Origin of the sequence: Hyphomonas sp. CY54-11-8, assembly GCF_000682735.1 — a bacterium.
GTDB lineage: Bacteria > Pseudomonadota > Alphaproteobacteria > Caulobacterales > Hyphomonadaceae > Hyphomonas.
This window is the reverse complement of sequence record NZ_AWFD01000023.1, coordinates 1-56,798: the sequence shown is the minus strand read 5'-3', so window position 1 is coordinate 56,798 and position 56,798 is coordinate 1. Positions and strand designations below refer to the sequence as shown.

Genomic DNA, 56,798 nt, shown 5'->3' with positions numbered 1-56,798 from the left:
CTGCCGCTGCAGGGTCATTTCCAGCACGTCGAGGCGGACATTCTCGAACATGTCGCGCACGGTCACGGCGGGCTCCAGCAGCCGGGTGCCGAGCGCCTTTGCATAGGGGCCGTTATTGTCATCGGCACGCCCGTCGCTGGCCGTTTCGCCCTCCCATGTGGCGAAGGAGATGAACATGTTGCGTTCTTCCGCGCTGCCGGCAGTGCGACGCAGGCCCCGGAAGGATTCCCCGCCGCCAAGCGCGCGTTCGGCTTCCGGCAGCTTCAGTACATTGCGGCAGGCATCGATGGAGAGGACAGTCGGGCCAGGGCAGTCCGTCAGTTTGCCCATCACCCAGTCCAGCGAGACGGAATCATCCCACAGCGCTTCGTCCAGCACCGCGGCATCCTCGACCGGGATCAGGAAATTGCCCTCGCCCTCACGGGCGGCGCCATGGCCGGAATAGTAGACAAAGCCGGTCGCCTCCGGCCCGCTGGCCTGCATCGCATCCACAAAGTCACGGAAGGCCGACATCATTTCCGACCGGCCGGCATCCTTCACCACATCGCCCGTCACCAGCGAGAAACCGCACTCGATGATGCCTTCGGCCACAAGGTGAGCGTCCCGGACCGGATTGGCCAGCGTCCCGATGCCCTCGGAATAGGCCGCGTTGCCGATGACCAGCGCGTGGCGCGGTTTGCGGGTGCCTTGCGCCCGGCCGGGCCAGGGCATCGCGGCGGCGCCTCCAAGCAAGAGCATGTGCCGGCGTGAAATCATGTTCCCACTCCACTCATCTCACGAGGGTTAATCGTCTCGTAGAGGCGCGCGCCAGTCAATGTCGCCGCTGCGGGCTTGCCTATCGCAGACGGGGCTGACAGGAAGGGCGCCGGATTTCTATCAGGAGAACAGGTTTGGCGATTACGGGTGACACGCTGGCGCGCATCGCACTGGATGCGGGCAAACTGATCATGGAGATCTATGAAGGGGATTTCGATTTCAACCGGAAGGGCGACGACTCTCCGGTCACTCTGGCCGACGAAAAAGCCGAGGCGCTGATCCTGAAGGCGCTGGCCGAGGCCGATCCGGACCTGAAAGTCATTGCCGAAGAGGCCATGGCCGCCGGACAGATGCCGGAACATGGGGCCCGGTTCGCCCTGGTCGACCCGCTGGATGGGACCAAGGAATTCATCAACAAGAATGGCGAGTTCACGGTGAACATCGCCATTATCGAGCACGGCCGACCGGTCATGGGCGTTGTTTACGCGCCGGCCCTGTCGCGTCTCTTCGTGGCGGACGCCTACAATTCCGCCTGGCAGGCCGAGGCGGCGCCGGGCGCAGACGTGCCGGCCGAGCGCACCCCGCTGCGCATTAGAAAGGTGCCGGAGGCGGGCGTTACCGCGGTGGCTTCGAAATCCCACCGCACGCCGGAAACCGATGCCTATCTGGAAAAATACACCGTCGCTGACATCAAGGGAGCAGGCTCGTCCCTGAAATTCTGCCTGATCGCCGCGGGCGAGGCGGATCTCTATCCCCGCATGGGTCGGACGATGGAATGGGACACTGCGGCCGGGCAGGCAGTCGTGGAGGCGGCGGGCGGCCGCGTGCTGACGGAGGAAGGCGCGCCGCTCCTCTATGGCAAGCGCGAACGCGGCTATGATAATCCGTATTTTATTGTGTATGGCGGCGTGTCCCCGGTCTGACATAGTCCTGCCACGATCCGGTATCGTTTTCTCCAGCTTTTCCTGCGACCTGTTCTGTCAGGGAGTATCACCATGGCACGTCAGTTCTTCGGCACGGATGGAATCCGCGGCCGCGTAAACCAGAAGCCCATGACCGTTGAGACGGCGCTGCGCCTGTCCATCGCTGCGGCGCGCACCTTTGCGCCTGACGGCGGACGGGATGTGATCATTGGCCGGGACACGCGCCGTTCCGGCGAGATGCTCGAAGCGGCCATCGTGGCTGGGCTCAGCAGCATGGGCCTGACGTCGGTCTGCGTCGGCGTCGTTCCGACCCCGGCGGTGGCCCTGCTGACGCGGGAAACCGGCGCGGCCTTCGGCGTGATGGTGACCGCCTCGCACAACAAGTTCCAGGACAATGGCCTGAAGCTGTTCTCGCCGGAGGGCGTGAAGTTCACTGACGAGGTTGAGGAAAAGCTCGAGACCGAGATGTTCGACGCCTTCGAAGGCAGCTATGCGGCTCCGACGGAAGTGGCAAAGCCCCGCCAGATGGAAGAGGGCGTGCGCCGCTATGTCGATCGATGCCTGGAAGCGGTTGAGGCGGAAGCAGACTTTTCAAAGCTGAACGTCGTGCTGGATTGTGCGAATGGTGCGGCCTACCGGGCAGGGCCCGACGCGCTGCGGAAGCTCGGCTGTAACGTCACCGTCATGGGTGTGTCGCCCGATGGGGTGAACATCAATGCCGGGGTCGGTTCGACGGACACAAAGGCCCTGACGAAAGCCGTGCTGGACAGCAAGGCCGATATCGGGATCGCCTTCGACGGCGATGCCGACCGGTTGATCGTAATCGACGAGCTGGGCGAGGAACTCGATGGCGACCAGGTGATGGCGCTGATCGCGACCGAATTGTTCCACACCGGGCGCCTCAAGGGCGGCGGCATGGTGGCGACCGTCATGTCGAATATGGGGCTGGCGGAGTATCTGAAAGGCCTTGGCCTGACACTCGCACGCACCAAGGTGGGCGACCGATATGTCGGCGAGCACATGCGCGCGCACGGCTTCAATCTCGGCGGCGAACAGTCCGGTCACATTATTCTGTCGGATGTTTCGACCACGGGGGACGGTCTGCTGGCAGCGCTGCAGGTGCTGAAAGTTCTGGCACGGACCGGGAAGAAGGCATCCGTAGTCGGACGGGTATTCGAGCCTGCTCCGCAGGAACTGGTCAATATCCGCTATGCGGGGACCAACCCGCTGGAAACCGAGCGGGTGAAGTCTGCCATCGCCCGGGCGGAAGCGGAGATGGGGGAGAAGGGGCGGCTGGTTGTCCGCAAATCAGGCACTGAACCGCTGATTCGGGTCATGGCCGAAGCGCTGGAAGAAGCCATGATGAAACGGGCGCTGGACGATGTGGTGGAGGCCGTCGAGGCCGAAGCCTGATTAACGCACTGATTGACGCCCCTCCATTGACGCGGGGGATTGCCCCTCGGTCACACCCTCCCGCCTTTCGTTGGGGAACGAATTGCCTCTCCGACCTGATCGCCTATCATCTGGCGAAACGATAACAGGTTCTGGGAGAAACACCGCATGGCCGATGCGACCGAGCTGCCGCCTTTCCGCCCGCTGCCGCAGAAGACACCCGATGTCGAGATGCGCACCGCGCCGGGTGGGGTCCGTTACATTTCCGCCCGCCAGGCACCGGGTCTGCGCCCGCGGACCATTCCGCATTGTCTGGACGAGCGCGCCGCTGAACATCCTGACCGCCCGTTCCTGAAAGAGCGTGACCCTGAAACCGATGAATGGGTGACCGTCACCTATGGCGAGGCGGCCCGCATCACGGACGGCCTCGCGCAGGCTTTCCTCAACATGGGGGCAGGGCCTGATGCGCCGGTGATGATCCTGTCCGGGAACTCGATCCGGTCGGCCATGGTGATCCTTGCTGCACAGAAAATTGGCGCACCGGCCGCGCCGATCTCGGTGCCATACTCCACCATGTCCACTGATTTCGAAAAGCTGAAGCACTGCTTCAATGCCGTGAACCCCAGAGTGATCTTCGTCGAGACGCTGGAGCCGTTCAAGAACGCGATTGCGGCGCTGGCGTGCGATGACTGCAAGGTCTTCTCCGCTGATGCGGGCGGGGACAATACGGTCCTGTCCTATGACGAACTGGCGACGACCCAGCCGACAGCGGCCGTGCGCGAAGCCCGCGACCAGCTGACCGATGCCAGCATTGGAAAGTATCTCTTCACTTCCGGTTCGACCGGCATGCCGAAGCCGGTGCCGACGACACAGGGCGCGATGTGCTCCATGATCGCGGGGCAAGAGGGCTTGCGCGATATGTCCCGTGATCCCGACCATGATCCGGACGCGGTCGAAAACCTTCTCGACTGGCTGCCCTGGAACCACATCTCCGGCTCCAATGTGAACTTCAATGGCGCGCTGTGGAACGGCTCGACTTTCTGGATCGATGGCGGCAAGCCGACGCCGGCCCTGTTCCATGAGACGATCCGCAATGTGCGCGAATGCTCGCCGTCCGTGTTCGGCACGGCGCCAATTGCGCTCGCCATGCTGGCCGAGGCGATGGAAGCCGATGATGACCTGCTGATGGCGTTCTTCAAGAACATGCGCTCCATCGGCTATGGCGGGGCGACCCTGTCGGACGATCTCTACGACCGCCTGCAGGCGCTGGCGATCAAGGCGACCGGCAAACGCATTCCGATCATTACCATGTATGGCGCGACCGAAACGCAGGGCATCACCGTGGTGCACTGGGAGGCTGAGCGCGTGGGTCTGATCGGCCTGCCGCTGCCAGGATCGGAACTGAAGCTGGTGCCGAACGGCGACAAGCTGGAAGTGCGGGTCAAAGGCCCGTCGGTCATGCCCGGCTATCACAATGATCCGAAGAAGAATGCCGAAGTGTTCGACGAGGAAGGTTATTACTGCCTCGGCGATGCGGTGAAGTTCGTCGACGAGGAAGACCCGAACAAGGGCCTGATCTTTGACGGCCGGGTCGGGGAGGACTTCAAGCTTTCCTCGGGCACCTGGGTCAGCGTCGGGACGCTGCGTCCGGACTATGTGGCGGCCTGTTCACCGCTGATCTTCGATGCCGTGATCTGCGGGCAGGACAAGGATGTGATCGGTGCGCTCGTCTGGCCGTCCCCGGCTGGGATGGAGCAGCTGGTCAAGGAGAACAATGGCGACCTGATGGCGGCCTTCGGTGTACTGACCGAGCGGCTGGCGAAGAAAACCGCTGCCTTCAATGCGGGTGAGCCGGGCTCATCCCGCCGGATCCGCCGGGTCATGATCATGACCGAACCGCCGAGCGTCGATGCAGGTGAAATCACGGACAAGGGCTATGTGAACCAGCGCCTCGTGCAGGCCCGCCGGGCAGATCTGGTCGCGGCATTGTTCGCCAATCCGCCAGGGCAGGGCGTCATCTCGCTCTGAGGAGGGTAGAAAGTCTGCACGCTTAAGTCGTTGGAAGGCTTTTCTCGGTAGCACTCTTCTCGGATTTTCGTGGGGAGAGATCATGACCTTCGACGCGCGCAAGGCAAACACTGCGTCTGCGTCCGGCCAGCAGAATGCGCTGTTCGCATTAGTAACTCTCGTTGTCGTGTGCGGCGCGTTCTTCGCCGTGCTCAGCCTGCCGCACAAGGCTGCGGGCAAGGACACGCCGCTTGGTGACCGGGTATCGTCGGTCACGATCAACATGCCAAACCTGCCAGGTGAAGCAGCCGAGGCGTATTTTATCGCCCTCGGCAAGGTGGACCCAGAGGCCCAGATGGCGCTTTCCGGCAAAATCTCCAGCGCGGGCAAGCTGGATGACGAAGCGGTCACCACGCTTGTCATGGCCCATGCCGAGACCGTGTTGCGTGACCATGCCGGTGACCTGGCGAACGCTGATACGAAACACCTCGACGACATTCTGGACATGACGCGTGACCGCCTGCGCACCGCGTCGCGCAAACGCAGCAAATGGTGCGATGCAAGCCGGTATTCCGATCTTGCCGACATGGAGTTCAGGCAGCCGGCCGACTTCGAGCAGTCGATGGCGGCGTTCAAGGCCCCGCTCAGGGACTATTCCTATGACGTGATGACTGGCCTGATGGTTGCCATCGAGGATGCGCGCGAACATCCGGTGACACGCGGAGAGATGACTCGCGCCGACGAGGCCGCCCTGCAAGGCATGGTCATGTCCATCATGGCCGATCCGGATGTGCTGCCCATCATAGTGTCGCTACAATCCGGCGAGGATGCAAAGAAGGCCCTGAAGGGCGTGAATGTCTGCAATCTCGGCGCAACGGCGGTGACGGCAGCGAAAACCCTGCCGCAGGAAACCAAAGGCCGCCTTCTTGCAGAAGGGGCCCGGCAATTGGAAGAAAACGGCGCGTCGGCCTTCCGGACCGGCGTCGGCTTCTGAGGCGTCAGTCCTTGCGGGCGACGCCCGCTTCGCCGAGGCGCCATTCCAGCAGGTCGATCCGGTCCTGGCCGAAAAAGGCCTCGCCTTCGAACACCATGAGCGGCACGCCCCAATGATGCGGGTCCTGTTCGGCCTGGTTTTCGGCGATGACGGCCTCCAGCCGGTCTTTCTCGGCTTCCTGGCGGGCATCCATCTCATCGAGATCGAAGCCGGCGCGGGCGGCCGCCTCCTTCATGGCCGCGCCCTCGGTCCAGGCGCCGCCGGACCAGATCAGGGTGGAGACCTCGTCCATGAAGGCCCAGCCTTCTTCGTCGCCTTTCTCGCAGGCGAGGATGCCGAGCCGGGTGAGCCGGCCGATATAGGGCTGCTCGGGCGAGATCTCGCGTGTCATCATGTTCATGACCACGGGATCCGGGTTCAACGGTCCGATGGGCAGGCCCAGATACTGCGCGTTCCTGACGAAATCGCGCAGCAGGTAAGGCACCCATTGGGGACGAACTTCCTCGAAGAAATGGGGCGTGCGAATCGCAATCGGATAGACCGGACGCGGGCGAACACGCACATCCCACTTTGAGGGGAGGGCGCGGAGGCGCTTCGTTGCCAGATAGGAATATGGCGAGCGGAACGACCAGAAGACATCGACAGTTCTCATGCCAATAGTTTGCCGCCTTCGTGCCGCCTTCACAAGAACCAATTTCGATACCATCTTGCCCGCCATGACACTCGACCAGACCCTCCGCCAGTTTCTCGACCGGTTCACCATGCCCGACCTCAAGGGTCTGGACTGGCAAGTCACGGCCGACCGGCTGCGCCGCCAGTTCTACGTGGCCAGCCAAGCGATCGAGAAAGACGCCCCGGAAATGGCGGACATATCCCACATGATGGTGCCGTCCGGGGAAGGGAAGGTGAAAGCCCGTGTCTACACTCCGCTCGGCGCGGGCATCGCGCCGAGGCCGGGCATTCTCTTCTTCCATGGCGGCGGCTTCGTGATCGGAGACCTGGAAAGCCATGACATGCTCTGCAAGCGGTTGGCGGAAGGGGCCCGGTGCCGGGTCGTCTCCATCGACTACCGCCTGGCGCCGGAGCACAAATTTCCCGCTGCGCATGAGGATGCGCTGAACGTCTGGCACTGGGTGCAGGACCATGCCGACATGCTGGGGCTCGACCCGGAACGTCTGGCCGTATCCGGCGACAGTGCGGGCGGCAATCTCTCTGCTTTTCTGGCCCAGGAGATGAACCGGACGGGCGGGCCTGCGCCGGCTTTCCAGCTGCTGCTCTATCCGCTGGTCCAATTTGCAGATATCCGTACAAAGAAGATGCCGTTCAATGAAAGCGGCTTTTTCATCTCAGCAAATCTGTTCGAATTTTTCCGCGATGCCTATCTCGCCACGCCGGAAGACCGGATGGATATCCGCGTCTCGCCATTGTTTGCCCCGGAAGACTGCTTCCGCGGCCTGCCGCCAGCGCATTTCGTTCTGTGCGGCTGGGACCCGCTGCACGATGAAGGTCTCGCCTATGCCGACAAGATGGCCAGTTTCGGCGTGCCGGTGACGGTGCGGGAATATCCTGGCATGGTGCACGGCTTCATGAACCTGACAGCCCTGTCGGATACGATCCGGATCGCCATCCGCGATGCGGGGCAGGTGACCGGACGGGCGCTCGGCGCCATCTGACACTTTTCCGCGCAAACAAAGAAAAAGGGCAGTCCCGAAGGACCGCCCAGTTGTGTCGGCTTTCAGGAGAGAATTACTCTCCGGGTCCGAACTTTTTCTTCAAGCTGATCTTGAACGTCCGCCCGAACGGGTTGTGGGTGTACGGGTCGTAGCTGACGTCGAAATAGGCCAGCGGCGGGTCTTCGTCCGTCACGTTCACAACGCTGAGGCCAAAATCGAAGCCATAAGGCGCTTCCCAGTTATAGAACAGGTCCAGCGTCGTCATGCTGTCGATCTTCGACGGGCCACCCGTAAAGGCACCCTGCAGATTTGGTGTCCCGCGCTCATCGTCATAAGAGTCGATGTGACGGATCACGCCGCGGAAGTTGTGGTCACCCATTGCCAGATTAGCGAACAGGTTGCCTTTCCATTGCGGCAGGGAGCGGGAGAAGTTCGACCGGTTAAACTGGCCAACACGGTCCCCGCCCGGGATGCTCACACCCTCGATATCGAAGTCGGCCACATCATACTCAATGATATAAGTGGCTTCGCCGCCGATGGTGAAGTCCATTCCGTCGGAAAGGTTCCACTCATTCTGGGCCCGCAGATCGACACCGGATGTCTTGATGTCCGGTCCGTTGGTCACATTTGTGCGGACACGGGCGATGTTGTCCCCGGGTGCCGTGCTGTAACCTAACGGATCATCTCCTTCAAACGTGATGCGGGACAGGATCGGGTTTTCGGTATCGTTCGCTGTAACAGCCGCAATGGCTGCGTTCACGATCGAAGCCTGGTCTTCAACGATGATCGGATCGGAGAAGTCGAAATTGTAGTAATCGACCGATGCATTGAAGCCGCCCTGTTCATAGAGGGCGCCGAGGTTGAAGGAGAAGGCCGATTCCGGCTTCAGGGCAGCGTTGCCGAACTGGTCAATCGCCTTGAAGGCTGAAGCTGGCGCAACAAACTGAAGTGTCGTGCCGACACCGGTCAGCTGGTTGAGCGTCGGACCTTTGAAGGAGGTCTGAGCCGAACCGCGCAGGGCGAGGTTGTCGGTGGCTTGCCATTTGGCAGCAACTTTTGGGTCGAAAGTTGAGCCGACATCGCCGCCATAATCCTCATAGCGCATGGCGACCTGAACGTTCACGTCGTCATATAGCGGAATCTGGAGTTCGCCGAAGACGGCATAGATGGTCTGGTCTTCATCCGCAGGCGTAGTACCCGCAAGGAAAGAGAACGGACCAGTGCCACCAGGCCCGGGGCTGACGGTCAGGTCAGTGAACGAGTTCGGATCAACCTTGAAGCCTTCGCGGCGGACCTGGACGCCAAGGGCGTAACCTACTGCACCGCCTTGTGCCTGGACGTTGCTTTCGCCGCTGAGCGCCGCATCGAAGACCATGAGGTCGGACGTCACGACAGTTCCAACGCCTTCAGTCAGCCAGTTGGCCAGCGTTGCGCTGTTTTCCAGGCTCGGGACATAGGTCGGGTTGGCGGCGCCGGTTACGCCGTTCGCCGGAATGCCGTTTGAGAACGGATTGTACCATTCACACCCACCTGCACCCGCCGACAGGCTGCCGGTGTAGCCAGCTGCCCACGGTTGTGTTCCGGTCGCTGGATCGTAGCCGGTGGCAGGATCTGTACAGACACCATAGCCATTCAGCGCGGCGGTGAAGCCGAGAATGTAAGTGTCGTTGGTGATCCGCTCGCCCTCAGTCTTGTGCCAGGTCAGCGCGGTATCCCAGTTTACACCATTCTTGAACTGGCCGGACAGGTCACCGGAGAGACGGTAGGTCTCATACGTGCGGAAGCCTTCCTGGGAACTGTAGCCGGTGCCAGGGAAGCCGCCCCAGCCGAAAGATCGTCCGATGAACAGCGCTGCAAGCGTGCCCGACGGGAAGTCGGTCGGATTGTCAGCGATATACTGCTGGAAGCCCGGGCTGGTAACAGGCACAACCTGCGTAGCAAGTTCCTGCGGCGGATAGGATGGGGAGGTTTTCCAAGTCGGAACATCCGAATAGCCGTACATGCCCTCTAGGTGCATATCCACGCCATTGCCGAAGGTCCGGTTATATTCGGAATAGACCTGGTAGCGCTCTTCCTCCTCGACAAGATTGTCGTACTGTGTGAACTGGAAGTAGCAGCGATTCAGAACATAGGGGTTCACGAAACCGCCGACATCGTCGCAGCCAGCCTCTGTATTCAGTGCTCCGATGACGCCAGTGGCGCCGAGCGCAACATAGCGGCCCGGATTGGACAGAGACGACCAGCCACCGACCGGGTTATCCTCCCAGGTCCGGATCGCCCAGTCTTTTTCGTTTAGGGCCACTTCGGAGCGCTTCTGGTAACCAATCGAAGTCACCCAGTTCCAGTCACCGCCTTGGAGACCATAGGCAGCAGACAGTTCATAGTCGCCGTCGGACCCATCAAACTGTGAATAGGAGCCGCCGACTTCCAAGCCTTCCAGATCATCACGCGTGATGAAGTTAACCACACCTGCAATGGCGTCGGAACCGTAGACAGCCGCAGCGCCGTCTTTCAGCACTTCGATCCGGCCGATTGCGGCGGATGGGATCATGTTCGTATCGACGAAGAGTTGTGCCTGCTCACCGACGGAGTAGGGGTGGAAAACCTGACGCCGGCCGTTGAGTAGCACGAGCGTACGGCCCGGTCCAAGGCCGCGAAGGTTGATGTTCGAAGTGCCTTCCAAGCCGTTCGACGAGAACTGGTTGGTCTGGCCATCCACACCCGACGAAACGCCGAGGTTCCGGATCAGCTCAGTAATCGATGGGTTGCCTTCCAGCTTCAGGTCGCCCGCGGTCAGAACGTCGACGGGCAGGGCCGCGTCTTCCGGGGTGCCCTGAATAAGGGAACCCGTCACCGTCACTTTGGACTGGCGAAGTTCCGAGCCGTCTTCTTCCTGAGCGATGGCTGGCAGGGCTAGAAGCAATGATGCCGCTGACGCACCCGCCAGCAGCCGAATTGATTGTCTCATTTGTTTCCTCCGTTTGTGCGAGGCACCGGATCTGAGCGTCCGGATTTGCTCTCACGCAGGGGCAGGATAGGCAGACCTAAGACCTCTCGAACAGGAAAAAATATTGTGCGGCGCAGCAGAAGAGCGGGCGGCCGCGAAATAATTGCCCTAAAACAACGTTGTCACTCGCGTATTTGGTGTCCGTATTGCGCAACTAACGGGCACTCCGGTGCCCAAAATTTGGGAATTGTGGCTCTATTGTAACACTCGGCCAAAATATTCGGGTGCGACTGTGAGACTACTGTGAATGCTTCAGGTGTCGCTGTTACGTTGGAAATAGCCCGCACGAGAACGGGTCCGAATATTTCTCCCAGATCAACTTGAACTCAAAACGAGGAAACTATGGCGCTCAAGCACAGCTTGCTTGCGACCGCTTCTGCGGTCTTTTTTCTGACGTCTGCAGCACACGCTCAGGAAACCACAACCGAACGCGAATCCGCGATCGACAAGGTGCTCGGCACCGTCACTGTCACGGCAACCAAGAAAGCCAATGTCGAGAACGTCCAGGACGTTCCGGTGGCCGTGACGGCCTTCAATTCCGATACGCTGGACGCGCTGAACGTGCGCGACCTCGGCTCGCTCAGCTACTCGACCCCGAACGTGAACCTGACGGATGTCGGCACGTCGCGCGGCGTTGCCAACTTCTCCATCCGCGGCCTCGGCATCAACTCGTCGATTCCGTCCATTGACCCGACGGTCGGCGTCTTCGTCGATGGTGTGTATCTCGGCACCAACAGCGGCGTCGTGCTGGACCTGTTCGATCTCGACAGCGTTGAGATCCTGCGTGGCCCGCAAGGCATCCTGTTCGGCCGCAACACGACGGGCGGTGCTGTCCTGATCAACACCGGCAACCCGACTGACGAGTTCCGCTGGAAAGCCCGCGCGAGCGTTGAGACGCCGATCGATGACGGCCGTGGCGGCCCAAACTCCACCCTTCAGGCGACCGTGTCCGGCCCGCTGATCGAAGGCAAGCTCAACGGTAAGCTCGGTGTCTACTACAACTCCGACGCCGGCTACTTCGAGAACCTTTATAACGGCGACAATCAGGGCGAAGCCCAGACGTCCATCGTTCGCGGTGCCCTGGAGTGGATGCCGACCGACGACATCACTGTCCTCGGCAAGGTCGAGCGCTTCGACACCCGCGGTGACGGCCCTGTGGCCCAGAACCGCGGCCTGTTCGACCGCGACTCGTTCGACTTCTCGATCAACAATCCGGGCCTGCAGGACAGCGAAGCCACATTCGCCACGCTGCGGACCGACATCGATGTCGACTTCGGCAATGGCCGCATCACCAACATCATCGGCTATCGTGATGTGAACGGCGAAACATCGGGCGACATCGATTCGACCCCGCTGACACTGTTCCATTCCGGTTCGGAATCCTCGCAGGAGCAGTTCTCCGAAGAGCTTCGCTATGCCGGTACTTTCGGCAAGGCTGAAGTGACGGTCGGCGGCTTCTACTTCACCCAGGAAGTCCGCTACACCGAGATCCGCTCCCTGCCGACGCTGAGCGCTGCGACTTTCTATGGTGGCGGTGGCCAGGACCACAATGTCTACGGTCTCTTCGGCCAGGTGGACTATGCTGTCACCGATCGTCTGACGGCCATCTTCGGCCTGCGTTATGGCTATGAAGAAAAAGATGCGGACATCACCTACATCCGTCCGCGTCCTGCGTGTTCGGTTGTGGATGCAACCTGTCCGACGACGGGCACCAACCCGTTCGTCCCGGGTGAGCCGAACGGCTTCTCCAACAAGGATGACTGGAGCAACTGGTCGCCGAAAATCGGCTTCAAGTATGAGCTGGACGATACGTCGCAAGTCTACGCCCACTACACGAACGGTGTGCGTTCGGGCGGCTACAACTTCCGTATCACCGATCCGGCCCTCTTCCTGTCGATCTTCCCGAACCCGAACCTCGACGCTGCGACCGACGAAGAGAACGTCGACAGCTATGAAATCGGCTTCAAGCACCAGACCGAAGACGGCCGCGGCCAGTTCAATGCGGCTGTGTTCTTCAACGACATCTCGGACATGCAGCGCGAGCTGAACCTACCGTCGCCGTCTTCCGGTGTGTCTCAGGTCATCCTGAACACGGCAGATGCCGAGATCCTCGGCTTTGAAGCGGAAGGCCGCTATGCCGTGCTCGACAACCTGCTGCTGACCGCCAATGTCGGCGTGATCGATGCGGACTATACCGACGTCTGGTACGACATCTCCAGCGACGGCCTGATCAACGGTCGCGACCTGGCCCTCGATCTGCCGCGTGTGCCGGAAACCACCTATGGCTTCGGGTTCATCTATGACCACGACCTGGGCGATAAAGGTACGCTCGTTGCGCGCGCCAACTTCCAGCATCGCGACAAGAACGCCTTCACGGACAACAACTGGGGCTGGATGAACGCGGCTGACATGGTCGATGCGAACCTGACCTGGAACACGCCGTATGAAGGCCTGTCCGTGGCTCTGTTCGGCAAGAACCTGCTGGACGAAGTCACCGCTGGCAACGACACGCAGCTGCCGTTCGGCGGAAACGTCTCGGCTCTGGTGCCGGGCAGCTCGAACCTGTCGACGGGTGTGAACACGCCGTACGCCTACTATCCGGGCGCCGGCACGCTGTCGCCGCTGATTCCGGGCCGCCGCATCGGCTTCGAAATCACCATGAAGCACTAGGCTTCCTGGAAACGCTTTTTCGAGAGGGGCGGGCGGCAACGTCCGCCCCTTTTGCATTCGGTCGTCAAACACCATTGCGTGTGTGCCCTTGCAGGCAGGGCAGGCGGATGCTGAGTGAGGGCATGACTGACACGCCCCCGATTCTCGCCCTGTCCGATTTCCTGTCTGACCCTGTCGATCCGGCTGATTTTCCGAAGCATGAGATCCGCTTCTGGAATGACCGCTGGGCAGGGGAGGTGGGCCTCGGCGATCTGGATGCCGCCGCACAGGCGGCGCATTTCGGGCGGTTCGACCCCTTGCCCGGAAACCTCCCCCAGCCATTGGCGCTTCGGTATCACGGCCACCAGTTCGGCGTTTACAATCCCCAGCTTGGCGATGGGCGTGGCTTCCTTTTCGCGCAGGTTCGCGACAAGGCGGGCAGGCTGTTGGACCTTGGCACCAAAGGCTCCGGCCAGACACCGTGGAGCCGGCAGGGTGACGGCCGGCTGACCCTGAAGGGCGGCGTACGGGAAGTGCTCGCCTCGTCCTATCTGGAGGCACTCGGCGTCAACACGTCCAAATCTTTCGCGCTGATCGAGACGGGCGAACAGCTGACCCGTAATGATGAGCCATCCCCGACGCGATCCGCTGTGCTCACACGCCTGTCGCACAGCCATGTCCGGTTCGGCAGTTTCCAGCGCCTCGCCTATCTGGAGCAAGGCGCCGAGATAGCCCGGCTGGTTGACTATTGCGTGGACCAGTTTCATCCGCAGGCGGCGGACCCCGACCTCGCGCGCCGTTCCTGCAACTTGCTTGAGAGCATTGCCGTCGCGACGGGCAAGATGATCGGCCAGTGGATGGCGGCCGGTTTCGTGCATGGGGTGATGAACACGGACAATTTCAATATTACAGGCGAGACCTTCGATTTCGGGCCGTGGCGCTTTCTGCCTGTGTCGGACCCGAACTTCACTGCGGCCTATTTCGATGAGCAGGGCCTCTATCGGTTTGGGCGCCAGCCGGTGCAGGGCGGCTGGGCGCTGCAGCAGCTCGCTTCGGCTTTGCTGGCAACAGGCGCCGATGCCGACGATCTCGCAAAGGCGCTCGCGCCTTATCAGCCGGCCTATCGGGATAGTTTCGTGGCACACACGCACGCCTTGCTTGGGATCGCCCCGGCAGGGGAGGCGGAGGAGGATGTCGGCTTCCTTCAGGCCTTCTATGCGTGGATGACGGATAGCGAGGCGGTCTGGCCGCAGGTTTTTCATGACTGGTTCGGCGGGTCGGCAAGCGAGGGCCGCGCTGCTGCGTCACCGCAGGTGGCGCTTTATAAGGCAGACGCGTTTGCGCCGGTGAAAGCGCAGGTTCTTGCGCGCGATCCGGTCCTGCCTGAGCGGCTCGCGCATGACATCTTCCAGCGTCCGGCGCCGCCGTCATTGCTGATCGATGAGGTTGAAGCGCTGTGGGCGCTGATTGCGGAGGCGGATGACTGGTCCGCCTATGAGCAGAAACTGGCCGACATCGAGGCCCTGCGCATCGCGCGGTGGGGCTGACCTATTCTGCCGGCAGTTCCGTGTGACCGGCTTGCCTCGGTCCGGAATAATTCTTCGCGAAGGGATAGGCAGACTTCCACACTTCCTTGCCGTCTTCATGCTCCACAAAATGACAACCGATCAGAGTTCGGATGAAATCGGTCAGCACGAACCGGTCTGACTTCAGGTACCAGTCGCCAAGGACCGGGCGCACGGCATCGGTCGCCTCCTGCAGGCGATAGTGCGGAATGGTCGGGAAGATGTGGTGGATGACGTGCAGATTGCCGATATTGTGGGTCAGCCAGTTGAAGGGGCCGTAATTGCGGTCGACCGTCGCCAGCGCGCCTTTCAGGCCTGACCAGTCACCGGAGTCGTAGACCGGCACTTCCGGCGCGACATGCTGCATGTAGGTCACGAAAGTGAGCCAGGCGGCGTAGATGAAATAAGGCGCGATGATGTACTTCAGCGCGAAGACCCAGCCGAACTGGATGCCGAGGAAAACATAGAGCGCAAGGAAAGCCAGGTTCACAGCGAGGCTCGCATACCAGGACCATTTCACGTGAGACGCGTAGAGGTCGCTGACGGGCAGGTAATGGCTGCCATGGACCGGGTCATAGGTGGTGATGTTGCGAAAGCCGAGCTTGTACATCGGCCAGCCGATCAGGACGAAGATCCCCGAGCGGAAAAGGACCTTGCGGCTGAACCAGTCCTGCTCGGCGCGGCAGGCGCGGAAGACTTCCTCTTCCTGCAGGTGCCCGGTCTTCATGTGGTGCATGGCATGGCTGCGCTGCCAGCCGCGATAGGGGACGAGGATCGGCCCGTGTGTGGCGAGGCCGACGATTGTGTTCACCAGCCGCGAACGGGAAAAGGCGCCGTGTCCCGCTTCGTGCCCGATCACGAAGATCGACCAGAACAGCGTGCCCAGCATGAAGATCAGCGGCACTTCGAAATACCATGCGGTTGTGTGGGCCAGCGCCCAGTAGCATAGCGTAATCAGGGCAACATCGAAGAAGAGGTAGGCAAAGGACCGGGCCGTGTCCGGCCGGAAACAGCGATCCGGAATCGCGTTTTTCAGGTTCTGTCGGGTGAAGGTCGGGTCCAAGGCGAAGCCTCCGTCAATCTCTGCAAGAAGACCTCGATTTGCTTGACAGGTAATGAAGAGACCTTCCATCCCGATCACGCAGAAAAGACAGCCTGAGACTGAAGCAAAGGTGAGACATGAGCGTTGAGAAGGCATCCGGCCCGTTGGCTGGCGTCAAAGTCGTTGACATGAGTTCGGTCGTCCTCGGGCCGTTTGCGACCCTGATCTTCGGGGACCTTGGCGCAGATGTCGTGAAAATCGAAAGCGGGCAGGCCGGCAAGGGCGGCGACATGATGCGCTATGCCGGCAAGTCTCCGACCGGAGACCTCGGCCCGCTGTTCATGGCGCTGAACCGCAACAAGGCTTCGGTTCAGTTGGACGCCAAGACCGACGAGGGCAAGGCGGCGCTGACGGCCTTGTTGAAGGATGCCGATGTCTTCTTCCACAATGTGCGTATGGCCGGCATGGGGCGGCTGGGTTTTGGCTATGAGGATGTGAAGGCGATCAAGCCGGACATCGTCTATGTCCACTGCGCCGGCTTTGGCGAAGGCGGGCCGTACGAGAAGCGCCAGGCCTATGACGACCTGATCCAGGGTGCGTCAGGGTTTGCTGCGCTGAACGCCATGCGCTCCGGCGGGGCGCCGGAATATGCACCGTCCCTGGTGGCCGACAAGACCGTTGGCCTGTTCGCGGCCTATGCGACGCTGGCCGCGCTCTATCATCGGGAGAAGACGGGGCAGGGGCAGTTCGTGCAGGTGCCGATGCTGGAGGCCTTCACCTTCTTCAACATGGTCGAGAATCTCTACGGCGAGACGTTCGTGCCGCCATCCTATGGCATGGCCTATACACGCTCCATCAATCCCAACCGTAAGCCTTACCCGACCAGGGACGGCTATATCGGACTTGTGCCGTACTCCGACACGCAATGGGCGCAGTTCTTCGAGATTGGCGGCATGTCTGGCGTGTTCGAGGATCCGCGCTTTGCGACCTATCAGGCCCGGACGGAGAACGTCACAGAGCTTTACGCCCTGATCGAACAGGTCGCGGCGACCAAGACGACGGGGGAGTGGCTGGACCTGCTGGATGCGGCAAACATCCCGGCCATGCGCTACAACACGGTCGAAGACGTTCTGGACGATCCGCACATGAAAGCGGTCGACTTCTTCGCAAAGCGCACCCATCCGGATGCCGGCATCTATCGCAGCATGCGCCATCCGGTGCGGTTCTCGGAAACGCCGGCCTCGGTACGCACGGAGCCGCGGCGCCTTGGTGAGGATACGGAGACCGTGCTGCAGAGCCTTGGGCTTTAGGCAGTGGGTTCTAGGCGGTCTTGTCCCCGCCGCCGTGACGGGCAAGCCAGACGCCGGACAGGATCAGCGCGAAGGCGACCATGGCATGCCAGGTCTGGGTTTCACCGAACAGGAAGAAGCCGAGCACGGCGGCCATGACCGGGATGGAATAGCCGGTCAGCGACAGAAAGGTCGCTGAGGTCCGCGCGATCAGCAGCATGTAGAGTGCCTGCGCGATGGCGGAGGGCACGATGCCTAGGCCGACCACGCCGGCCCAGTGGGTCCATTCGGCATTGACCGTGGCCGGGTCCACCGTGAGAGCGAATGGCCAGGTCACAATGGCCGCGACGGTCACAAAGCCCGTGGCGAAGCTGATCGACGGCATGGGCGGTGCGCCGCGGGCCAGCAGGCTGGACAGGGCATAGAAGACGGTTGCCCCGATCAGCATGAGCTGGGCAATCGTGCTCGCCGAATCGAGGCTCTGCAGCGCATCCGGCCCAAACAGGACGGCGACACCGGCAAACCCCGTGATCACGCCCAGCGCCGAGCCGAGGGTCAGGCGTTCGTCCCGGAACAGGACGTGCGCACCGATGGCCACGAAGAGAGGAACAGCAGCGGTATAAAGGGCCGCCAGGCTCGAATTGACGGTCTTCTGGGCCGTCGTGATCAGGAAAAAGGGAAAGGTCGAGCTGGTCAGGCCCATCAGCACGATGGTGCGCCAGCGTGGAATGTCCCTCAGCGGCGGCAGGCGCCGGCCCATGGCCAGCATGATGACCCAGAGCACGGCCGCGCCAATGGTCAGGCGTCCGGCCAGCACCCAGGCGGCCGGCAATCCGGCATCAGGGTTTCCCTTGTCGACGGCGATGCGCGTTAACTGGTAGGCGCCCGCCCACATCAGGCTGAGGAGCACGAACAAGGCCCAGTCGCTGGCCGTCCTCCTGCCGCTCTGAGCTGCCTGCTGCGTCATGTGCCGACGGTCCTCCATCCGGGGAGGGACCCCGGGCTGGCCCGGATAGGCGGGCAGGGCGGGGAAGTCCACGCAAATATTGCACGAAACTTGCACACATGTGGGCACAATTGCCCTTACTCACCGTGAGGTCCGATCACAGAAGCGTTGGCGGCGCCCTGCCGCATCGTCTTCGGGTGGACGACTGGCCCGCGGCGTCGTAAAGGGCGCCCAAAGTTTCCGGTTTTCATCCCTCAAGAGGAGAATCTCTATGACCGTTCGCGTTGCAATCAATGGTTTTGGCCGTATTGGCCGCCTGGTCCTGCGCTCCATCATCGAAAACGACCGCAAGGACATCGAAGTTGCCGCGATCAACGACCTTGGCCCGGTCGCGACTAATGCGCACCTGCTGCGCTTCGACTCCGTTCATGGCCGTTTCCCGGCTGACGTCCAGGTCGATGGCGACAAGATCGTCATCAATGGCAAGCCAATCCTCTGCACCGCAATTCGCGACCCGAAAGACCTGCCGCACCGCGAACTCGACATCGATATCGCGATGGAATGTACCGGCATCTTCGCCGACAAGGAAAAGGCTTCGGCCCACCTTGAAGCAGGCGCCAAGCGCGTGCTCGTCTCGGCTCCGGCCACGAACGCTGACAAGACCATCGTGTTCGGCGTAAACCACGACCTGCTGACCAAGGACGACCTCGTCGTTTCCAACGCATCGTGCACCACGAACTGCCTCTCCCCGGTCGCCAAGGTCCTGCATGACCTGGTCGGCATCGAGAAGGGCATGATGACGACGATCCACTCTTACACGAACGACCAGCCGTCGCTGGACCAGATGCACAAGGACCTCTATCGCGGCCGCGCAGCTGCCGTGTCGATGATCCCGACCTCTACCGGCGCCGCCAAGGCTGTCGGCCTGGTCCTGCCGGAACTGAACGGCAAGTTGGACGGCATCTCGGTCCGCGTGCCGACGCCGAACGTGTCCGTCGTCGACCTGAAGTTCGTGTCCAAGAAGAAGACGACCCCGGAAGAAATCAATGCGGCGATCAAGGCGGCTGCTGACGGCCCGATGAAGGGCGTCCTCGGCTACACCGACCAGCCGAACGTCTCGATCGACTTCGTGCACGATCCGCACTCCTCGATCTTCCACCTCGATCAGACCAAGGTGATGGACGGCAATTTCTGCTCGATCCTGACCTGGTACGATAATGAGTGGGGCTTCTCGACCCGTATGGCGGACACCGCGCTCGCCATGGCGAAACTCATCTAAGCAAGGCAAAGGAGCCCTGTTCGTGTCGACGCCGGGTATTCCGAAGGATTTCTGGAACACTCGCTTCAGTGAACAGGGCTTTGCCTATGGCGAGAGGGCGAGCCGGCTGCTGCTGGCTTTCCGCGACCTGTTGCAGCCAGGCCAGCGCGCGCTTGTCCCCGCCTGCGGGGAAGGGCGCGACGCCGTGTTCCTGGCCGAATGCGGGCTGGACGTGACGGCGGTGGACATGTCTGCCGCCGGTCTCGCCAAGACCGCAGACCTCGCCGCCGCCCGCGGCGTCTCTGTTACCTGCATCGAAGCCGACCTCAGCGAATGGAGCTGGCCGAAAACGGAATATGACGTGATCGCATCCATGTTCCTGCACGTACCATCGCCGTTCCGGCCGACGCTGCACGCTTTCATGCTGGAATCGCTGAAGCCCGGCGGGCACGTCTTCCTGGAAGGTTTCCTTCCGGAACAGCTCGATTACCAGAAATCCCACAATTCCGGCGGTCCGCCCGTGCTCGACATGTTGTTTGCACCTGCCGACATCAGCCTCGATTTCAAGGACGCCGAAGCCGTGTCGTTCATGACCGGTATCGAAACCCTTTCCGAAGGCCCTTACCATTCCGGACCGGCGGCGCTGTTGCGCGCCGTGTTCCGCAAACCGGAGTAACACCCATGTCCGACTTCCGCCGTATCGAAGATGCCGGAGACCTGACCGGCAAGACCGCCCTTGTCCGCGTCGATTTCAATGTTCCGATGGCGGACGGCAAGGTCACTGACGACACGCGCCTGCGCTCTGCGCTGCCGACGGTTGAGGCCCTGCGCGGGAAGGGGGCGAAGGTTGTCCTGCTGGCGCACTTCGGCCGCCCGAAAGGTCAGATCGTTCCAGAGATGAGCCTGAAGCCGATCGCGGCAGCCTTTGCCGACGTGCTGGGCGCGCCGGTTCATTTTGCTGAAAACTGCGGCTTCGGCCCGAAGGCGAAGGCCTTCGTCACCAGCCGAGCCCCGCGTGACGTGATCCTGATGGAGAACACACGCTTCGAGGCTGGCGAGGAAAAGAACGACCCGGCGCTGGCCGAATCCATGGCGGCGTTGGGCGACCTGTTCGTGAACGATGCATTCTCGGCCGCGCACCGCGCCCATGCGTCCACGGAAGGCGTAACGCACTTTATTCCGGCCTATGCCGGCAAGGCGATGGAAACCGAACTCGACGCGCTGGAGAAAGCGCTCGGCACGCCGGAACGCCCGGTGATGGCCGTGGTCGGCGGGGCGAAAGTCTCGACCAAGATCGACCTCCTCAAGAACCTCGTTTCCAAGGTCGACATGCTGGCCATCGGTGGCGGCATGGCGAACACGTTCCTGGCTGCCCAGGGCGTAGATGTCGGCAAGTCGCTCTGCGAGCATGACCTGGCCGATACGGCGCTGACCATCATGAAGAATGCCGAAGAAGCCGGGTGCGAGATCCTGCTACCGCGCGATGTGGTCGTGGCGAAGGAATTCAAGGCGAATGCCGAGCACCGCGCCTGCCGGCCCGATGAGGTTGCCGCTGATGAGATGATCCTCGATGCTGGCATGATGACGGTCATGCATCTCGTTGCCGCCATGGGCCGGGCGAAGACGCTCGTGTGGAACGGGCCGCTCGGCGCGTTCGAACTGACGCCGTTCGACAAGGCGACGGTCGATGCTGCGAAGGCTGCTGCGCTCCGGGCGAAGGAAGGTCAGCTGATCGCTGTTGCAGGCGGTGGTGACACCGTCGCCGCACTGAACCATGCCGGCGTGGCGGCGGACTTCACCTTCGTCTCCACGGCAGGCGGGGCCTTCCTGGAATGGATGGAAGGCAAGCCGCTGCCGGGGGTGGAAGCGCTGAAAGCCTGATCCTTTCCGGCGAAATTTCGCATGGCGGTCCTCTTGAGGCTGAGGACTGCCTGCGGCAAATCGCGCAGGATTCGAACGGATCGGGCAGTTTTTGTGATTTCCAGCGCACAGCCGGAATCCAATTTTGGGTCAGCCCTGTCACCAGCAGGCACCCTATTTCTCGCCATCGACTGGCATAAGGTGCGGAATCGAACGAATTTCACGGTAAACCGGCAGGAATTTTCCAGCGGTTGACGCGGCCAACCGGCACGGTACTTGAACCCAAACTTTGCAAACTAGCACTGTTCACAGGATCCATTCAGAATGACGGTAGTTGAAATGGCAAACGAGACCATGACGAAGCAGGCAGCAGAGAAGGCGGGTTTTATTGCCGCGCTCGACCAGTCTGGCGGTTCCACCCCGAAGGCGCTGCGCCTCTACGGCATCGAAGAAGACGCGTACTCGAACGACGAAGAGATGTTTGGCCTCATCCACGACATGCGGGCCCGCATCATCAAGTCTCCGGCGTTCAATGGCGACAAGGTGATGGGCGCCATCCTGTTCGAGCGCACCATGGACGGCGAAATCGATGGCGTGCCGACCGCTGAATATCTCTGGAAAGAGCGCAGCGTCGTGCCGTTCCTGAAAGTCGACAAGGGCCTCGCCGAAGAAGAAAACGGCGTTCAGGTCATGAAACCGATGCCGGACCTTGACGCCCTGCTGGAGCGCGCCGTCGCCAAGGGTATTTTCGGCACCAAGATGCGTTCGGTCATCAATGCCGCGAATCGGGAAGGCATCGCCGCCGTCGTTGCACAGCAATTCGATGTCGGTCGTCAGATCCTGGGCCACGGCCTGGTTCCGATCATCGAGCCGGAAGTCACGATTTCCATCGCCGACAAGGCAGCAGCGGAAGACATCCTGCTCGCCGAAATCCTGAAGCAGCTGGACGCCCTCGGCGCTGACAAGCAGATCATGCTGAAGCTGACGCTGCCGGAGACGGCAAACCTCTACAAGCCGCTGGTCGACCATCCGCGCGTGATGCGCGTGGTTGCGCTGTCGGGCGGATATTCGCGCGACGAAGCGTGCCGCCGCCTGGCCGAAAACACCGGCATGATCGCCTCTTTCTCGCGCGCCCTGACCGAAGGCCTCTCGGCCCAGCAGAGCGACGCCGAGTTCGACGCGGCGCTTGCCGCATCCATCGACAGCATCTGCGCTGCCTCGATGGCCGGCTGATAACGGGGCCAGGCAGAGGCGGGGTTCCTGCCTCTGGACTTCCCGGTCAACGCAACGCCATATTGCCCGCCATTCCGATGGCGGGCATTTTCGTTCGCGTATCTCATGACCAAAGGGGAAATCATGCCGTTCAAGCCTGGCCTGCTCGCTGCCGTATCCGTTGCCGGACTCCTGCTGCTTTCAGGGTGCGGCGCGCCGCCCGAAGTGCCCGCCAATCCGGACCGCAGCGCCCTGTCTGACCAAGGCCTGGCCATGCTGGACGAACTGGTGCTGGCGCCGGACTCCGCAGAGGCCTTCACGGCGCGTTGCGATGCAGCCCTCGCGCAGGTCGAGAAAATGCTGACAGACCTCGAGACCCGGGACGGACCTGCCGGGGCAGGGGACCTGAAAGACTATGATGCCCTGCTGAACGTCGCTTTTGCGGTCGGTTATGGCGAAGCGTCGATCATTGCCGAGGCCAATCCGGATCCGGCGATCCGGGAAACCGGCGACACCTGCCAGCAGAAAACATCCGACATGACGACCCGGATTTCGCTGTCCCGTCCGGTCTATGACCGGCTCTCCACGATCGATGCCACGAGGCTGGACGACCGGTCCGCCTATCTGCTCGACCGGACGCTCGGTGAATACCGCCGTGCCGGGATCGACAAGGATGAACCGACCCGGGAAAAGGTTCGCAGCCTCAATGCCGAACTGGCCGAACTGTCGACGGAGTTCAACAAGAACCTCCGCGAGATTCAGGGCAGCGTGAAGGTGACGCCGGAAGACCTTATCGGTTTGCCGGAAGACTACATCAGCGCTCACCCGCCGGGCGATGATGGCTTGGTCACGATCACGACGGATTATCCCGACCTCTTTCCTGTTTTTACGTATTCGCCGAATGAAGATCTGCGCAAAGCGATCGCTTCTGAAGCACAGAACCGGGCCTATCCGGAGAACGTGGCGTCGCTACGCGGTATCCTCGAAAAGCGCTACGAACTGGCGACCACGCTCGGCTATGACAATTGGGCGTCCCTGATCACCGAAGACAAGATGACCGGCTCGCCTGAGGTTGCGAGCGACTTCCTGGAAGCAGTAGAGGGCGCTGCCCGCAACGCCGCCGAACTGGAATATGACCGGCTGCTGGCAAAGCAGCAGGAACTGGCCCCGGACGCGGCCAATGTGAACGACTGGAGTCGGAGCTATCTGGCAGAGCTGATCCGTCAATCCGACTATGAGCTCGACTCACAGGAAGTGCGGAAATACTTCGCCTTCAATGATGTGCGTGACGGTATTTTTGCGCTGGTGCAGGATCTTTTCGACGTCGAGATCAAGCCCTGGGACGGCGCGCCGGTCTGGCAGGAAAGCGTCAGCGCCCACGAAATGTACCAGGACGGAAAGCTGATCGGCCGTTTCTTCCTCGACATGCATCCGCGCGATGGCAAGTTCAAGCACGCTGCGGCGTTCCCGATCCGCTTTGGTCCGACCTCGGATGGTGTGCCGGTGGCCGCACTGATGTGTAACTTCCCGGCCGGTGATCACACGACTGGATTGATGGAGCACGGGCAGGTTGAGACTTTCCTGCATGAGTTCGGCCACCTGATCCATGACATGTTCTCCGGCCAGCCGGACTATGCGAACCTGTCCATGGCCAATCTGGAGTGGGACTTCATCGAGGCGCCATCGCAGATGCTGGAGAACTGGGTCTGGGATTATGACACGCTGGCCAAGTTCGCGAAGGACGCGGACGGGAATGTGATCCCGCCGGAACTGGTGGAAAAGATGGTCGCCGCGCGCGACTTCGGCATCGGTGTCGGCACGCTGCGCCAGCTGCTCTACGCCAATGTTTCGCTCGACTATTACAATCGTCCGCCTTCAGAGGTTGATTTCAATGAGATCTGGAACGAGAACCAGTCGAAGCTGAGCCCGTTCGAAACGCTGCCGGAAGCTCACCCATATGCCAGCTTCGGGCATCTCGATGGCTATTCGGCGATCTACTACACCTACCAATGGTCGCTCGCCATTTCGACGGATCTGTTCTCGGAGTTCGAGGCAAACGGACTGCGGGATGGAGCGACGGCCAAGCGCTATCGCGATCTTGTCCTCGCGCCAGGCTCGTCCAAGCCGGCCGCCAAGCTGGTGCATGACTTCCTCGGTCGCGACTGGTCGCCGGAAGCTTATGAAGCCTACCTGCTGAACGCGGCAGAAGCCGAAACGGACGAATAAGGTCCAGGATGAAGTGGCAGGTCGTCTATTCCGGTATTCTGTCGGCCGGGATGAGCGGCCTGGTCGCCCTGATCGTGACGGCCATCAATACCGGTATCGATGCGGGCCTGGCGGCGCGGTGGCTGAGTGCATGGGCACTCGCTTTCCCGGCTGCCTGGTTCGCCGCGATATTCTGGGGCCCGTTCGCCCGCCGGATCGCCCGCTTGTTCGTCCGGCCGCCGGTGGAATGAGCCATGCCGCAGCGGGCCGCTTGCCGCCAGCCCGGAACCGTCGCATCTAGGCGCCATGTCGGAACCTGAATACACCCGCCCTCGCACACGCCTCTACCTGATCACGCCGCCGCGTATCGATGATGTCGACGCGTTTGCTGCGCTGCTGGAAACAGCTTTTTCAGCCGGGGACATCGCCTGCCTCCAGCTGCGCCTGAAGCAGGCGGATGGTAGCATCGATGAAGCGGCCACGCGGGACGTGAGCGCTGCGATGACCGAGATGGCCCAGGCTTATGGCGCCGCCGTCCTGATCAATGACAGCCCACAACTGGCCGTCGAGCTTGGCGCCGATGGCGTGCATGTCGGCTGGGATGATGTTCCGGTGAAAGAAGCCCGCGCGATTGTCGGCAAGGACATGATCGTTGGCGCGACGGCGAAGAACTCGCGCCACGTCGCCATGCAGGCAGGGGAGGCGGGCGCCGACTATGTTGCTTTCGGTGCGTTCTACCCGACCGGGACCAAGGCCGGCACGGTGCCTGCCAGCACCGACCTGCTGGAAATCTGGCAGGAGAGCATGGAAATCCCCTGCGTCGCGATTGGCGGCATTACGGTGGAGAATGCCGCGCCGCTGGTGACGGCCGGTGCTGATTTCATCGCTGTCTCGGCCGGTGTGTGGGACCATCCGGACGGCGCACCAGCGGCCGTGGCAGCCTTCAATGCCCTCTTCGATTCCTTGGCAGCGGATTAACACTCCGGCGCCTTGACCCTTCGGCGACAAAGGCTTACGCCGCCCGCTCTTCCGCAAGAATTGCGACCGGACGCTGTTTCACATGTCAAAGCCTTCTCCCGTTGGATCCGTAATGATCGCTGCCGCCCGCGCCGCCGGGCGTTCCCTGGCGCGTGATTTCGGTGAAGTCGAAAACCTCCAGGTCTCCAAGAAAGGCCCGGCAGACTTTGTCTCCAACGCAGACCACCGGGCTGAAGAGATCATCTTCACGCACCTCTCCAAGGCACGCCCCGGCTATGGTTTCGTGATGGAAGAGCGCGGCATTGTCGAGGGCACGGACAAGTCCAACCGCTTCATTGTCGATCCGCTGGATGGCACGCTGAACTTTCTGCACGGTCAGCCGCATTTTGCCGTCTCCATCGCGCTTGAGCGTGACGGCGAGCTTCTGACCGGTGTCATCTTTGATGTCGCCAAGAACGAGATTTTCTGGGCCGAGACTGGCCGCGGGGCCTGGCTGGACAATCGCAAGCTGCGTGTGGCCGCCCGGCGTGACCTGCACGAGACCGTGATTGCCACCGGCACACCCTGGCACGGAATTCCCGGCGAAACCCATATCAGCTTTGCGCGCGAGATCGCCGCGATGACGCCCGCTACCGCTGGCATTCGCCGTTACGGCTCGGCGTCACTGGACCTTGCGTGGGTTGCTGCCGGGCGGTTTGATGGCTTCTGGGAGCGTGGCTTGAAGCCCTGGGACATCGCAGCTGGCATCGTGCTGGTGCGTGAAGCCGGCGGCATGATCAGCGAGATCGATGGTGGGGACGTGCTGCAGACAGGCTCGATTCTGGCGGCCAATAGCGACCTGCATCCGAAGCTCGAAAAGCAGATCCGCCACGCGGCATCCTTCGGAAAAGCGGCTTCCGTCTGAGCGCTCTTACCAGTGGGTAAAACCAGAATTAATAGATGACGCTCGCGTCACCTATTTCATTCTCCGTAAAAATACGTAGTCTGTGTCTCATGACACAGCCAGATACAGACGTTCTCATCATCGGTGCGGGCCTTTCGGGCATCGGCGCTGCCGTTCACCTCGGCAAGCAATGCCCCGGCAAGACCTATCGAATCTTCGAACAGCGAAGCGCCATGGGCGGGACCTGGGACCTGTTCCGCTATCCCGGCATCCGCTCGGATTCGGACATGCACACACTGGGCTTCAACTTCAAGCCCTGGACCGAGGCCAAGGCGATCGCCGACGGTCCGTCGATCCGGAACTATATCCGCGAAACAGCGGATGAGCACGACATCACCCGGCATATCCAGTTCGACACGAAGATCGTGGCGGCGGACTGGTCCAGCCCAGACCAAGTCTGGCACATCACGGCGAAAGACACCAAAACCGGCAAGCGGACCGAGCTGACCACGCGCTTCCTGTTCATGTGCGGCGGCTACTACAACTATGATGAGGGCTACCGTCCGGAATTCCCGGGTGAGGAAAACTACAAGGGCCAGTTCGTCCATCCCCAGCACTGGCCGGAAGATCTCGACTATTCCGGCAAGAAGGTCGTCATTATCGGGTCCGGCGCAACGGCAATGACGCTGGTGCCTGCCATGACCGACAAGGCCGAACACGTCACCATGCTGCAGCGCTCGCCGACCTATGTCGTCTCGCGCCCAGCCGTGGACAAGTTTGCAAACTTCCTGCGTGCGATCCTGCCGGACAGCTGGGCCTACACACTGATCCGCTGGCGGAATGTTGCCTTCCAGCAATACTTCTTCCGCAAGACCCGGGAAAATCCGGAACAGGCCAAAGAGCGCCTGTTGAAAATGGTGCGCGAGGAGCTGGGCCCCGACTATGACGTCGAGAAGCATTTCACGCCGCATTACAATCCGTGGGAGCAGCGCCTCTGCCTCGTGCCGGATTCGGATCTGTTCAATGCGCTGAAGTCCGGCAAGGCGAGTGTCGAGACCGACCATATCGAGACCTTCACCGGGAAGGGGATCAAACTGAAGTCCGGCAAGGAGCTGGAGGCCGACATCGTGGTGACCGCGACGGGCCTGAACCTCATCTTCATGAACGGTGTCGACGTCTCCCTGGACGGCACGAAGGTCGATCCTGGCAAGCTGCTCAACTACAAGGGCGTCATGCTGTCGAATGTGCCGAACCTGGCTGTCACCTTCGGCTACACCAACGCGTCCTGGACGCTCAAGGCGGACCTGACCAGCGAATATGTCTGCCGTCTGATCACGCTGATGGACCAGAAGGGGGCGACTTCCGCGATGCCTTACCTTTCGGCTTTCCCGAACGAGACCGAGCCTTTTGTGGACTTCTCATCCGGCTATTTCCAGCGGGTGATGGACCAGTTCCCGCGCCAGCATACCGAGGCGCCGTGGAAGCTGCATATGAGCTATTTCACGGACCGGAAGAATTTGCGCGAGCTGCCGATCGAGGATGGCGTGCTGCAGTTCACGACGCCTGCTGACACCGCTTCCGACAAACCAGCCCTCCAGGCGGCGGAATAACCGCCTCTAAACAAAGGCCTGCAGGCTTCCTATCTGTATTCCTGTATGGGGCGTACAGCTAAAGGAGTGTCTGTATGTGGTTGTGGCTATTGTGGTGGTGCGTGGATGATCACATCGCCGAAGCGGTCGGTGCGCCGGGCCTTGGCGAATTGCCGATCTGGGTGCCGCTGATCCTGTCGCTTGCCTTCGCCTTCACGGTAGATGGCAAAGTGAAAAAGTGGAAGCGCAGCTGATGCACTGACCGACAGCAAGCAGCGGGTGGTTCACTCATTTACGATTCGCCAGACAGGGCCTGAATTCAGGATCCGGAGGCGGACATGCGACTGGCAGGTAAAACAGCGATCATCACCGGAGCAAGTTCCGGTATTGGCAAAGCCGCTGCGCTGCGGTTTGCGGAAGAGGGGGCTGTCGTCATCCTCGGCGGCCGCCGGGAAAGTGAACTGGCGGCACTCGCCGACGAGATTTCCTTAAATGGCGGGCAGACTAGCTATGTGGTTGGGGATGTAACGTCTCCAGACCATTTTGCCGCTTTGAGTGACGCCGCCATCCGCACGACCGGGCGATTGGATATTGCTTTCAACAATGCTGGCATCACGGGCGATGGTGCACCGGTTGAGTCTATGAGCCTGGCCAATTGGAACAGCGTGATCGTGACCAATCTGACCAGCGCCTTCCACGCTGCGCAGGCGCAGATCCCATTGATGCGCGCGGCTGGCGACGGTGCGCTGATCTTCACGTCCAGCTTTGTCGGTCACACGATCGGCCTGCCGGGCATGGGCGCTTATGCGGCCAGCAAGGCCGGGCTGATCGGGCTGGTGCAGGTGCTGGCCGTCGAATTGGGGGAGGCGGGTATTCGCGCCAATGCGTTGCTGCCCGGTGGGACACGCACGGGCATGTTGTCTGGCGGGCCAGAGGTGGAGGCTGCGATTGCCGGTCTCCATGCGCTGAAGCGGATCGCCGAGCCGGAAGAGATCGCCAATGCAGCTTTGTTCCTCGCTTCAGACGAGGCCCGCTTCATCACCGGGTCTGCCATGCTGGTCGACGGCGGCAACTCCATTTGCAAGGCCTGAAGGATCAGCCTTCCGCAAACTGTAGTTCGGCGAGGCGGGCATAGAGCCCGCCTTTGGCCACCAGTTCCTCGTGGCTGCCCTCCTCGACGATTCGCCCGTGTTCCATGACGACGATCCGGTCGGCGCGGCGCACGGTTGACAGGCGGTGCGCGATGACAAGCGTCGTGCGGCCTTCGGAAGCATTCTCGATGGCCCGGCGGACAGCGGCCTCGCTCTCGGAGTCGAGCGCGGAGGTGGCTTCGTCCAGCAGGAGGACCGGCGCATCGCGTACCAGCGCGCGGGCAAGCGCGATCCGCTGGCGCTGGCCGCCGGAAAGGCTGCGGCCCTTCTGGCCGAGCGGTGTGGCAAGGCCTTCCTTCTCCGACAGGAAGTCCATCGCCTCTGCCATGCGGGCGGCATGTTCGAACAGTTTTTCGTCCGGGTTGTCCGTACCGAAACCGATATTCTCGGCGGCTGTGCCGGTGAACAGCGCTGATTCCTGCGGCGCATAAGCAAAATTGCGCCGCCAGTCGCGCGGGGTGACCTCTGCCGAGGAGAAGCCATCCAGCGTCACCTGACCGGATTGTGGATCGAACAGGCGCAGGGCGAGGCGGAACACCGTCGTCTTGCCTGCCCCGCTCGGACCGACCAGAGCGACGAATTCGCCGGGCTTCACCGACAGGGAGAAATCTGTCAGCGCGGAGACGGGCTTTCCGTCATTGGTGGCTTCGTCATAGGCGAAGGTCACGTGATCAAAGGCAAGTGCGCCAGTCACCTTTTCCGGCATCGGGCGGGGCAGGGCGGGCGGCGCGATCTCAGGCTCCGCGTTCAGCACTTCGGCCGCGCGGTCTGCGGCGCCGGCGGCCCGCATCACTTCGCCATAGACTTCCGCCAGCATGCCGAAGCCGGACCCGGCATAGAGGGCATAGAGGACCATGGCGGACAGGTCCCCGAAGCTCATCTCGCCCTTGGCAACGGCCCGGGCGCCCAGCCACAGCACGCAGACAAAGCCGCCGAACAGCAGGACGGATACCATGACGATCATCAGGCTGCGCGCCGTGATCCGGCGCATGGCGGCGGCGAAGGTCGCTTCGACCGCCTCGGTGAAATTGGCGAGGCGGCTGTCTTCGCGGCTGTAGGCCTGCACCAGTTCGATGGCGTCCAGCGCCTCGGCGGCTTCGGCGCCGGCGTCTGCAAGACGGGACTGGGCCCGGTTCGACATGGTGCGGATGACCCGGCCAACGCCGACAACGGGCAGCATGGCGACCGGCAGCATGGCCAGCAGGGTCAGGCCCAGCTGCCAGTTTACCACCAGCATCATGGTCAGCGCGCCAAAGGTCGTGATCAGCGTCCGTGTCGCCATCGAGGCGGATGTGCCGAGGAACTGCTCGATCAGCGTGATGTCTGCCGTGAGGCGCGAGACCGCTTCACCGGAGCGCATTTTCGAATGGTAGCGCGGGCCGAGGGTCAGCAGGTGGGCGTAGAGGTCCCGTCGCAGGTCCGCCGCGATCCGCTCTCCGAAACGGGAGACGAAATAGAAGCGCACCGCGCCCAGCACACCTGAAGCGATGGCCGCTGCCGCCACCCAGAAGAAGGACCTGTCGACCAGTTCCAGCAGTTTCTGCGGGTCGCCGCCAGCCTGCCGGCCGCTGTCGGCTGCCTTGCCCAGCAGGATCGGCAGGGTCAGGCTGAGGGCAGCTGCACCGACAAGAAAGACGAGCGCGATCGCCACGGTGCGCCAGTGCCGACCGGCATAGGGCAGCAGCAGTCCCAGCGGCTTCAGGCTGCGCCCTTTGGGGCGGTTGATGGCCTGTCCGCCGCCCGGTTCCGTGGCGCGCCGGTCTATGGTTTCCTGGGATTCCGTGTCGGCCATGGGGAATACCTTTGCAGCACTGTGGAAATCGGGTGCTAGGCCCTCTTGCGAAAGGGGCTATCTTCAGTTACACGCGCCACTTCTGAAAACGGGCAGCAGCCACGCCCGCGCACCCCTACTGGTGAAGCGCGGCGGCCACAAGGCCCGCAGGTAACGGATCACAGAAGGGCGCGAGCCATGAAAAAAGAAGGTCATCCCGACTATCACTTCATCACCGTGGTGATGACGGACGGCACTGAGTACCAGACGCGCTCGACCTACGGCGCTGAAGGTGACCGCCTGGTGCTGGACATCGACTCCAAATCGCACCCGGCCTGGACCGGCGGCGACGGCAAGCTGATGGACCGCGGTGGCCGCGTGTCCCGCTTCAAGGACAAGTTCAAAGGCTTCGTCTAAGCCCGACGCTCCGTTTCACGGATGCAACCCGAATAGCCCCGGCCTGCAAGGCCGGGGTTTTTGTTTTGACCGGTACCTGCCGGGCTTAACCCTCCTTTAAACGGTCGCGCAGAGCCTCTCCCCAAACGCACAGGGAGAGGCCCATGGGACGGAGCGGCCGGCTCAAGGAATGGTTGATCACATTCGTGGTGCTTGCCGGCATCGCGTTCGGCGTGGCGGTCGTTGCACGGGAACCCGTCGAACCGGCCGGCGAGGCCCTGTTCGATACTTCATCCGTTTACTGGTCTGATGGCGAATCCGGACGGCTTGCGGATGGCACCAAATTCCGTCTGCACGGTGTAGACGCGCCTGAGACCGGTCCGCTGGACTGGTTATCCGGGGCAAAATGCGAGCGGGAACGCGAGCTCGGCTATCAGGCAAAGGCCGCGGTGCGCGAGCTGACCCGCGACCAGGTGCTCACCGTTTCCCATGATTACGGGCCGGACCGTTATGGCCGGTTGGTGGTCGACCTGTCGCTGGACGGACAGGATCTTGCCGCCCTCCTGGTCGCCGGTGGCACCCACAAGACCTGGGATTATGACGGCGGCGATGCCAAGCCGGAATGGTGTACGGGGCGTACACAAGGCCCGGTCACCGGATCCTGAACCTGATTGCACCCCTGAAAGGGCCAAATGGCTTGCCCGGCCGGCATCAGGGCACCTAGGCTGCGGCCCGGAACAGATATGACGGAGCTTTCCCGATGAATTACACGCCGAAGCGCTGGATCCGGCTTGGACTGGGCGCCGCCCTGATTGGCACGGCAGGCCTCGCCGCCTGCGGCGGAGAAGGGGGCGAAACCGGTGAAACCGCCATGACCGCGCCGGGTGAGGCCGGATCCTATGGAGAAGGCGGTGAAATGGGCGAAGGTGAGGGGGGTGAAGGCGGGGAAGGCGTTGCGGCGCTTGATCCGGCCCTGTTGCTGCCGGTCGACCAGCGCGCTGCGATGATCTCCAGCGAGGTCACTGTGGCCACAGCGCTCGCCCGGGCAGGGCAGCTGGAAGATGCTGCCGAACACCTCCGCATTGCCTTGGACGAGATCAAGCCAGGCGGCCTGACCCGTCTCGTCGAGCAGGGCTTCGATCCGGACCTGATCGAAACGGCTGAAACCGCGCTTTCCAGTGGCGCGGCGCCGGAAGTCATCGAAGCAAAACTTGGGGCAGTTCAGGCGAATGTTGCGGAACTGCAGGCCAATGCCGGGGGTGACCCGGTCGAACTGGTCGTTTTCCTGATGAAGCGCTGCGAGAATGCCTACCGGGCCGGTGTGTCCTTTTCGAATGAGATCGACGATCCGATCCTTTACCAGAAATCCTATGGCTATGCCGTCGCCGCGCAGGAAGCGGCGGGCCGGATTGAGTCTGCCGATGCCAGCAGCCTTCAGCTGGAACTGAAAATGCTGGTCCTCATGTGGCCGTCTGCAGGGCCGATCGCAGGTGACCTTCCGGCCCCGCCTTCCACTTTCCTGTCACAGGTCAGCCGGATCGGGCTGGAGCTTTCAACGTTCGAGTAGGGCGTCGATAAAGCCGACCGCTTCGAAGGATGCCCAGTCCGCTTCGCCGGCGAGACGGGCGATTTCCGTGCCGTCGGGGCTGTAGAGGATGCTGGTCGGGAAGCCCTGGACGCCGCTGTCATAGACGAGTTCGTACTGTTCCGGCGTCACGATGCGGAACGGAATGTTCGGCGCGCCGAGCTGGCCGAGGCGTTTTTCGGCATAGTCCTTGTCTTCGGCGGCATCGACGCTGATGGCCACAACCTCGAAATCATCCCCGCCACGCGCCTTCTGCAGGGCGCCGAGCGACGGCATTTCCTTTTCGCAGGGCGCACACCAGGTTGCCCAGAAATTCACGAGAATGAGCTTGCCCTTGAACTCGTCCAGCGTGTGGGCTGACCCATCCGCCAGGTAGAAGGGTGCGGTGCCAGCCGGCTCTCCCGAACTGGTGAAATCGAGCTTTTCGAGCGAACCTGTTGCGTACTTCGCAAGCGGGTTTTCATCAGTTTTTCCGATGCCTGCGCTGATCAGCACGTAGACAATTGCGATCACTCCGACCAAGAAGAGGCCGGGAATGGCGTAGCGCCTCATGTTTGCGCCTTCCGTAGGTTTGTTGAAGGGGTATGCCAATGACCAGCGGCAAAGGCCAGACGATGTGGGGAGGACGGTTTGCCGCGACCCCGTCCGACATCATGGAAGAAATCAACGCCTCCCTCGATATTGACCGGCGCATGGCTGAGGAAGACATCGCCGGCAGCCGGGCCCATGCCGACATGCTGGCGGAGATGGGCATTATTTCGTTCGATGACAATGAAGCCATTCAGGCCGGGCTGGATCAGGTGCTGGACGAGCTGCGCGACGGGACGTTCCCGTTCCGGCGCGAGCTGGAAGACATCCACATGAATGTCGAGGCGCGGCTGAAGGAAATCGTCGGCGAACCGGCGGGCCGCCTGCACACGGCCCGGTCCCGGAACGACCAGGTGGTGACCGATTTCCGCCTCTGGACGCGCCGGGCGCTGGATCATTCCGCCCGCCTGATCGGCGGCCTTCAGGGCGCGCTGATCCTTCGCGCGGAAGAGCATGCGGGAACCATCATGCCGGGTTTCACCCATCTTCAGACCGCGCAGCCGGTGACGCTTGGCCATCACCTGCTGGCCTATGTCGAGATGACGTCGCGCGACTGGACCCGCCTGTCGGACTGCGCCAACCGCCTCAATGAATGCCCGCTGGGCGCCGCGGCGCTTGCTGGAACGGGGTTCCAGATCGACCGGGACATGACTGCCGAGGCGCTTGGCTTCGCCCGCCCGATGGCAAATTCCCTCGATGCCGTGTCTGCGCGTGACTTCGCGCTGGAAGCGCTGGCAGCGCTTTCCATCGCAGCAACGCATCTGTCGCGCCTGGCGGAAGAGATCGTGCTTTGGACCAGCGCCCAGTTCGCCTTTGCGCAACTGACCGACGAATGGTCGACCGGTTCCTCCATCATGCCTCAGAAGCGCAACCCTGATGCGGCTGAGCTCGTGCGGGCCAAGGCGGCGCTGATCACCGGCTTCTATGCCGGCCTGCAGGGCGCCGTGAAAGCGCTGCCGCTCGCCTATGCCAAGGACCTGCAGGACGACAAGCGCCTGACGTTCGAAGCCTTTGACACGTTTGATCTCTGCGTGCGCGCCATGACGGGTATGATCGAGACGATGACCTTCAAGCCGGACAACATGCGAGCTGCCGCCGCCAAGGGCTTTTCGACGGCGACTGACCTTGCCGATTGGCTGGTGCGGGAGCTCGGCCTGCCGTTCCGCGAGGCGCACCACGTCACGGGATCGTTGGTTGCCATCGCAGAAGGAAAGGGCGTTGATCTCGCCGACCTGACGCTTGCCGACATGCAAAGCGTTCACAAGGACATTACCGAAGCCGTTTTCGACGTGCTGACGGTTGAAGCATCTGCCTCATCTCGGACATCTTATGGTGGCACAAGCCCTGTTCGTGTCGCCGAACAGGTGGCACAGTGGAAGCAGAGACTTGGACTGGAGTAACCGCCGCATGAAACGCCCCCTGGCCATTGCCGCCCTGATCCTCGGGACCCTGACCCTGCCGGCCTGCGGCCTGACAGGTGATCTGAAGCGCCCGGGCCCGCTATGGGGCGATCCGAACGATGTCGAGGCCGAACTCCCCGAAGGGAACACGTCGACGCTGCCGAAGCTGCCACCCCGCGCGGATGCGGAGGAGGCCGAGACCAGCGGCGATGATGAACTTCTGGGCGGCCCGGAGGACTGATTTCATGAACAAACGTGTTTTGCGGCCGGCCGGGCAATTGCTCACCGGTCTTGCCCTTCTTGGTGCGCTGGGTGCCTGTGTCGCGGCTGATGGGATCCGTGCGGTGAATGCGCCTGGCGCTTACGAGCCGCTTGCCGTGGCTGCCGTGGTCGAGCCGGAAGACGGCCCGCAAGTGAACCAGTGGGGCGGTATCGTGCCGGACGCGAAGCCCGTGACGCCCGTCGATGACGGCGCGCTCGCCGAAGTCGGCAGCTAGGCGGCGTCGATGCACCACTTCGATTACCGGGACGGACGGCTGCACTGCGAAGACGTCGATCTGGCGAAGCTGGCCGACGAGGTGGGCACGCCTTGCTATGTTTACTCGACCGCCACGCTTCAGCGGCATGCCCGGGTGATCGCCTCGGCCTTCGAGGGGCAGGACTGCCTGATCGCCTTTTCGGTGAAGGCCAATTCGAACCTCGCCGTCCTGGCAACGCTGGCGGCGGAAGGCTGCGGGGCCGATGTGGTCAGCGGCGGCGAGCTGCAGCGCGCCCTGCGGGCGGGCATCCCGGCGTCGAAGATCGTATTTTCCGGCGTCGGCAAGACGGCGCGCGAGATGGAACTGGGCCTGCGCGAAGGCATCCACCAGTTCAATGTTGAAAGCGCGGCAGAACTTCGCCTTCTGTCCTATGTCGCGGACGGCATCGGCATTGAGGCACCCATCGCCATCCGTGTGAATCCGGATGTTGCTGCGGGCGGCCACCCGAACATCTCTACCGGCAAGAAGGGCGACAAGTTCGGCGTGCCGTGGACCGAAGCCGAAGACCTTTACGCCGAAGCGGCGACGCTCCCCGGCATCAAGGTCGTTGGCGTCGATGTTCATATCGGCAGCCAGATCGGCGACCTTGTCCCCATGCGGGCCGCGTTCGAGAAGGTGGTGGGCCTTGCCCAGCGCCTGCGCGCCGCCAGGCATGACATTGCCCGCATCGATGTCGGCGGCGGCCTTGGCATTCCCTACAAGCAGGGCGACGAACCGCCCCCGCCATCGGCCTATGCCGCCATGATCGCGGAGGTCAGCGAGGGTCTGGGCGTACAGGTGATTCTGGAGCCCGGCCGGGTCATCGCGGGCAATGCTGGCGTCATGCTGACCACGGCGCTCTATGAGAAAACCGCGCCGGACCGGTCCTTCCTGATCGTCGATGCCGGTATGAACGATCTGATGCGTCCGGCGCTCTATGGCGCCCATCACGATATCCTGCCGCTGAAACAGGCCGCGACGGATGCCCCGGAAAAGACCTATGACGTGGTCGGCCCGATCTGCGAGTCGACCGACAAGTTTGCCGCCGGGCGCGAAATGCCTGCCGTGGCACCGGGCGACCGGCTCGCCTTCATGTCAGCCGGGGCCTATGGCGCTGTGCTGTCTTCGGCCTACAATACACGGCCCCTCGTGCCGGAAGTTCTGGTCAATGGCGACCGGTTCGACATTGTCCGCCGCAGGCCGGATCTTGAGGAAATGCTGCAACTGGAACAGGTGCCGGATTGGCTGAAAAGGACGGACTGAAGACGATCGGGGCAAAAGTCGCGGCCACGCGCCGCCGACTGGGCCTGCTCGCGTTCAGCCGGGCCTTCTGGCCGCTGTTCGTTTTCCTCATCCTGTTCCTGTCCATGGCGCAGGCCGGTGCGTTCGACCAACTGCCCGCCGCCATGGGCGCGGTACTGGCGTTGCTGTTCCTTATTGGCGGCGCGATCTTCCTGCTCCGCGGGGTTCGTCGGTACAGGCCGCCGACGGAAGCCGAGGCGGTTCACCTGCTGGACCGGCAATCGCCGCTGCGCCCGGTCTCATCTCTCACAGACAGGCCGGCAGACCCGTCCCGCGGCGCGCAGGCGCTCTGGGTACGTCACCGCAACCGGGTGCTGAAGGCTGCGCAAGAGCTGAAACTGCCAAACCTGTCGGCCGAGTGGCGCGCGCTCGACCCGTTCCGCCTGCGCTATCTGCTGCCGGCCGCGCTGGTCGGCATTGCCGTCCTGGCGGCGGGGGAGGGCCCGGGCCGCCTGTTGAGAGCGCTGAACCCGGATTATGGCGCGCTCGTCGGGGCAGACGACATGATCGTGGAAGCCTGGGTCATCCCGCCGGACCATACGGGCCGCGCACCGGTGTTTCTGAAGCCGGGCCTCAACGATGTCCGTGTCCCGCGCGGGTCAGAGATCACGCTGCGCACCGAAGCACCGACCGCGCCGCGTCTCATCTTGAAGGGACGCCATAAAAGTTCGAAGAAATTTGCCGCCACGCCGGACGGGGCATGGGAAGCCAAGGCAACGCTGCAGGAAGACGCCCGCGTCTCCGTGCGTTGGTGGGGCGAGCGGGCCGCCTGGCGCCTGCTGGCATCGCCGGACGATCCGCCCACGGTAGAATTTGTGTCCATTCCCACCTATGGCCGTCTCGACCGGACGGAGTTTGCCTGGATCGCGAACGACGATTACGGCGTCGTGAAAGCGGAGCTCGCGATCCGCCTTAAGGATCCGCATCCGGCTGCCCCCGACGAAGAAGATCGTGTGGCGATCCCGCTGGCCGCGCCAAGCATGCAGGAAATCAAGGATACGACCCAGATCGATCTGACTCGCCACCGCTGGGCCGGGCTTCCGGTGGAGGTCCATCTCGTCGTGACGGATGCCTCCGGACAGGAAGGGGTGAGCGAGACCGTGTCTTTCATTCTGCCGGAAAAGCTGTTCCTCGATCCCTTCGCCCGTGTGGCACAGGAAGTGCGCGTCACCGTGCTCCGGGAACCGAGGGATTATCAGGCACAGAAGAAGAACCTGCTCGCTCTCAAACAGGACGCGATCAATACCGAGGCCGCCAACCGGCTGAACATGGCTCCGCCGGACATCCAGAAAGCGGCCCTGATGCTCGATTCCATCACGATGATGGGCGAACGCTATATTCCGAATCAGGCCTATTACCTGACCTTCAAGACAGCCGAAGGCATGCTGGAAACTGCAGGCTCAAAGGAAGAAGCCGGGGCGGTTGACCCGCTGCTCTGGTCGCTGGCGCTGAAGGCGGAATATGGCAGCGCTGCCGATGCGCTGCGCCGGCTGGAAGCGGCTCGCCGGGCGCTGGAGCAGGCCTTGCGGGATGGCGCCTCCGAGGAAGAAATCCGCCGCCGCATGGAAGCTTTCCGCGACGCAGCCAATGAATACCTCGCCGCAAAGATGGCAGAGGCCATCGCCAATGGCGGTGAGATGCCGGACGCAAATCAGGATGGCATGGCCATGGGCGGTGGTCAGAGTCTTGGCGGGCAGGATTTCGAGGACATGCTGAACGCCTTGCAGGACCTGACCGATACCGGCGCGACCGAACAGGCGCGGCAATTGCTGTCCGACATCACCAACATGCTGCAGAACCTTGAGTTCCAGCGCGGACAGGGCGGCAGCGGCATGGCCGGCATGCCGGGGTCTCAGTCGGAAGGCGAAGAACAGGAAGACTTGCCGCCGGAAGAGCAGGAGATGACAGATGCCATGCGGCGCCTGTCCGAGATCCTGCGCGAACAACGCCAGCTGAATGATGACACGCTGGCCCAGCAGCGCGGCGAAATGCCGTCAGGGCAGCAGGGCCAGTCAGGGCAGGAGTCCGGACAGGACTCCGGCCAGCAGCAAGGCGGCCAACAAGGTCAGCAACCCGGCCAACAACCCGGGCAGGGCGGCCAGGGCGAAGCCGGGAATCCGTCCGAAGGAGATGGCGCGCAGGGTGGTGACCGCCCCGGTGGCGAGCGTCCGGGCACGAACAGTTTTGCCGGCACGGATGAAGGCGCGCCCCCGCAGGGCGGCGGCACGCTGGCTGAACGCCAGGCCCGCCTCGGAGAATTGGTGGAGCAATTCGCTCGCGAACGCGGCCTCGGGGAGGGGGCGGGTCAGGAAGATGCGCTGAGCGGCGCGATCGATCCGCAAGCCCTCGCCGATATCCGTGAAGCCCTGCGCGGCGCAGAAGGCAATCTTGCCCGCGGCAATGAAAGTGCCGCGTCGAATGACCAGGAGCGCGCGACGCAAGGCCTGTCGGAGCTGAACCGCAATCTCGCTGCCATGCTGGACGAAATGCAGCGCGAGCGGACAAATCAGGGGCAGGCCACCAATGACCCGTTCGGGCGCCAGACAGGCGGCATGGGCAATAGCGGCGAAAATGTCCGCGTGCCGGAAGAGGCCGAGCGCCAGCGTGCCAAGGACATCCTGGAAGAACTGCGCCGCCGGTACAATGAAAGCGACGACGAAGAAGAACGCGAATATCTCCGCCGCCTGCTAGATCGCTTCTAGGGGAGCTCGGGATGGAGGCGGAAAAACACAAGCCTCAAAAACGGCGCCGCCGGGCAAACTTTCTGCCACTCATGCTCGTGCTGGCGGCATTCGCGGCGGCGATCTTTGCCATCCATGCGCGGCTCGATCATCTGTCGATGCATCTGATCTATGCCCGGTTCTCCGCGCTGTCGCCGTTGGCCGTGTTTGTTGCACTGGGTGGCATGCTGGCGAGTTATGCCGCCGCTACACTGCGCGATAGTCTGACGCTTCGCCATCTGGGCCTTGCGCGGCCATGGCGCGACATGGCGTTTATCTCCTTTACGGCGCAGGCTGTCGGCAACTCCCTCGGTGAGGTGGAACTGACCGGCGGGACCGTCCGTTCCCGGATCTATGGCGGGCTTGGCCTGTCGGACGATGAGAGCCAGGCGGTGTCCCGCATGACGCGGATCAGCCTGACCGTCGGCGCGCTCCTGCTCAGCGGGTTCGGCCTTGTGTTCGAGTCGGCTGCTTTTCCGGTCCATTTCGGTATTCCGGACCGGGCTGCCATTGCCATTGGATGTATGCTGCTGGCGCTGGTTGTCTGGCATATCGGCAATGCCAGCCTGTTGGTACCGGGTGGGATGTCTGGCGTGTCGGCGCGTGTCGGGGTCAGCCTTGTTGACTGGATGGCTGCGAGCCTTGTCCTCTTTGCCCTTCTGCCGGCGGAGACGGCCATAGGTTTTGCCGCTTTCGTGCCGGTCTTCGCGCTCGCCTGCCTGGTGGGCGGGATGAGCGGCCTGCCGGGCGGAATCGGCGTCTTCGAGGCGGTAATCCTGTTGCTCGTCCCGGCGAGCCCTGTCGAAGGCCTTGTTGCAAGCCTGATTGCGTTCCGGGCGATCTATTACCTCGCACCGCTGGTGATCGCTGCCGCAGGGATGAGCCGCCGCCTGCTGCGACGCCACGGAGCCGCCCTTCAGGGGGTTGGCCGGGGGGCAGGGGATGTCGCGACCCTGTTTGCGCCGGTCGTGTTCGGCCTGCTTGCGTTCGCGAGCGGCGCCTACATGCTGATCGCCGCGATGACACCCGCACTGCCGGCGCCGCTGAGGGCGGCAGCGCATTTCCTGCCTTTGCCGCTGATAGAGCTGTCGCATTTCCTCGCGTCGATTGTCGGGCTGTTCCTGCTGATTGTGGCGAATGGCCTGGCGCGGCGGCTCAGCCATGCCTGGATGGTGGCGATGGGGTTACTGGCCGCCGGGATCACGCTGACCCTGACCAAAGGCGCAGGCCTTGGCGAAGCTGCGCCGCTGTTCGTCGTGCTGGCTGTGCTCGGTGTGTCGCGCCCGGCCTTCTACCGGGCGACGCCGCTGATGGCGACGCGGCTGACGCCCGTCATGGCGCTCGCTATTCTCGCAACATTGGGCGCGGTGATCTGGCTGGGCTTTTTCTCCTACGAACATGTCGATTACCGGAACGAACTCTGGTGGCAGGTGGCGCTGCAGGGCGGCACGTCGCGCTTCCTGCGCGCCGCTGCGGGCGTCAGCGTGCTCACCTTCCTGTTCCTCGCCTGGAACTGGCTGCGTCCGCTGCACGCCCCGGCGGAGGAGGCGCCGCCGCTCAGCGAGATCCGCGAGATCATCGCCGCCGCCGACACGGCTCGGCCTGATGCAGCGCTCGCCCTCAGCGGCGACAAACGGTTCCACTTCAGCCCTTCGCGGCGGTCTTTCATCATGTTCGGCTTGCGCGGGTCGAGCTGGATTGCGATGGGACAGCCTGTTGGGCTGGCTGAAGAAATCCCGTCACTTGTCTGGTCCTTCCGGGAAGCCGCCGATGCCGCCGGGGCTGGCATTGTGTTTTATGGCGTGGGGCGGGACTTCCTGCCGCTCGCGGTCGAACTTGGCCTGTCGGTCCAGAAGATCGGGGAGACGGCGATTGTGCCGCTCACGGAATTCTCTCTGGAAGGGTCTGACAGGTCGCGGATGCGGCAGGTCTACAATCGCGCAGGCCGCGACGGGTTGAGCTTCGAGGTCCTCGGCCCGGAAGACGTGCCTGCGCAGCTGGACCGCCTGCACAAGATTTCTGATGACTGGCTGGATGTCCATGGCGGCGCGGAGAAGGGCTTTTCGCTCGGCCGGTTCGATCCGGACTATATCGCAAAATTTCCCATTGCTGTGGCGCGCCTGAATGGAGAGATCGTGGCCTTCGCCAATCTCTGGCCGGGGGCCGGCAAGCAGGAGATCGCGATCGACCTGATGCGGTTCTCAACTGATGCGCCACGCGCGGTGATGGACTATCTCTTCGTCTCCACCATGCTCTGGGCAAAGGAGGCGGGGTATCAGCGTTTCGACCTCGGCATGGCGCCGCTGGCGGGGCTGGAGGCGCACCGGCTGGCCCCGGCGATGACGCGCCTCGGCGCTTTCCTGTTCGAGCACGCCAATGCCGTCTACGGCTTCGAGGGCTTGAGGGCCTACAAGGACAAATTCCATCCTGTCTGGGAGCCGCTTTACCTCGCAGCCCCGAATGCGCGGGCCCTGCCGGGCGCGCTCGCCGATGTCGGCATCCTGACGAGCGGCGGCCTGACCCGGATATTCCACAAGTAACACCCTTGCACGCCGGCCGCGTGTCTGCCTTGATGCGCGCAAAACAGGGAGACATTCATGCCACGCTGGGAATACACCAAAGGGCTGAAGGATATCGGCAACGGGCTTTACGCATGGCTTCAGCCGGACGGCGGATGGGGCTGGTCGAATGCCGGCCTGATTGTGGACGGAGACCAGTCGCTGCTGGTCGACACGCTGTTCGACATGCACCTGACCCGCGACATGCTGGACGCCATGGCGGATGCGTCGGGGGTCCGTGCCGAAGAGATCGGCACGATTGTGAACACGCATGCCAATGGCGATCACTGTCACGGCAATGGCTGTTGTCCGCATGCGGAGATCATCGCCTCTGAGGCCAGCGCAAAGGAAATGTCTGAAATCCCGCCGGACGCCCTGGCTACGTTCAAGAAAATGGGTGGCCAGCTCGGCCCGGGTGGCGCTTATTTCGCCGATATCTTTGCGCCTTTCGATTTTGACGCTGTGGAAGAACGCCTGCCAACCCAGACATTCACCGGCCGGATGGACCTGACCATCGGTGACAAGGCCGTCGAGCTGATCGAGGTCGGCCCGGCGCATACCGGCGGCGATGTGATCGTCCATGTGCCGCAAGACCGGACGGTCTTTACCGGCGATATCCTCTTCATCGATGGCACGCCCCTCATGTGGGCCGGGCCGGTGAAGAACTGGATCAATGCCTGCGACAAGATCATCGGTATGGAAGCCGACGTCATCGTGCCGGGGCATGGTCCGGTCACGGACAAGGCAGGCGTCCGGCGCGTTGCCGACTACCTTGCCTATATCGATACCGAGGCACGCAAGCGCTACGATGCAGGCCTCAGCGTGCGGGAGGCCGCGCTCGACATTGCGCTCGGCGATTATGCCAATTGGGGTGATGCCGAACGGATCGCGGTCAATGTCGACAGTCTCTACCGCGAATATCGCGGCGACGGGCAGGTCACACCGGTGATCGAACTGTTCGCCCTGATGGCGGAAGCCCGGGACGCGATGCGGAAATAGACCTTACCTGTTGGCGCCGGGCACCCATTTGATGTCGTCGGCACCGTTCGAATTAGCGGCGCGGGCGGCGACGAACAGCCAGTCGGACAGGCGGTTGATGAAGGCGAGCGCCTCGGGGCTCACCGGCTCGTTCTCCATGCCGGAGAGTTCCGCGATCTTCCGCTCCGCCGTCCGGCAGAGCGTGCGGGCCACATGCAACTGCGCGGCCAGTGGTGAACCGCCCGGCAGGATGAAGCTGTCGAGCGGAGGGATGCGCGCATTCATCGCGTCGATCTCTTGCTCCAGCCGCTTCACCTGCGATTCCACGATCCGCAGCGGCGTCCATTCCAGCACACGGCCTCGGTCAGGCGTGGCGAGGTCTGCGCCAAGGTCGAAAAGATCATTCTGTATACGGCGAATGGCGGTCAGCATTTCGTCGTCGGCATGCAGGGCAGCAACGCCGAGCGCGGAATTCACCTCGTCAACGCTGCCATAGGAGGCAACGCGGGGATGCCATTTGTCCACCTGTTCGCCGGTCGATAGACGAGTCTGCCCCTTGTCGCCGGTGCGTGTGTAGATCTTGTCGAGTTTGACCATGGGGTCTCCTCAGGAATGTCAGAAATGAATGGCGCCGGCCATGAAGCCAATGACCACCAGAAGGGCGATAACGACGGCCTGAATGAAGATACGCATCCGCATCAGCTTGTTGGAGCGGCTTGGCTGGTTCTCGTCGGTGCGCGCAAGGTTTGCGATGCCAAGGCCCAGTACGACCAGAAGGGCGGCCATCGCGCCGTAGAAGAGAATGGTAATCAGCATTTGCATGTCGTGTCGCCTTTCCGGCCTTGTATCCCTTCTAACATAGGCTGGCGAGGCAGCGGTGACAGGCGCGAAAGCGTCGCGGCCTGCTTGATCGATGTCAGCCGCCAGATTCCAGCCGGGCGGCCAGCGCCTCGATCCGCTCGGACACGGCAGCCATCGCCTCGGCCGCCTTCTGTTCTGCGGCAGGGGAGGACCCGCCCGCCTGACGGGCGGCATCCAGCTCGTCCAGCAGGGCCAGCGCTGTAATGAGCAGCAGACGGTCTTCGCCAATGTCGCCGACCGCGCTCGCAATATGCTTCACCCGTGCATCCAGCTGCTGGGAGAGCGCGACAATTCGCGCTTCCTGGCCGGGTGCACAGGCGATGGAATAGTTCCGGCCGCGCAGGGTGATGTCGGCTTTGGCCATGTCTCAGGCCTCCTTGCCGAGGGCGGCCCGCACTTCCTCGATGGCGGCGCCGAGCGCGGTACTTGCCTCGTCGGCCAGCGCCTGCAATTCGGTCTCACGGGCGAGGGACGCGTCCAGTTCTTCGGCCAGCCTTTCCCGGTCCGAGACGAGGGCTGCCATCTCTGCGGCGACCACGTCGGGATCGCCAGCGCGTGCCAGCAGGCTGTCCACGGCCCCCTCCAGGCGCCGGATGGCCGCATCGAGGCGGCGTGATTCGCGGTCGATGTCGCTCATGTTTCAAAGGCTTAAACTCAATACGAAGCTACGCCAAGCGGCTTGACGTAGCTTCGGGAGTCTGGCCTAGCACACTTCCGGAGCGACTGAGGGAGATCAGCAGAATGGCTGTAACCAACCGGGACATGGCAAATGCCGTTCGTGCCCTATCCATGGATGCGGTGGAAGCCGCGAAATCGGGCCATGTCGGCCTGCCGCTGGGCATGGCGGATGCAGCCACAGTGCTGTTCCGTAAATTCCTGAAATTCGACCCGGCAGACCCAGCCTGGGCAGACCGCGACCGGTTCGTCCTGTCGGCTGGCCACGGCTCTATGCTGATCTATTCGCTGCTGCACCTGACGGGCTACAAGTCTGTTTCGCGTGACGATATCCGCAACTTCCGCCAGCTCGGCGCGACGACCCCCGGCCACCCTGAGAACTTCCACACGGCCGGCGTCGAGACCACGACCGGCCCGCTGGGGCAGGGCATCGCCACCGCCGTCGGCATGGCCATGGCAGAGCGTCACCTGAACGCCCGCTTCGGTGACGATCTCGTTGATCACCATACTTATGTCATCGCCGGCGACGGCTGCCTCATGGAAGGCGTCAGCCAGGAAGCGATCACGCTGGCCGGGCATCTGAAGTTGAACAAGTTGATCGTTCTCTTCGATGACAATTCGGTCACCATCGATGGCGGCACGGATCTTTCCGACAATACAGACCAGTGCGCCCGTTTCGAAGCCTCCGGCTGGGTCACGAAGAAAGTCGACGGCCATGACGAGAAGTCGGTCGAGGCCGCGCTGACCTGGGCGAAGAAACAGAAGAAGCCGGTCATGCTCGCCGTAAAGACGATCATCGGCTACGGCGCCCCGAAAATCGCCGGCACCGGCAAGGCCCATGGCGGCCCTTACGGCGCTGAAGAGATCGCCGGCATCCGCGAAAACATTGGCTGGAAGTACCCGCCCTTCGAAGTGCCGGCGTCCATAGAGAAGGCCTGGCTGAAAGCTGGCGAGCGCTCGAAGAAGGAACACGAAGCCTGGAAAAAGCGCCTCGCCGGGTCTGAGCACAAAGGCGAGTTCAACGCCGCGATGACCGGCCGCCTGCCGAAGAACATCGCCAAGGCGATCATCAAGCACAAGAAGGCTGTCGCCGAGGGCGGCGAGAAGAAAGCCACCCGCCAGTGGAGCGGCGCGGCGCTGGAAGTGCTGACGCACCTCGTTCCGGAAATGGTCGGCGGGTCTGCGGACCTCACCGGCTCCAACAACACCAAAACCAGCCATACCGAGCCGATGACGCCGAAGAACTGGGCTGGCCGTTACGTCCATTATGGTGTGCGCGAGCATGGCATGGCCGCGGCGATGAACGGGATGGCGCTGCATGGCGGCATCCTGCCTTATTCCGGCACCTTCCTGGTGTTCGCGGACTATTCGCGCGGCGCGATCCGCCTCGGCGCCCTGATGGGTACGCGCGTTGTGCATGTCATGACGCACGATTCCATCGGCCTCGGTGAAGACGGCCCGACCCACCAGCCGGTGGAGCATGTCGCCTCCCTCCGCGCGATGCCGAACATGCTGGTCTTTCGTCCGGCCGACGGCGTGGAAACGGCCGAGTGCTGGGAACTGGCCATCGCCAATGAGACCGGCCCGTCCACCATGGCGCTGACGCGTCAGGGCGTTGCCCCGGCCCGTACCACGCATACGGACGAAAACCTCTCCGCCAAGGGCGCTTACGTCCTGTCCGACTGCAAGGGCAAGGCACAGGCAACGATCCTGGCGACGGGCTCTGAAGTCGAGATCGCGCTTGCGGCCCAGGCTCAGCTGGCCGAAGAAGGTATCGCGACGCGCGTCGTGTCCTGTCCGTGCTTTGAGCTCTTCGAGCAGCAGCACGGCAATTACAGGAAGTCCGTCCTCGGCACCGCGCCACGCGTGGCCGTCGAAGCCGGCGTCCGCTTCGGCTGGGACCGCTGGATCGGCGAGGATGGCGGCTTTGTCGGCATGACCGGCTTCGGCGCCTCCGCGCCTTACACCGATCTCTACAAGAAGTTCGGCATCACACCGCAGGCGGTTGTGGCCGAAGTGAAGAAACGGATCGCCTAAACAGTTTTAGCGGCCGGTATAATTCGCCCTCGGACGGATGAGCCGGCCGCTTGCCTGTTGTTCGATTGCATGCGCGATCCAGCCCGCCATGCGCCCGCTGGCGAAGATCAGGAAGGGCGCATCTTCCGGCAGGTCCAGCTGTACCGATAGCGCTGCCAATGCCATGTCGACATTTGCCGCATAGCCGCTCGCGGCTTCAGCGGCCTTGATGGCGCGCTTCAGGGCAGGGGCCGGTTTCATCCAGCGGATCAATGCGGCGGCGCGCGGGTCGCCTGCGGGGTAAAGCGTATGCCCCACCGCCGGGATACGCTCCCCCCGAGCCGCAATGCCGGAAAGCGCTGTCTGCGGCCTGTCCTCCATCGCAAGCTTCAGATAGGCGAGCGCCCGGGCGGATGCTTCGCCATGCAGCGGCCCGGTCAGCGTTGCGCAGCCCGCCAGCGCACACGCGGCCAGCGGCGCCCCGGTCGAGGCGGCCACCCGCGCCGCGAAGGTCGACGGGTTCAGTTCATGATCTGCCACCAGGACCAGCGCACGCCGCAACAAATCCGTCCCGCCGGGTGTGAGGCCCCAGTGCCGGCCAAGCCGCTGATGATAGAAGCCGCGTCCGCCTGTGCCCGTCACGGCCGTGCAGACGCCTGCCAGCAATTGTGCGCCATCCTCTGACAGCGCCGCACTGCCGCGCCCGAAGCTTGGCGGATCCTGCGCGGCCCGGTCGGCCAGATAGGCAAGCAGGCGCGCCTTGCCGGTCTCGCCCGGTGCCATATTCCCGGTGCCCGAACGGCTGGGGGAGGGGGCACTTGCCTGCCAAAGAAGGGCTGCGACCTCTTCCAGCGTGGCGTCCGCGGCGAGCCTCACGGCATCTTTACCGCGATAAATCAGCTTGCCGTCCCGCACTGTGGTGATCGCGGTTTCCATCACCGGGTCGCCCCAGGAAATGGCGGCGCTGGCGATGGCTTGCCGGCCCCGTCCGCTACGCCGGCGCTTCACCAGGCCTGCAATATCTGCGGCGGAGTAGACGCTTGCGCGCGGGTCGTTCTCGTACGGCCTGGAGGCAATCAGCCCCCGGCTCACATAGGCGTACAGCGTCTGGGGTTTCACCCCCAGGGCTTCGAGTGCGTCTTCGCGTCCAATCCAGCTCATATATTGATTATATTGATCAAGATTGACGAACGCTAGCCCCGGCGCGACATGAACGTCAAATTTGTAGAAGGAGATCTCTGATGGATTCCGGATTGGAAAATGTTGTCGCTGCTGAAACCATCCTGTCGGATGTGGACGGTCAGAATGGCCGCCTCGTCATTCGCGGCTGGCCGGTGCAGCTGCTTGCCGCCTCGATGGCGTATGAAGATGCCGCCCACCTCCTGTGGCAAGACTTCTTCGAGGACCTGCCGGGTGTGCCGGAACTGGGCGCCCGGCTTGGGGCGGCCCGCGTGGAAGCCTTCGACCTTGTTGCGAAGATCCCGGACGGGCTCGACATCATCCGCTTCCTGCGCACCGGCTGGTCATTGCTGGAAGACGACGAAAGCCTGGATTCCGCCATCCGCCTCGCCGCTGCCGGGCCGGTTTTCACCGCCGCTGCCGTGCGCCGCGAACGCGGGCAGGCGCCGATTGCGCCGGATGCGGACCTGTCCCAATCGGCTGACTTCCTGAAGATGATCACCGGCAAGCTGCCGGATGAATCCGAGGCCCGCGCGCTCGATGCCTATCTGGTCACCGTTTGCGACCATGGCCTCAACGCCTCCACTTTTGCGGCGCGCGTCGTGGCCTCCACGCGGGCCGGGCTGGGCTCTGCCGCGATGGGCGGCATCTCTGCCCTGAAAGGCCCGCTGCATGGGGGCGCGCCGGGGCCGGTGCTCGACATGCTGGACGAGATCGGCATTCCGGAGAATGCGGAAAGCTGGATCGACGCCGCGCTTGCCCGGGGTGACCGGCTCATGGGCTTCGGGCACCGGGTCTACCGTGTGCGCGATCCCCGCGCCGATGCCCTGAAGGCCGCCGTTGCGCGCCTGCCGGGCACATCGGGCCGGATCGCCTTTGCCGACCATATCGAAAAGGCAGTCCTCGGACGGTTGGCTAAGAAATATCCGAACCGGACGCTGGAGACGAATGTGGAGTTCTCGACCGCGCTCCTGCTTGAGGCGCTCCAGATTCCGCGCGAAGCGTTCACGGCCACTTTCGCCTGCGGCCGCATCCTTGGCTGGACGGCCCACGCCCGCGAACAGATCGCCGAAGGCCGCCTCGTGCGCCCTCGCTCCGTCTATACCGGGCCGGTACCCGAAATGGCGTAGGATCAGTCTCCACAGGAGGCCGGTTCGTCGAAGTACTGGTATCGGGACGTCTGGTAAGCCCGGTCATTCAGCATCTGCTTCATGCGGGGGTGATCGGGGGACGCCAGGGCTTCAAATCTGACGTAGTCCTCAACGGCGCAATAGGGGCTCGCAAAAGGGCCATCATTGACATAGATACCGCGGATCAGGCCGCGCATCAGATAGGTCTCGGCGCGGTCGTCCTGCCTCAGATCGTCCCGCGCAAGAAGTTCGGCGAATGCCGCCTCACGCGTGCTGTATTCATCCGCCTTGTAGGCGCTGTTCACCAGTTGCTTGAACTGTTCGTAAGGAAGATAAGTAGGTTCAGTTGTGGTTGCCGGCGGGGGCGCCGGCTCGCTGGCACAAGCGGCCAGAAGGGCAGCGGTGGCTGCGGCCAGGATGAATTTTTGCATGGTCATGTTTTCCCCCTCGAACAGATTCTCTGCGCTCAATCTATACAGCCGGGTGGGGGCTGACAATTGGACGGGCGGCTGGCCGGGACGTTGGAATGAAGGCCCGCTCTCCCACACCGCTCCGGTGTCATCCCGGACCTTGAGGCGCAAATATCCGGGAGCCAGATGCGGTGTGGCCGTTGCAGGACCGGACCCCTGATAAGCCCTGCGCGTTTGCCGGGATAACTCGTGGAGAAGGCGCTCTATCCCACAGGCTCACGCGGGGGCCATCCTCCCGCCCATGCATCCTGATCGCCAATGCTTCTTCAATCATGTCTGGCCGGTGTTCTGGTCATAGCTGGTCTGGAACCTGCTGCGTGTGGTCCGCTGGCACATGCGCACTTGGCGGGATGCGCTGATGGCGACCGACTGTTTGGCAATATCGAGCTCACCTATGTGGCCGATGCCCCGCCGCCCGATACTCCCTACACATATAAAGCCCCGCGCCTTGCGGCGTGGGAGCATCCTGCCCTTCGCAGTGATGTGCCCGCCTGCGTGGGCGCGCAGTCCGGCATGATCATGGGCTGCGCGTGCGTGGTCCGCCCTGGCCGAGCCCTCTTCCGAATTCAGTTCCTCGCACCGGAGGGCCTCCGCCATGCCGGGCAAATGTGCTGGGAGAAACCTTGCCGCATGAGCCATCCCGGCGCAGTGTTCAAAAAAAGGGAGGACACCATGACCTATGAAACGGTCTACACGATCATCAATCTCGCGGTCTTGCCGGCCTGGCTTTTGCTCGCACTGGCACCGGGCGCCGCCGTCACGCGCCTTGTCGTGCATTCGGGGCTCTATCCGTTGGTGCTCGGCATTTTCTATATTGTGACCCTGACAATGAACATGTTTCTCGGCATGGGCGCCGAAGGTGGCAGCTTCAACACGGCGGCGGGCGTCTCTCAGCTGTTTTCCCATCCGCTCGGCATTCTTGTCGGCTGGTCGCATTATCTGGTCTTCGACTTGTTCGTCGGGGCTTGGGAAGCGCGCGATGCACGGCGCCGGGGCGTGCCGCACTGGATGGTCGTGCCCAGCCTGTTCTTCACGCTGATGTTCGGGCCGGTCGGCCTGTTGCTCTATCTCATCCTGCGGCGGGTCAGCGGCAAGGGCGTCTGGAGCCTTGCCGAAGACTAGGCTTTGTTGTCCTTGTTGGCCTGCCGGAACAGGTCCAGCTGCCGCGGATCGACATAGCGCCGGCGCGACGGCTTGGTGCGGCCGCGGCGGAAATAGAGATCGTCGGTATGGTCTGCCGGTTCGGCGGCCTTGGTCTCTTCTTTTTTGGAGGGCTTGGCCGGCGCCTCCTTCGCCTGGCCGGGCGCGGCCAGTTTCCACCAGGTGACGGCAACGACCGGGTTGCCCTTGTCGTCCTCATAGCGCTGCAAATGACCATGGGCGAGCGCATCGGAGGGCGCGAACATCGCCTCGGCGGCTTCGTTGGAAACCGTTAGCCAGTCGGTCGCGAGTTCAGCGACGATCAGCTCGCCGTCCAGCGTTTTCGCCAGCGCTTCAGCTTCGGCCAGCGTGCGCGCGGCCGGGGCCACCTTGGACAAGGCGGCGTCGAGGGTTTTTCCAAGGGGATAAGCGTGGCTCATAGGCCGCTGGAAGTAAGCGCTGCTTCGCTCGCCGTCCAGCCTGCATCCGCCGCTGCAGAAAGCCGCATCGCCGCAAGGCGGGCAAGGCGAAGGGTCACAGCCTTGCGCCGGGCAGGGGAGAGCTTGTCCGTCGGGGCCTCCCGAATGACCGCCGCCCCGAAGGCATCGGCTACGATCAGGCCCGCCTCTTCGGGGATCAGCGCCTGGGGAAAGTCATGATCGACGGCGAACCAGAACCGGTCGCAGAAGGGCATGTATTCCGGCCATTTAGCATCGGACTGGAAATCCGGCACGCCGGATTTGATCTCCACGATCCAGATCTCGCCGCCCGGGCCAATGGCGGCAATGTCCGCCCGACGATTGTTGGCGAGGGTCATTTCCTGGATGCCGCAGAGGCTCAGATCCGCCAGCAGACGCAGCGATCCGCGGGCAATCGCGGCCGCGCGGGCAAGGTCTTCGGTCGTGTCGGCGCCGTCGGGCATGCGAGTCGTGTTCCGGTATTGTTCTGGCCACACTAGTCCCGCCCCGGCGGCAGGGTCAAGCGGGTGGCGTTCAGGCCGGAGAGGGGGGGCGGCGAAGGCGGCAGCACCTGAAAGTTCAGCCGGTGGGTCACTTCCATCCGGCCGTCCTTCATATAGCCCCGCGCGAGCACCAGCGCGTCGCCATCGATGACTCGCGCCTCGCGGCCATGCTCACCCGGCAGTAGAGCATCCAGCGGATGCGGCTTGGCGCAGGCGGCAAGCAGGTCCAGGTGGAAGAGCCAGACGAAGAGGAGGAGAAACCGGTGCCTGTCCGGAATATCCTGGCATGCCGGGCGACTGCCGCCAGCCATCAAACCGGGTTCAACCCTTCGGCCAATTGGCTTATAGGTCCCTCCCGACGGTCCCGTAGCTCAGCAGGATAGAGCAACAGATTCCTAATCTGTAGGTCACGCGTTCGAATCGCGTCGGGATCGCCAAAAATACTTTAAAAACAATGAATTATAATAACTTAAAAGTTAGCTCTTGCTCACAAATGGCTCCGTGGTAACTATACGGTAACCGGAGGCTAAAAAACCGTGGGGAAACTTCGCCTTACCGACACTTGGCTTTCGGCTGTGACCGACCCAGGCGAGTATTCCGATACGATCGAATCCTGCCTGAAAGTGAGGGTGGCCAAGACCGGCGCGAAGACATTTTCAGCGGTGCGAAAGCTGGACGGCAAGACAGTCCGGGTCCGAATAGGCGCCTATCCGGAAATCGGCTTGCGAGAGGCGAGAGTCCGGGCAGGGGAGTTCCGGCAGAAGCGCGCGCTTGCGCCAACTCCAGCTGCGCGAACGGAGGAACTGGCCGATGCGGTTTCTGCCTCTGCGGCCAGTTTCTTCGAGGACTATGTTGCCGACATGAAGAGCCGAGGTGTCGCCTCGGCGGGGCGCGTGCGAGGCGTCCTGATTGATGGCAAATACGCCTTGCTTCCGTTTCTCGTGGCGCGCCATGGAGGCATGCCGCGCGCCGGAGATGTGACCATCCAGGACCTGCAGGCCTGGATGGCGGAAAGCTATGCGCGCAGCCCGGGATACGCAGCACACCTTCGATCCTACATCGTCACTGCCTGGAAATGGGCGGTGAAGAACCGCTACGATTTTCGAGGAAGTGCCAGGGACTATGGCATTGCCTCCAATATTGCCGAGCAGTTGCCGACAGTGCCGCGCGGAAGACCAGGCGATCGTTTCCTCTCGAACGACGAGCTCAGGACGCTCTGGCAGGCGCTGGACGAGAACCACCCGACGCATCGCGTTCTGAAACTGATGATCGCCATGGGCGGACTTCGGGTGACGGAGGTCGCAACGAGCTTGGCCGACAATTGGCGTGATGGATGGCTGGCCCTACCGGAGACCAAGAACGGCAAATCACACCAGTTACCTATCACCTCAACAGCGGCCCCTTTAGTCGAACGATGCCTGGAGCGCTCCCATCCGCGTTCGCCGTACCTCATGTCCAATCCTCGGAACCCGGACGAACCGCTAACCATTGCTGCGATCTCACGGGCGGCCAAGCGACTGAACTGCAAGCTCGAGTTTCCAGAATGGAACCCGCGCGACCTGCGCCGGACGATGAAGACTCATCTTATCGATGCCGGGATCGATGAGCGCTGGTTGGATATCTGGCACAATCATGGTCAGACAGCAAGCGTTGCCCGCAAGCACTATATCCGGGCGGAGTATGCGGATCTGAAAAGGGATGTGGCAGAGGCGATTGATAGCTGGTTGGGGGTGGCACTATTCGGGGAGCGTACCTAAAATTTCATAATAGTTCGCATGAAGATGGATAGCGATCAGCATGCACTCTTTACATGATCGCGCATTAGGATTCCGATCACTTCGCCAAGCTTCACCGGAACTGCATTGCCAATCAGCCTGCCGAGTTTAGCGAAACTTACAGGTTCGTCCGCAGGAACAAATTCATAATTGCGCGGAAAGCCTTGCAACATGGCTGCCTCTCTTAAGGTGATCGCGCGGTGTTGTTCTGGATGACCAAAGCGGCCATTTCCGTATCCAAAGCACTGAGTAGTGATGGTGGGGGAAGGTTCATCCCAAGTCATTCGACCATAAACAGATGGATAGGTTGCGCCGGTATCCTTGACATGACACTTCGCTCGCAAAGCATCGGGCCAATCCCGCCACGTGCCGCCTGGCTTGGATGCCTTGATTCGACGCAGGTTTAGCTCGCTCAACCTACTGGCGCGGTGAAGCCTGTCACCGGGATCTACTTCGCCAGCCATGAGTGAAGGGAGGTTGCCGATTGCATCCCTCACGCTTGTTTGGGGTGCATCGAAGTTTGGAAGACTGATAGGACCAAGGCGGGAGGCGACCAGCACCAGTCGCTTGCGGCGCTGAGGAAGCCCTATGGTTGGACAGTCGATTATCTTGAAGTCGACGCTGTAGTCGCTCAATTGCTGCAGGAGAGTCTGAAACACTGGCTGGTCAGAAAGTGGCGGCACATTTTCCATTGTGACCAAATCCGGCTTTAGCTCGGTAACGAGATCGCCAAAGCGCTTAACCAGTTGCCACTCGTCATTTGCGGGGAGAGAGGATTCGCGTTTCGATTTTTTTGAAGCTCTTGAATAAGTAGAAAATGGCTGGCATGGGGCGCAACCGGCGAGCATCGTAACTGCACCCTCGTCAAACGCGGCGGCAATGGTCGATGGTGCGAGTGTGTTAACGTCTGACCGCAGAAACCGGCCGCGGTTATTTGTCTTGAAAGGATGTTCGCAGGCTGGGTCGATATCGACGCCAAGATTGACCTTTACGCCTGCGCGCTCAAGCCCATGGGTCAGACCTCCAGCTCCACAGAACAGATCGACGGCAGAGATTTCAGATCTAAGCGACATCTACGGGCCTTAGGTGCAAATTGCCGTTCAAGTGAGTTTCGAAACCAATGATGGTGTGGGATAGAAATTCGAACGTGACATCAGCGAGTTCGCGGATTCTCTCAAGAGTGAGGTTGCGGGCGCCTGTTTCGAATGATTGGCGTCCGTGAGCAAGGGCATTGCGACGTTCCGCAAGAAATTCAAGTGGGCTTTGGTCTCCCCAGTGTGGCTCTGGTTGCAGCTGACGATACAGCTCGGGTGGGTAATTCAAGTCAACTCCGAGCCGCTCTGCAAAACGGTAGATAAGTTTGTCCGACCAAGTGCCCGACGGCTTTTTGGGGTCTTTAGGTTCTAGTCCTTGCTCGAAAACGAGGGCGGCAAATGTGCGGTGTGCGGCCTGCAGTCGTGTGTCTTCGCTGCCTTCTGTGGTTATCAAAGCACTCGCGCGCAGCCATTCTCGGAGAGTGTTTTCGGTCCAAGTTCGGGGAGTCGAAGATCGGATCGCTTCGCCAAATTGGCGAACGATTCGGGACATGATTGCTTCTTCCACATTGTATAGATGGACGATCAGGCCGGACTTGAGGGTACTGACATGGCGTGCTGACAGAGCCACACTGCCGAGTGACAGCGGTTCGCCCTCAACGAGGCGCGCTTCCAAGGCATGAGCCAACAAGTGGTGTGTATCAAATTCCTCACGTCTATCGTCGAGTTCAGTGGTCAATCCGTTCATTGTCCCAACAATGCGTCCCTTACCAATTCGATTCTTCCAACCAGTTTGGAGCGGACATTAGCTCCATCCGAAACTACAAGCTTGTCAAACTCAGCAGCCTCCATGCGTTCGGAGACGAGCTCGGGAGCTGGTGCTAGACCGGGTTCCTCGCGGAGCGCGAGCGCCGTTCCAACGGCGATCGCTTCGAACCGTACGCGAGGTACTGTTCGTGCTGCAGCCGATTTGCGGAAGCCGAGCGAGAATGAGCGATCTACAAAGTCGAGAACGCGCAGAAACTCTTCCCGCAGGCGGTCCACCAATTGAGGATTCTCATTTGCTTCGCGATTCGCTCGCTCTAAGTATTCGTAGAGGTATTTTTTCGGGCGATCCCGGTAATTCGCAAACGGACGATCTTGAGTATCATACGTCTCGGTATAAGCGAAAAACCTGGTTATTAGTTCTTCGCGTTCGCGGCTAAGGACGGCCTTTGGGGTAAATGGGGTTAATGCAACGAAATTTGGGTGCTCTGCGAGTTCACGAATCAGGGATGTCACCGGGCCCGGGAGTGAGCCACGCCGAATTTCGGCTTCGTTTGCTTCGGTTCCGCCCTTGTTGATCCTCGCAAACATTTCGGCCCTCGTCGCGGGGTCTGTGCTGGTGTCTAGCACTATTGTTCGTATCGTGACGTCCTCAAGTTTATTCTGCCTTTCGTGTGGAAGGTCAGCGAACGTGAAGCCTTCCAGTTCGGGCACAAGCGCTAGGTCGTGAAGAACCAGATTCTCTCTAAGAAAGGCGCGCATGGCCCTCATACGCTGGGAGCCGTCGACAATCTCCATCCGACCGTCCATCGTCTGGTAGAAGAATAGAAAAGGGACAGGCAGCCCAACGATCAGCGATTCTATGAATTCAGATTGCTGAGATGGATTCCAAGACAGGTTACGCTGATATTCTGGAACAAAATATCTGTCGTCCGTGTCGCTTTTGAAGCGTTCCACATAGAGAGAGATTGGATATTCGGCGATCGTGAATTTGACTTGCCGCGATACCAGAGAAATTGCTTCTTCAGCCGCTCGAACATTTTCCGGTGTAGGTCTTTGTCTTGCCATTGCGATTACGATTCCAAAATCAGCTCAATCATCGTGTGCATTTTAAAATATAAGCAGAAGTGGTTAACGACGACCATCTTGGGTGGTGAGATCTAACGCATGGCATGCGTGCAGTGGGTGCGACAAGCTGAGTGCTGAACTGATGTGATCCAAGAGCAGCTCCTACGCCGTCTCTAATTCGCAACTGTTCAAGACGGAGAGTGCCTTCAGAAGAGCCGCTGGCGCGGATCTGTCGCCAATCAGGAACAAGGTGAGGCTGCGGCGGCAAGAAATACGGCTCCAGTCTGAGCCCTGTTCGAAATCGGTCCCACTCCTATTTTCTCAATCGGACGCCCGCGCCGCCGTCCTTGCAATTCTCGGGATCAAGAAAGACTACTCCTCCTTCTTCCAGCGCGCGACGCACTGCCTCGACATTGGCCTCTGTGCTAGCTGAAGGCCCACGGTCACTCTCCATCCGACGTATGGTCGGCACTGAGAGCTTCGCGACTTCGGCCAGCTTGGGCTGCGTCCAATCGAGTAGGGCTCGGGC

At 62.1% G+C, this 56,798-nt stretch carries 53 protein-coding genes and 1 tRNA gene (1 of these 54 running past the window's edge); 34 read left to right on the top strand and 20 right to left on the bottom strand.

Annotation, left to right across the window (positions count from 1 at the left end; translation table 11 throughout):
* On the bottom strand, positions 1 to 756 hold the start of the coding sequence (locus HY17_RS11485) for a caspase domain-containing protein (protein ID WP_081813111.1). 867 nt of this gene lie to the left of the window's left edge; only the first 756 of its 1,623 coding nucleotides appear in the window; its start codon is at positions 754 to 756; its stop codon lies beyond the left edge, outside the window.
* A 134-nt stretch (positions 757 to 890) separates the two neighbouring features.
* Between HY17_RS11485 and cysQ the strand changes: the two genes are divergently transcribed.
* From cysQ to HY17_RS11465, 4 genes are all read left to right on the top strand, one after another.
* Positions 891 to 1,679: a 3'(2'),5'-bisphosphate nucleotidase CysQ gene (gene cysQ, locus HY17_RS11480; protein ID WP_034766667.1), complete on the top strand. Its 789-nt coding sequence runs from the start codon at positions 891 to 893 to the stop codon at positions 1,677 to 1,679.
* Positions 1,680 to 1,751: 72 nt separating this feature from the next.
* Positions 1,752 to 3,092 (top strand): phosphoglucosamine mutase, encoded by a 1,341-nt coding sequence (glmM, locus tag HY17_RS11475; RefSeq protein ID WP_034766666.1) that lies wholly within the window; start codon positions 1,752 to 1,754, stop codon positions 3,090 to 3,092.
* Between the two features lie 147 nt (positions 3,093 to 3,239).
* Complete coding sequence (locus tag HY17_RS11470; RefSeq protein WP_034766664.1) at positions 3,240 to 5,099, top strand: AMP-binding protein; 1,860 nt, start codon at positions 3,240 to 3,242, stop codon at positions 5,097 to 5,099.
* Between the two features lie 82 nt (positions 5,100 to 5,181).
* Entirely contained in the window at positions 5,182 to 6,072 is an 891-nt protein-coding gene (locus HY17_RS11465) for a hypothetical protein (RefSeq protein ID WP_034766663.1), read from the top strand.
* 4 nt (positions 6,073 to 6,076) lie between these two features.
* Here the strand turns inward: HY17_RS11465 and HY17_RS11460 are convergent, their stop codons facing one another.
* On the bottom strand, positions 6,077 to 6,724 hold the full coding sequence (locus HY17_RS11460; RefSeq protein ID WP_034766662.1) for a 2-hydroxychromene-2-carboxylate isomerase: 648 nt from the start codon (positions 6,722 to 6,724) through the stop codon (positions 6,077 to 6,079).
* Here HY17_RS11460 and HY17_RS11455 point away from each other — a divergent pair.
* On the top strand, positions 6,723 to 7,745 hold the full coding sequence (locus HY17_RS11455; RefSeq protein WP_233348766.1) for an alpha/beta hydrolase: 1,023 nt from the start codon (positions 6,723 to 6,725) through the stop codon (positions 7,743 to 7,745). The two genes, HY17_RS11460 and HY17_RS11455, sit on opposite strands and share 2 nt — an antisense overlap.
* 73 nt (positions 7,746 to 7,818) lie before the next feature.
* Here the strand turns inward: HY17_RS11455 and HY17_RS11450 are convergent, their stop codons facing one another.
* A complete protein-coding gene (locus HY17_RS11450) occupies positions 7,819 to 10,713 on the bottom strand; it encodes a TonB-dependent receptor domain-containing protein (RefSeq protein WP_034766661.1) in 2,895 nt (964 codons plus the stop codon).
* Positions 10,714 to 11,094: 381 nt separating this feature from the next.
* Here HY17_RS11450 and HY17_RS11445 point away from each other — a divergent pair, with 381 nt between their 5' ends.
* Positions 11,095 to 13,422, top strand: a complete 2,328-nt coding sequence (locus HY17_RS11445) for a TonB-dependent receptor (protein ID WP_034766660.1) — start codon at positions 11,095 to 11,097, stop codon at positions 13,420 to 13,422.
* Between the two features lie 122 nt (positions 13,423 to 13,544).
* Positions 13,545 to 14,948: a protein adenylyltransferase SelO family protein gene (locus HY17_RS11440; RefSeq protein WP_034767014.1), complete on the top strand. Its 1,404-nt coding sequence runs from the start codon at positions 13,545 to 13,547 to the stop codon at positions 14,946 to 14,948.
* A 1-nt stretch (position 14,949) separates the two neighbouring features.
* On the opposite strand, the gene HY17_RS11435 is transcribed toward HY17_RS11440, so the two are convergent.
* Positions 14,950 to 16,029 (bottom strand): fatty acid desaturase, encoded by a 1,080-nt coding sequence (locus HY17_RS11435; protein WP_158531495.1) that lies wholly within the window; start codon positions 16,027 to 16,029, stop codon positions 14,950 to 14,952.
* 116 nt (positions 16,030 to 16,145) lie between these two features.
* On the opposite strand from HY17_RS11435, the gene HY17_RS11430 reads away from it, so the two are divergent.
* Positions 16,146 to 17,318, top strand: a complete 1,173-nt coding sequence (locus tag HY17_RS11430; RefSeq protein ID WP_034766659.1) for a CaiB/BaiF CoA-transferase family protein — start codon at positions 16,146 to 16,148, stop codon at positions 17,316 to 17,318.
* Between the two features lie 10 nt (positions 17,319 to 17,328).
* On the opposite strand, the gene HY17_RS11425 is transcribed toward HY17_RS11430, so the two are convergent.
* A complete protein-coding gene (locus tag HY17_RS11425) occupies positions 17,329 to 18,264 on the bottom strand; it encodes a DMT family transporter (RefSeq protein ID WP_034766658.1) in 936 nt (311 codons plus the stop codon).
* Positions 18,265 to 18,514: 250 nt separating this feature from the next.
* On the opposite strand from HY17_RS11425, the gene gap reads away from it, so the two are divergent.
* The 11 genes from gap (at position 18,515) to HY17_RS11375 (ending at position 29,319) form a co-directional block, all read left to right on the top strand.
* On the top strand, positions 18,515 to 19,522 hold the full coding sequence (gene gap / locus HY17_RS11420; protein ID WP_034766656.1) for a type I glyceraldehyde-3-phosphate dehydrogenase: 1,008 nt from the start codon (positions 18,515 to 18,517) through the stop codon (positions 19,520 to 19,522).
* A 22-nt stretch (positions 19,523 to 19,544) separates the two neighbouring features.
* Complete coding sequence (locus HY17_RS11415) at positions 19,545 to 20,177, top strand: cyclopropane-fatty-acyl-phospholipid synthase family protein (protein WP_051600017.1); 633 nt, start codon at positions 19,545 to 19,547, stop codon at positions 20,175 to 20,177.
* A gap of 5 nt (positions 20,178 to 20,182) precedes the next feature.
* Positions 20,183 to 21,382 (top strand): phosphoglycerate kinase, encoded by a 1,200-nt coding sequence (gene pgk, locus HY17_RS11410; RefSeq protein ID WP_034766655.1) that lies wholly within the window; start codon positions 20,183 to 20,185, stop codon positions 21,380 to 21,382.
* A 318-nt stretch (positions 21,383 to 21,700) separates the two neighbouring features.
* Entirely contained in the window at positions 21,701 to 22,594 is an 894-nt protein-coding gene (locus tag HY17_RS11405) for a fructose bisphosphate aldolase (protein WP_034766654.1), read from the top strand.
* A gap of 123 nt (positions 22,595 to 22,717) precedes the next feature.
* The gene (locus HY17_RS11400; RefSeq protein ID WP_034767007.1) at positions 22,718 to 24,799 is read left to right on the top strand and encodes a M3 family metallopeptidase; all 2,082 of its coding nucleotides are present in this window, start codon (positions 22,718 to 22,720) and stop codon (positions 24,797 to 24,799) included.
* A gap of 8 nt (positions 24,800 to 24,807) precedes the next feature.
* A complete protein-coding gene (locus HY17_RS11395) occupies positions 24,808 to 25,029 on the top strand; it encodes a DUF2798 domain-containing protein (RefSeq protein ID WP_034766653.1) in 222 nt (73 codons plus the stop codon).
* A 55-nt stretch (positions 25,030 to 25,084) separates the two neighbouring features.
* The gene (gene thiE / locus HY17_RS11390; protein ID WP_034766652.1) at positions 25,085 to 25,756 is read left to right on the top strand and encodes a thiamine phosphate synthase; all 672 of its coding nucleotides are present in this window, start codon (positions 25,085 to 25,087) and stop codon (positions 25,754 to 25,756) included.
* Positions 25,757 to 25,838: 82 nt separating this feature from the next.
* Positions 25,839 to 26,660: an inositol monophosphatase family protein gene (locus HY17_RS11385; protein WP_034766650.1), complete on the top strand. Its 822-nt coding sequence runs from the start codon at positions 25,839 to 25,841 to the stop codon at positions 26,658 to 26,660.
* Positions 26,661 to 26,749: 89 nt separating this feature from the next.
* Entirely contained in the window at positions 26,750 to 28,249 is a 1,500-nt protein-coding gene (locus HY17_RS11380; protein ID WP_034766649.1) for an NAD(P)/FAD-dependent oxidoreductase, read from the top strand.
* Positions 28,250 to 28,323: 74 nt separating this feature from the next.
* A complete protein-coding gene (locus HY17_RS20385) occupies positions 28,324 to 28,482 on the top strand; it encodes a hypothetical protein (protein ID WP_175354482.1) in 159 nt (52 codons plus the stop codon).
* Positions 28,483 to 28,566: 84 nt separating this feature from the next.
* Positions 28,567 to 29,319, top strand: a complete 753-nt coding sequence (locus HY17_RS11375) for an SDR family oxidoreductase (protein WP_034766648.1) — start codon at positions 28,567 to 28,569, stop codon at positions 29,317 to 29,319.
* A 4-nt stretch (positions 29,320 to 29,323) separates the two neighbouring features.
* Here the strand turns inward: HY17_RS11375 and HY17_RS11370 are convergent, their stop codons facing one another.
* A complete protein-coding gene (locus tag HY17_RS11370; RefSeq protein WP_034766647.1) occupies positions 29,324 to 31,171 on the bottom strand; it encodes an ABC transporter ATP-binding protein in 1,848 nt (615 codons plus the stop codon).
* A gap of 177 nt (positions 31,172 to 31,348) precedes the next feature.
* Between HY17_RS11370 and rpmE the strand changes: the two genes are divergently transcribed.
* From rpmE to HY17_RS19455, 3 genes are all read left to right on the top strand, one after another.
* The gene (gene rpmE, locus HY17_RS11365; protein WP_034766646.1) at positions 31,349 to 31,567 is read left to right on the top strand and encodes a 50S ribosomal protein L31; all 219 of its coding nucleotides are present in this window, start codon (positions 31,349 to 31,351) and stop codon (positions 31,565 to 31,567) included.
* 143 nt (positions 31,568 to 31,710) lie between these two features.
* The gene (locus tag HY17_RS11360) at positions 31,711 to 32,211 is read left to right on the top strand and encodes a thermonuclease family protein (protein WP_034766644.1); all 501 of its coding nucleotides are present in this window, start codon (positions 31,711 to 31,713) and stop codon (positions 32,209 to 32,211) included.
* A 95-nt stretch (positions 32,212 to 32,306) separates the two neighbouring features.
* Entirely contained in the window at positions 32,307 to 33,113 is an 807-nt protein-coding gene (locus HY17_RS19455; protein WP_051600013.1) for a hypothetical protein, read from the top strand.
* On the opposite strand, the gene HY17_RS11350 is transcribed toward HY17_RS19455, so the two are convergent.
* Entirely contained in the window at positions 33,099 to 33,683 is a 585-nt protein-coding gene (locus tag HY17_RS11350) for a TlpA disulfide reductase family protein (RefSeq protein ID WP_051600011.1), read from the bottom strand. The genes HY17_RS19455 and HY17_RS11350 overlap by 15 nt on opposite strands.
* A 38-nt stretch (positions 33,684 to 33,721) precedes the next feature.
* Here HY17_RS11350 and argH point away from each other — a divergent pair, with 38 nt between their 5' ends.
* Genes argH through HY17_RS11315 form a run of 7 tightly spaced genes read left to right on the top strand, consistent with a single transcriptional unit; the run spans position 33,722 to position 43,216 of the window.
* Positions 33,722 to 35,119 carry an argininosuccinate lyase gene (gene argH / locus HY17_RS11345; RefSeq protein ID WP_034766643.1) on the top strand — a complete coding sequence of 466 codons (1,398 nt, stop codon included), beginning with the start codon at positions 33,722 to 33,724 and terminating at the stop codon, positions 35,117 to 35,119.
* Positions 35,120 to 35,126: 7 nt separating this feature from the next.
* On the top strand, positions 35,127 to 35,360 hold the full coding sequence (locus HY17_RS11340; protein WP_034766642.1) for a hypothetical protein: 234 nt from the start codon (positions 35,127 to 35,129) through the stop codon (positions 35,358 to 35,360).
* Positions 35,361 to 35,364: 4 nt separating this feature from the next.
* Entirely contained in the window at positions 35,365 to 35,616 is a 252-nt protein-coding gene (locus tag HY17_RS11335) for a hypothetical protein (protein ID WP_034766641.1), read from the top strand.
* Positions 35,617 to 35,625: 9 nt separating this feature from the next.
* Positions 35,626 to 36,900, top strand: a complete 1,275-nt coding sequence (lysA, locus tag HY17_RS11330; RefSeq protein WP_034766640.1) for a diaminopimelate decarboxylase — start codon at positions 35,626 to 35,628, stop codon at positions 36,898 to 36,900.
* Positions 36,879 to 39,641 (top strand): DUF4175 domain-containing protein, encoded by a 2,763-nt coding sequence (locus HY17_RS11325; protein ID WP_034766639.1) that lies wholly within the window; start codon positions 36,879 to 36,881, stop codon positions 39,639 to 39,641. Before lysA ends, HY17_RS11325 begins: the two co-directional genes overlap by 22 nt.
* A gap of 11 nt (positions 39,642 to 39,652) precedes the next feature.
* Entirely contained in the window at positions 39,653 to 42,199 is a 2,547-nt protein-coding gene (gene mprF / locus HY17_RS11320) for a bifunctional lysylphosphatidylglycerol flippase/synthetase MprF (protein WP_051600009.1), read from the top strand.
* A gap of 57 nt (positions 42,200 to 42,256) precedes the next feature.
* The gene (locus HY17_RS11315) at positions 42,257 to 43,216 is read left to right on the top strand and encodes an MBL fold metallo-hydrolase (RefSeq protein WP_051600007.1); all 960 of its coding nucleotides are present in this window, start codon (positions 42,257 to 42,259) and stop codon (positions 43,214 to 43,216) included.
* A 3-nt stretch (positions 43,217 to 43,219) separates the two neighbouring features.
* Here HY17_RS11315 and HY17_RS11310 read toward each other — a convergent pair whose 3' ends face one another.
* The 4 genes from HY17_RS11310 to HY17_RS11295 form a co-directional block, all read right to left on the bottom strand.
* Positions 43,220 to 43,792 (bottom strand): cob(I)yrinic acid a,c-diamide adenosyltransferase, encoded by a 573-nt coding sequence (locus HY17_RS11310; RefSeq protein ID WP_034766638.1) that lies wholly within the window; start codon positions 43,790 to 43,792, stop codon positions 43,220 to 43,222.
* Positions 43,793 to 43,810: 18 nt separating this feature from the next.
* Positions 43,811 to 44,017: a twin transmembrane helix small protein gene (locus tag HY17_RS11305; protein ID WP_034766637.1), complete on the bottom strand. Its 207-nt coding sequence runs from the start codon at positions 44,015 to 44,017 to the stop codon at positions 43,811 to 43,813.
* A gap of 94 nt (positions 44,018 to 44,111) precedes the next feature.
* The gene (locus HY17_RS11300) at positions 44,112 to 44,420 is read right to left on the bottom strand and encodes a cell division protein ZapA (protein WP_034766636.1); all 309 of its coding nucleotides are present in this window, start codon (positions 44,418 to 44,420) and stop codon (positions 44,112 to 44,114) included.
* Between the two features lie 3 nt (positions 44,421 to 44,423).
* Positions 44,424 to 44,693, bottom strand: coding sequence for a DUF4164 family protein (locus HY17_RS11295; RefSeq protein WP_034766635.1), 270 nt, complete (start codon positions 44,691 to 44,693; stop codon positions 44,424 to 44,426).
* Between the two features lie 86 nt (positions 44,694 to 44,779).
* Here HY17_RS11295 and tkt point away from each other — a divergent pair, with 86 nt between their 5' ends.
* Positions 44,780 to 46,768 carry a transketolase gene (tkt, locus tag HY17_RS11290; protein ID WP_081813129.1) on the top strand — a complete coding sequence of 663 codons (1,989 nt, stop codon included), beginning with the start codon at positions 44,780 to 44,782 and terminating at the stop codon, positions 46,766 to 46,768.
* A 6-nt stretch (positions 46,769 to 46,774) separates the two neighbouring features.
* Here the strand turns inward: tkt and HY17_RS11285 are convergent, their stop codons facing one another.
* Positions 46,775 to 47,908, bottom strand: a complete 1,134-nt coding sequence (locus HY17_RS11285; RefSeq protein ID WP_034766633.1) for a citrate synthase — start codon at positions 47,906 to 47,908, stop codon at positions 46,775 to 46,777.
* An 80-nt stretch (positions 47,909 to 47,988) separates the two neighbouring features.
* Between HY17_RS11285 and HY17_RS11280 the strand changes: the two genes are divergently transcribed.
* Entirely contained in the window at positions 47,989 to 49,056 is a 1,068-nt protein-coding gene (locus tag HY17_RS11280) for a citrate synthase/methylcitrate synthase (protein WP_034766632.1), read from the top strand.
* 2 nt (positions 49,057 to 49,058) lie between these two features.
* Here the strand turns inward: HY17_RS11280 and HY17_RS11275 are convergent, their stop codons facing one another.
* A complete protein-coding gene (locus HY17_RS11275; protein ID WP_034766630.1) occupies positions 49,059 to 49,493 on the bottom strand; it encodes a hypothetical protein in 435 nt (144 codons plus the stop codon).
* A 705-nt stretch (positions 49,494 to 50,198) separates the two neighbouring features.
* On the opposite strand from HY17_RS11275, the gene HY17_RS11265 reads away from it, so the two are divergent.
* Entirely contained in the window at positions 50,199 to 50,648 is a 450-nt protein-coding gene (locus HY17_RS11265; protein ID WP_034766998.1) for an ABA4-like family protein, read from the top strand.
* Here HY17_RS11265 and HY17_RS11260 read toward each other — a convergent pair.
* From HY17_RS11260 to HY17_RS11250, 3 genes are read right to left on the bottom strand one after another with little or no spacing between them, the layout of a single operon-like run.
* A complete protein-coding gene (locus HY17_RS11260; protein WP_034766627.1) occupies positions 50,645 to 51,106 on the bottom strand; it encodes a hypothetical protein in 462 nt (153 codons plus the stop codon). The two genes, HY17_RS11265 and HY17_RS11260, sit on opposite strands and share 4 nt — an antisense overlap.
* Positions 51,103 to 51,588: an MmcB family DNA repair protein gene (locus HY17_RS11255; RefSeq protein WP_034766626.1), complete on the bottom strand. Its 486-nt coding sequence runs from the start codon at positions 51,586 to 51,588 to the stop codon at positions 51,103 to 51,105. Before HY17_RS11255 ends, HY17_RS11260 begins: the two co-directional genes overlap by 4 nt.
* A 32-nt stretch (positions 51,589 to 51,620) precedes the next feature.
* Positions 51,621 to 51,938, bottom strand: coding sequence for a hypothetical protein (locus tag HY17_RS11250; protein WP_034766625.1), 318 nt, complete (start codon positions 51,936 to 51,938; stop codon positions 51,621 to 51,623).
* A 49-nt stretch (positions 51,939 to 51,987) separates the two neighbouring features.
* On the opposite strand from HY17_RS11250, the gene HY17_RS11245 reads away from it, so the two are divergent.
* Positions 51,988 to 52,064, top strand: a tRNA-Arg gene (locus HY17_RS11245).
* Positions 52,065 to 52,163: 99 nt separating this feature from the next.
* The gene (locus HY17_RS11240) at positions 52,164 to 53,384 is read left to right on the top strand and encodes an integrase family protein (RefSeq protein ID WP_034766623.1); all 1,221 of its coding nucleotides are present in this window, start codon (positions 52,164 to 52,166) and stop codon (positions 53,382 to 53,384) included.
* 35 nt (positions 53,385 to 53,419) lie between these two features.
* On the opposite strand, the gene HY17_RS11235 is transcribed toward HY17_RS11240, so the two are convergent.
* The 4 genes from HY17_RS11235 to HY17_RS20550 form a co-directional block, all read right to left on the bottom strand.
* Positions 53,420 to 54,475 carry a DNA cytosine methyltransferase gene (locus HY17_RS11235; RefSeq protein WP_034766622.1) on the bottom strand — a complete coding sequence of 352 codons (1,056 nt, stop codon included), beginning with the start codon at positions 54,473 to 54,475 and terminating at the stop codon, positions 53,420 to 53,422.
* Positions 54,465 to 55,175, bottom strand: coding sequence for an MAE_28990/MAE_18760 family HEPN-like nuclease (locus HY17_RS11230; RefSeq protein ID WP_197020275.1), 711 nt, complete (start codon positions 55,173 to 55,175; stop codon positions 54,465 to 54,467). The genes HY17_RS11235 and HY17_RS11230 overlap by 11 nt, the downstream gene beginning before the upstream one ends.
* A gap of 5 nt (positions 55,176 to 55,180) precedes the next feature.
* Positions 55,181 to 56,269, bottom strand: a complete 1,089-nt coding sequence (locus HY17_RS11225) for a DUF262 domain-containing protein (RefSeq protein ID WP_034766620.1) — start codon at positions 56,267 to 56,269, stop codon at positions 55,181 to 55,183.
* Positions 56,270 to 56,582: 313 nt separating this feature from the next.
* Positions 56,583 to 56,798: helix-turn-helix domain-containing protein (locus HY17_RS20550; protein WP_034766618.1), on the bottom strand; the 216-nt coding region annotated here is incomplete at its 5' end.

Excerpts from the sequence above, each read along its gene's own strand:
- glmM (WP_034766666.1), top strand. The coding sequence starts at position 1,752 with ATGGCACGTCAGTTCTTCGGCACGGATGGAATCCGCGGCCGCGTAAAC.
- HY17_RS11470 (WP_034766664.1), top strand. The coding sequence starts at position 3,240 with ATGGCCGATGCGACCGAGCTGCCGCCTTTCCGCCCGCTGCCGCAGAAG.
- HY17_RS11465 (WP_034766663.1), top strand. The coding sequence starts at position 5,182 with ATGACCTTCGACGCGCGCAAGGCAAACACTGCGTCTGCGTCCGGCCAG.
- HY17_RS11455 (WP_233348766.1), top strand. The coding sequence starts at position 6,723 with ATGCCAATAGTTTGCCGCCTTCGTGCCGCCTTCACAAGAACCAATTTC.
- HY17_RS11460 (WP_034766662.1), bottom strand. The coding sequence starts at position 6,724 with ATGAGAACTGTCGATGTCTTCTGGTCGTTCCGCTCGCCATATTCCTAT.
- HY17_RS11450 (WP_034766661.1), bottom strand. The coding sequence starts at position 10,713 with ATGAGACAATCAATTCGGCTGCTGGCGGGTGCGTCAGCGGCATCATTG.
- HY17_RS11445 (WP_034766660.1), top strand. The coding sequence starts at position 11,095 with ATGGCGCTCAAGCACAGCTTGCTTGCGACCGCTTCTGCGGTCTTTTTT.
- HY17_RS11440 (WP_034767014.1), top strand. The coding sequence starts at position 13,545 with ATGACTGACACGCCCCCGATTCTCGCCCTGTCCGATTTCCTGTCTGAC.
- HY17_RS11430 (WP_034766659.1), top strand. The coding sequence starts at position 16,146 with ATGAGCGTTGAGAAGGCATCCGGCCCGTTGGCTGGCGTCAAAGTCGTT.
- HY17_RS11425 (WP_034766658.1), bottom strand. The coding sequence starts at position 18,264 with ATGACGCAGCAGGCAGCTCAGAGCGGCAGGAGGACGGCCAGCGACTGG.
- gap (WP_034766656.1), top strand. The coding sequence starts at position 18,515 with ATGACCGTTCGCGTTGCAATCAATGGTTTTGGCCGTATTGGCCGCCTG.
- pgk (WP_034766655.1), top strand. The coding sequence starts at position 20,183 with ATGTCCGACTTCCGCCGTATCGAAGATGCCGGAGACCTGACCGGCAAG.
- HY17_RS11405 (WP_034766654.1), top strand. The coding sequence starts at position 21,701 with ATGGCAAACGAGACCATGACGAAGCAGGCAGCAGAGAAGGCGGGTTTT.
- HY17_RS11400 (WP_034767007.1), top strand. The coding sequence starts at position 22,718 with ATGCCGTTCAAGCCTGGCCTGCTCGCTGCCGTATCCGTTGCCGGACTC.
- HY17_RS11395 (WP_034766653.1), top strand. The coding sequence starts at position 24,808 with ATGAAGTGGCAGGTCGTCTATTCCGGTATTCTGTCGGCCGGGATGAGC.
- thiE (WP_034766652.1), top strand. The coding sequence starts at position 25,085 with ATGTCGGAACCTGAATACACCCGCCCTCGCACACGCCTCTACCTGATC.
- HY17_RS11385 (WP_034766650.1), top strand. The coding sequence starts at position 25,839 with ATGTCAAAGCCTTCTCCCGTTGGATCCGTAATGATCGCTGCCGCCCGC.
- HY17_RS11380 (WP_034766649.1), top strand. The coding sequence starts at position 26,750 with ATGACACAGCCAGATACAGACGTTCTCATCATCGGTGCGGGCCTTTCG.
- HY17_RS20385 (WP_175354482.1), top strand. The coding sequence starts at position 28,324 with ATGTGGTTGTGGCTATTGTGGTGGTGCGTGGATGATCACATCGCCGAA.
- HY17_RS11375 (WP_034766648.1), top strand. The coding sequence starts at position 28,567 with ATGCGACTGGCAGGTAAAACAGCGATCATCACCGGAGCAAGTTCCGGT.
- HY17_RS11370 (WP_034766647.1), bottom strand. The coding sequence starts at position 31,171 with ATGGCCGACACGGAATCCCAGGAAACCATAGACCGGCGCGCCACGGAA.
- rpmE (WP_034766646.1), top strand. The coding sequence starts at position 31,349 with ATGAAAAAAGAAGGTCATCCCGACTATCACTTCATCACCGTGGTGATG.
- HY17_RS11360 (WP_034766644.1), top strand. The coding sequence starts at position 31,711 with ATGGGACGGAGCGGCCGGCTCAAGGAATGGTTGATCACATTCGTGGTG.
- HY17_RS19455 (WP_051600013.1), top strand. The coding sequence starts at position 32,307 with ATGAATTACACGCCGAAGCGCTGGATCCGGCTTGGACTGGGCGCCGCC.
- HY17_RS11350 (WP_051600011.1), bottom strand. The coding sequence starts at position 33,683 with ATGAGGCGCTACGCCATTCCCGGCCTCTTCTTGGTCGGAGTGATCGCA.
- argH (WP_034766643.1), top strand. The coding sequence starts at position 33,722 with ATGACCAGCGGCAAAGGCCAGACGATGTGGGGAGGACGGTTTGCCGCG.
- HY17_RS11340 (WP_034766642.1), top strand. The coding sequence starts at position 35,127 with ATGAAACGCCCCCTGGCCATTGCCGCCCTGATCCTCGGGACCCTGACC.
- HY17_RS11335 (WP_034766641.1), top strand. The coding sequence starts at position 35,365 with ATGAACAAACGTGTTTTGCGGCCGGCCGGGCAATTGCTCACCGGTCTT.
- lysA (WP_034766640.1), top strand. The coding sequence starts at position 35,626 with ATGCACCACTTCGATTACCGGGACGGACGGCTGCACTGCGAAGACGTC.
- mprF (WP_051600009.1), top strand. The coding sequence starts at position 39,653 with ATGGAGGCGGAAAAACACAAGCCTCAAAAACGGCGCCGCCGGGCAAAC.
- HY17_RS11315 (WP_051600007.1), top strand. The coding sequence starts at position 42,257 with ATGCCACGCTGGGAATACACCAAAGGGCTGAAGGATATCGGCAACGGG.
- HY17_RS11310 (WP_034766638.1), bottom strand. The coding sequence starts at position 43,792 with ATGGTCAAACTCGACAAGATCTACACACGCACCGGCGACAAGGGGCAG.
- HY17_RS11305 (WP_034766637.1), bottom strand. The coding sequence starts at position 44,017 with ATGCAAATGCTGATTACCATTCTCTTCTACGGCGCGATGGCCGCCCTT.
- HY17_RS11300 (WP_034766636.1), bottom strand. The coding sequence starts at position 44,420 with ATGGCCAAAGCCGACATCACCCTGCGCGGCCGGAACTATTCCATCGCC.
- HY17_RS11295 (WP_034766635.1), bottom strand. The coding sequence starts at position 44,693 with ATGAGCGACATCGACCGCGAATCACGCCGCCTCGATGCGGCCATCCGG.
- HY17_RS11285 (WP_034766633.1), bottom strand. The coding sequence starts at position 47,908 with ATGAGCTGGATTGGACGCGAAGACGCACTCGAAGCCCTGGGGGTGAAA.
- HY17_RS11280 (WP_034766632.1), top strand. The coding sequence starts at position 47,989 with ATGGATTCCGGATTGGAAAATGTTGTCGCTGCTGAAACCATCCTGTCG.
- HY17_RS11275 (WP_034766630.1), bottom strand. The coding sequence starts at position 49,493 with ATGACCATGCAAAAATTCATCCTGGCCGCAGCCACCGCTGCCCTTCTG.
- HY17_RS11265 (WP_034766998.1), top strand. The coding sequence starts at position 50,199 with ATGACCTATGAAACGGTCTACACGATCATCAATCTCGCGGTCTTGCCG.
- HY17_RS11260 (WP_034766627.1), bottom strand. The coding sequence starts at position 51,106 with ATGAGCCACGCTTATCCCCTTGGAAAAACCCTCGACGCCGCCTTGTCC.
- HY17_RS11255 (WP_034766626.1), bottom strand. The coding sequence starts at position 51,588 with ATGCCCGACGGCGCCGACACGACCGAAGACCTTGCCCGCGCGGCCGCG.
- HY17_RS11250 (WP_034766625.1), bottom strand. The coding sequence starts at position 51,938 with ATGGCTGGCGGCAGTCGCCCGGCATGCCAGGATATTCCGGACAGGCAC.
- HY17_RS11235 (WP_034766622.1), bottom strand. The coding sequence starts at position 54,475 with ATGTCGCTTAGATCTGAAATCTCTGCCGTCGATCTGTTCTGTGGAGCT.
- HY17_RS11225 (WP_034766620.1), bottom strand. The coding sequence starts at position 56,269 with ATGGCAAGACAAAGACCTACACCGGAAAATGTTCGAGCGGCTGAAGAA.